The sequence below is a fragment of the Maribacter chungangensis genome (assembly GCF_042676845.1).
GTDB lineage: Bacteria > Bacteroidota > Bacteroidia > Flavobacteriales > Flavobacteriaceae > Maribacter > Maribacter chungangensis.
In genome coordinates this window covers 230,686-288,356 of the sequence record NZ_JBHTHY010000004.1, presented here as the reverse complement: position 1 = coordinate 288,356, position 57,671 = coordinate 230,686, and the positions used below count along the sequence as shown (strand labels likewise).

The following is a 57,671-nucleotide window of genomic DNA, read 5'->3' as shown; positions in this document are numbered from 1 at the left end:
ATCTCCCCTACCCACTGGGCAAAACTACCGTCCAGACCAATATTAACGCTGTTGGGAATAAAACCCTTGGCAAAATCGGCTGCGTTTCTCGTATCTAAAAGTAAGGCTCCCGTTTCGTTGGCCGCGGCCTCAAAAGCCTCTGGTGAAAGTGGAATCTTACCGCGATCCAATACCGTATCCAAACTATCATATCCTTTAATGTTCATTAAAACATTTTGCGGAAAGTAGCTTGGTGGTGCCGTAAGACCTGTCAATAGTTCTTTGATGAACTCGGCTTTGGTCATATCGGCTCGCAGGGCGTAGTTTGTTTTTTTCTGATTGCCCAAGGTATCGGTGGTTTCCTTGCTCATCATCTTACCACAGGCAGAACCAGCACCATGGTTTGGATATACGATCAGATCATCGCTTAGGGGCATGATTTTGTTTCGAAGGGAATCGAACAAATGCCCGGCCAATTTCTCCTCGGTTAGATCGGCAACAACGTGTTGTGCCAGATCCGGTCTTCCCACATCACCAATAAATAGGGTATCTCCTGTAATGATACCATGTTCTTTTCCATGCTCGTCGATAACCAAATAGGTGGTGCTTTCCATGGTATGGCCCGGTGTATGTATCACTTTTACCTTATAATCACCTACTTCAAAAACTTGTCCGTCCTCGGCGATCAACGCATCATAACCCGGTTTTGCCGTTGGACCAAAAACAATTTGAGCGCCGGTTTTTTTCCGGAGGTCCAGATGTCCGCTCACAAAATCGGCATGAAAATGGGTCTCAAAAACATACTTAACCTTTGCATTGTCCTTTTTCGCCCTTTCTATGTAGGGGCCAACTTCTCTTAAGGGATCAAAAATGGCCGCTTCGCCCTTGCTTTCCAAGTAGTAGGCGGCGTGTGCCAAGCATCCCGTATAAATCTGTTCTAGTTTCATTTTTTAATGTGTTTACGACGTATGATGTAAAATTACAACTGCAAGGACACCCCCACAGTAACTTTGGTTACAAAGGTTCTTATTTGAATTGAAAAGAGAAATGATATTTGTCAGGCCAGGATTAAGTTGGCTCAAAGTTTCAGGTTCAAGGTTTCAGGTTCAAGGTTTCAGGTTCAAGGTTTCAGGTTGAAAGTTCAAGGTTCAAGGTTCAAGGTTCAAAGCTCTAGGAAGGTTTATAGGTTTAGCGGAAATTAACGCTTGCTTACAGTATTCGAATTTGGGCGGAACGGAACCAAGGTGAAAGCAATGTAGTAGAGTATTGCTACGTATAAAGCCGTAAATAATATCATAGCTGATCTTGGTGATGACGTAACTGATCGCGGCTTTGTTCCTCCTCGAGAAGACGTCAAAAAACAACTATTACCGATTTAAATTCTAGATGTCGCATAAAACAAGTTTCTTTTTTACTGATTTGTCGTCATAAAATAGAACCATAGCCAATGCATGTTTAGATTTCATTCCTAAACTGAGAAAAAAATAATTCAAATTTTCAATACGACATTCAAAACTTAAATTGGTATAACAAACGCCAAACGGGCAGTGCAAAACTAGGATAGCATTGTAGCACCCTATTGCGGAAAGGCTTGCGCTTACATTTGAGTTTATTTTTGAAGCCTATTCCTTCGGCTTATAGTTTTACTATTTGCTTTTGAATTTGAACTTGACACCTGAACTTGAAAATACCGTTCATTCCGAGGAGCGGCCATCATGTTAAAAGAATGGATGCGGATTGTCGCAACGCGACAATCCGTTGAGACTATGAATAAGTTTAAGTTCGAACTTGAACTCGAGTTTGTATTTGAACTAGAATTTGATTCCGTACTTCAAATCCAAAATTTGGATATGGTTGCGGTTCAGTTTGATTTTGTGCATGTTCTCCAGCTTTTTGAGCAAGCGGGAAACGACCACACGACTTGTATGTAACTCGTATGCTATTTCTTGATGGGTGTTGTTGATGGTGGTACTGTTCGTAACCCTGGCCTTATCCTTTAAGTACTTTAACAAGCGCTGGTCCATATTCAGGAACGCAATACTGTCCAAGGTTTCCAAAAGCTCGTTTAGCCTGTTGTTGTAACTTTCGAGCACAAAATTCCTCCAACGCTGGTATTTGGCCATCCATTCCTCCATTTTTTGAATGGGAATCATAACGAGTTTTGTATCCGTTTCCGCAATGGCCCTAATTTCACTTTGGGTCTGGGTCATACAGCAATTCAGGGTCATGGCACAGGTATCGCCATTTTCCAGGAAATACAACAAAAGTTCATCGCCATTATCATCTTCCCTCAGTATTTTAACCACTCCGGAAATCAATAAGGGCATGGATTTAATGTAGTCGCCGATTTCCATGAGCTTTCCCCCTTCCGGCACTTCCTTAAGCACCGCACAGGCATCGATTTCGTTTAAAAGTTCGGCATCAAAAATATGGCCGTAGTGCTGACTTAATTCCTGCATCATTTTAAAAACATGGTTACAAGGTTACGATTTAGTTACTATCCTAAAAGAAAAAAAAAAATTATTCATTCTACATGCAAGATAAGCTATTGCCCGATATGGACATGAGCATCAACTTGAAAAGCACTGCGTTTTTATACGCACCATATTTATGAAGATAAAATATCATCAAAAAATATAGTTATTTTACAGACCTGTAACTACGAAATTTTCAACACATACCGTCTCAATGTACTATCCTCTAAAACAAATCCTCTTCATGGTCAGCATTGCTTTTAGCATTGCTTCTTGCCAAGAAAGCAAAACGGCGCAGCAAGCAAAAGACATCCATAAACCGAACATCGTCTTCCTGTATACGGACGATCAGACTTTTGCATCGATACATGCACTAGGAAACGAAGAGATATATACGCCAAATCTGGACCGTATGGCAAAGGCCGGCACCAGCTTTACTCATGCGTACAACATGGGCGGTTGGCATGGTGCCATCTGTGTAGCGTCCCGTTCCATGATCATATCCGGTTCCTTTCTGTGGAATGCAAAGGAAAAAGAACGGTTATGGAGTGCCAAGGATAGTATGGCACTACAGGAAACGTGGCCCAAACTAATGGAAAAAGAGGGCTACGATACCTACATGACAGGAAAATGGCATGTACAGGCCCCAGCAGATGTTATCTTTTCGGAGACCAAACATATTAGACCCGGTATGCCCCCGGATAGACGGGGAGAACTTTCCGCCGTCTTCAAAAAATGGGAGACGGAATCTGGTGATATGACATATTGGAACGACTATCTGCCCATGGAATACGCCCGCCCAAGGGATGAAAACGATACCGAATGGCTGCCTACGGATAGCCTACAAGGCGGATTTTGGGAAGGTGGCACGCATTGGAGCGAGGTTGTTCGTAACGATGCCCTTGATTTTATAGACCGTTCCAAAACCAAGGAAAATCCATTCTTTATGTATTTGGCCTTCAATGCGCCGCACGACCCACGGCAGGCACCGCAGCGATTTTTGGATATGTACCCTGTAGATTCCATAAAAGTACCGGACAGTTTTTTGCCGGAATACCCTTTTAAGGACGCCATTGGGAACCAAGCCACCTTAAGGGACGAAGCGCTGGCTCCCTACCCCCGAACGGAATACGCCATAAAAAAGCACCGTCAGGAATATTATGCCCTAATTTCTCATTTAGATGAACAGATTGGATCGATACTAGATGCCTTGGAAGATGCTGGCAAAATGGACAATACCTATATCTTCTTTGCATCCGACCACGGACTTTCCGTAGGACACCATGGCCTACTGGGCAAACAAAGCCTATTTGACCATAGTGTTCGCGTTCCCTTGATCGTCATGGGACCGGATGTTCCTGCCAACCAACAACTACCCCAAGATGTGTATTTACAGGATATTATGGCCACAAGCTTGGAATTGGCAGGGGCCGAAAAGCCGGTTTATTTGCAATTCAACAGTTTCATGGATGTGGTGTCCGGGGATAATACAAAAGGACATTATAAGAATGTCTATGGTGCGTATATGAACCTTCAGCGGATGATCAGACAGGAGGATTATAAATTGATAGTGTACCCAAAAATTGACAAGGTATTACTGTTCGATATGAAAACCGACCCAAATGAACTAACCGATTTGGCCACCCTGCCGAAGCACAAAGAAAAAGTGAACAACCTATTCAAAGAACTCATGGAGCTACAAAAGACCATGAACGATTCGCTGGACTTATCCCCTACCTATACCAAAGTAGTAGGGGATTTTAAGGAGTGCTACCTTGAGAATGTTGGCTCTTCTGTTTGTTATCATCGTTCCCGCATAGTTCATAACAAGGCACAAGGAATCCCTTACCCAATCAGTACGTGGGTTTCCTCCTATCGTCGGAAGGACAAAGCGTTGGAGCTGTCATTCCCCACCCTGTCCTGTCATTCCGAGGCACGAGGAATCCCTACCCAGCAGTACACAAGTTTCCTCCTATCGTCGGAAGGACAAAACGTTGAAGTTGTCATTCCCCACCCTGTCCTGTCATTCCGAGGCACGAGGAATCCCTACCCAGCAGTACGCAAGTTTCCTCCTATCGTCGGAAGGACAAAACGTTGGAGCTGTCATTCCCCACCCTGTCCTGTCATTCCGAGGCACGAGGAATCCCCTTCCCAATCAGTACGTGGGTTTCCTCCTATCGTCGGAAGGACAAAGCGTTGGAGCTGTCATTCCGAGGCACGAGGAATCCCCTTCCCAATCAGTACGTGGGTTTCCTCCTATCGTCGGAAGGACAAAACATTGGCGCTGTCATTCCGAGGCACGAGGAATCCCTACCCAATCAGTACGTGGGTTTCCTCCTATCGTCGGAAGGACAAAACATTGGCGCTGTCATTCCGAGGCACGAGGAATCCCTACCCAGCAGTACGCGAGTTCCCTCCTATCGTCGTAAGGACAAAACGTTGGAGCTGTCATTCCGAGGCACGAGGAATCCCTAATACTGCGCCAGTAAATACTTGATCAAATCCGTAGTGGTAACAATGCCCACCAACTCATCATTATCCACCACCGGAAGGGCATGGAACTCTTTTTTGGCCAAAAACTCGGCCACTTCCTGTATGGTGGTGCTCGGCGCAACGGAAACCACTTCCTTGGCCATTACCTGCTCAATGGTGAATAAATTATAGACCGTAGTATCCACATCATACTCATCATCGCCAATGGCATCGGCAAAACTAATGCGCATTAGATCGGTATAGCTTAGCATACCCAATATTTTTTTTCCTGCGGTAACGGGAACGTGTCTAATTTTATGTTTTTTAAACAGCTCTTCCGCGGCTTCTAAATTATCCTGAGTACTTAAGGTCAGTACATTTTTCGTCATTATTTCGGTAACGGGGACTCGCTTTTTCATCTTATCGATTTTAAAATTAATAAGGTAAAATTACAGTACTATTGAATGGCTAAATATGATAAATATCACTCTTGGCCTTAAAACTATGTCAAGTGAAATGAATCGGTATCAGAACCCGCAAGACTTGTAAAGAAGACATCAACGGAAAACCTATCTATGGCCGATTACAACTCCCAATGGAACACATCCAAAGTACCTTGTGCTAAAGAACCATGGGTTTAAAGGCGCCTCATGCAAAGGTGCAACGGGCATACCGCGGTGAGTAATTAAATGGGGTTCTCTTGCCTATGTACCTAAACCCTTGAATTTTACTCCATAGCTTTTCCTTTTTCATCTGATTTGGCAGTAAGGATAGATGCGAAAAAAATTACACCTAGCGCCAAAACTATGAACATACTGGCAGTGGCCAAAACCTTGGGATATCCGTTGATAATAGCTCGCCCCTGCCAACCTGCCATCGCCCTATAAAAAAGTAAGACCTCGGTAGCAAAAAATCCCAGAAGATAGCCTAAAACAACCCATTTTTTAAGAACGATAAACCTGAAGAAATGAAGAAAGAAAAAAATACCGAACGTAAGCACCCCTAAAAAAGTCCAATGTAAATACCCGATAACAAAATCGAGATAGGTCGAAGCGATACGGGCGACATACGGTAGGGCGGATACCAACTGCATCAACATCTTAATCATAATACAGAAGATCGTGATCCGGAACAGAAGAAGCTCCATAGGCTTAAAATTATGCCGACCCCCGTTTTTTAGGGCACCCAACTCTATCCAAAGCAAAATAAACGCAAGCAGCTGCAGTAGGGCACCAAAACCACCTATACCATAGAAAAGAAGGTGTGGCTCCGCAAATAAGGTGGAAAGGAAAAAAGAGGCCACGATACCCCAATTCAACAACCAAAAAAAGCGTTTGAAGAATTTGGGAGCTACTGGGATGTCTTTCTGTTCCAGAACATAGAAAAACAAGGCTACTAAGGCCAGAATCATCCATCCATTATATTGAAAATGCAGGTAAAAATATATGGCCAGGCGGTACCAGACGGACTCCGGCCCCAAAATACTCATGATACCGCCCAAGGCCCATGGTCCTATGCTGGACAACACCATGTACCAAAGCGCCGCTCTCATGACTTGATAGGATTGTTTTTGTCGTACTCCAAGTTCCGTCTTTCTTAAGAACATCCAAAAAAAGGCATAGGAAGCAAACAAAAAAGCCGTAGAAAAAATAATGGAAAAAAGGGCATAGCCCTGGAAAGGGAAACTGAGCAGCATTCCCACCAATGTTACTTGGGTACACCAAAAAATAACCCTGTAGTTCTTGTCGTGCCGTTTTTGCTGTATAAACAACTTATATATTAAGGTGGTAAGCGCCAAGTATACCCATCCCAAAAGGGCAATATGGGAGTGGGCATGTACAAAAAACTTGTAGGTTATGGGAAGTTCCAACACCATAAAAAAGCGCAACACCAGCCCCAAAAACGCGGCTACAAAAAAATAGGCCAAAGCTGTTATGATATGTGGTTTTAAGGACATCATTTATGCTCCGCAATATAGGCAAATAAAAGTGGTTGACTTCTTGGCGGCGGTCTTGAAAAAAAGGATTCCGATTCGTCCAAAACCTGATAAAAATCATGTTTTAACTACTCTGAAATCCTCAATTTTGTTCGCTACATGTATGATTTACAAAGGTTTCATTTTTATCCTTAGGTACATCCACAAAATCAGAAAAATAGTTTTATGACATACGCACATTCGTTCCACATACCCGTTATGGGCATTGGCTTTACCATAGATTCCCCGTTGAAAGTCGCCCATTTGGGAATAGATTCCGTTATTTCCTTGGTCGATGATATTTTATTGGAAAAACTCCGTAAAATGTACTGCGGTAAATTTGATCTGCCCTATCAGGAAATCAGTGATAAAATGGAGGATTTTAGGGCCAAGCGCATTACTTCATATTTGGACATGGTCAACGGACTCGCCCAGACAAAATTTGAGGAATTCAAACATAGCACAACCGAAACGGCTAACGACATCAAAAGCTATTTTACTATGTTACCGGACAGTTCTACGTTCAAACAGGAATTTTACCAACGAACGCAAGAGGCCTTTCACTTGAAAGAGATCGCAACTTGGGTAAAAGACCACATGCCCATGGGGAGCATAGACGTAAATATTATGACCAAAGTGGACAAGGAGAACTACGTAAAAAAGGTAAAATTATCCTCCGAGTACAACGATGCCCACGCAGCCCTTAGAGGTTTTGCCAATAGTAAGCTGGAATCCTCGGTGGTACTTTCGGCAGGTATGAATCCCAGACTTTACGCCTACATGGAACAGTTTAACGACTTTTATCCGGATGCAAATGGGAAGCTAAAAAAGAAAATTGTCCTAAAAGTAAGCGATTACCGGTCTGCACTGATTCAAGGTAAATTTTTAGCAAAAAAAGGGCTTTGGGTATCGGAGTATAGGATAGAATCGGGCTTAAACTGTGGTGGTCACGCCTTTGCCACAGATGGGTATCTAATGGGACCTATTCTACAGCAGTTCAAGGAAAACAGGGAAGAACTGGTGCAATCTGTCTTTGAAGTTTTGGCAGGTGCCCTAAAAAACAAGGACCGCCATGTACCTAAGCGTCCCCTACCCTTACTGTTAAGTGCCCAAGGAGGCGTAGGAACCTCGGAGGAGCACGATTTTTTAATGGAAAAATACAGTGTAGATTCCGTTGGCTGGGGCTCTGCCTTTTTATTGGTGCCAGAAGCCACCACTGTAGACAAGGCTACCCTAGACCAACTTGTTAAAGCAGAAGAGGACGATTTGTACTTAAGCAATACCTCCCCATTGGGAATTCCCTTTCATAGCTTAAAAGGAAATACCAAGGATAAGGAAAAAGCCAAACGCATTGCCGATGGGAAACCCGGAAGTCCCTGCCCAAAGAAGTTTGTAGCCTTGAACAAGGATATTAAGGAAAAGGGATTGTGTACCGCATCAAGACAATACCAAGCAGCAAAACTAAAACAATTGGAAGCCCAAGGGCTATCCAAATCGGAATTTGAATACCAATACAACAAAATCACCGAAAAATCCTGTACCTGTGTGGGATTGGGAACCGCCGCGCTTCTGGCGTATAATTTGGACACCAAGGTAGAAGGTGATGGTGTTTCTATTTGCCCAGGCCCAAACATGGCGTACTTTTCCAAGATTACCTCCCTGAAGGATATGATCGACCATGTGTACGGCAGAGCCAATGTGATTAGTCGTATTAATCGTCCTAATATGTTCATAAAAGAGCTACAGATTTATTTGGAGTACTATAAGGAACAAATTGATGAGTTCAACAGGGACCGCACGGAGAAGCGAAGAAAACAACTGATAACCTTTGCCTCCAACCTTTTAGAGGGAATCTCGTATTATGAGGAACTGTTTGTAACGGATGAGGAACAATTACAACCATCACCGACCTGTATGGCGGTACAATTGCACGGGTCTAGAATCATTGTCAACACATTGTTACGATCATTGGAAATAGTAGAAAAACTACGGCCTAATTGCATATCACAGCCTCAGTAACATTACATTAGTTAAGATTGTGTAGCGCTTATTTCAAATACAAGGTGTTAACCACGGGTTAGGATTGGAATAAGCGTTATTTTTTACCTTCCGTACATCTGAATTTTCCTGAAATATCCTTAATGTGCAAACGATAAACTACAGGCAGTTCCCTACCCTTTAGTTTACTGGAAAAATCCTCAATGAACTTTGGTTTTTCGCCTGTCTTTCTTTCAATGATATCCCTAACTCCTGTGGTAAATTTGTGTAAATACTTTTTGGCAGTGCTACCCGCTTCCTCCGCGAACGTGCAGTGAATCAATACAGACTTCCATTCTTGAATGGATGTTACCTCTTCTACCTGTAGGGACACGAACTCATAGCTACGCATGGCATCTATTTTATGTCCGTTTGCCGAGTAGCTGATGATACAGCGTTCCTCCGCATCAAAAAAATAGGTTATGGGCGTAACGTGCGGACTGCGCCCGGCAATAAATCCTAAATGTCCCAAATAATTATTGGCCAACAGTTCTAGGCATTCTGCCTGTTTTAAGTCTTTAATCATATCCGTTTAACTTGTTCTTTTCTAAAGAATTCACATTGCATAATCAAATCAATTAAAATAAAATATCACAATACCAAACTGGAACACTCTTGTATCAGTTTAAAAAATGATACCACAATTCAAAATCTTGCTTGTTAAATTCATATACTTTTTTATTTAAAGCTAGCTTTAAATAAAAAAAGCAACAATGATATATATCAGTTTTATACAAAAGGTTTAATACGTAATCATAAAACCTATAAGGTGGCAACCAAAGGTAAAATACCATTAACTTTGACTCCGGTTCAGGATTGTCGTACTACTGACATTCAGGTAATAAATTTCGATAATCACATAAGAGCGGTATTATTAGTTTTTTAATGAAACGGAAAGAATAATCATAGGTGAATCAGGATCACCATTCTACATCCCATGAAAAAAGAAGTTTGGTTCTTATACGGATAAGATGTGACAATGTTAGTGTGGTCGGAAAATAATCCTTATCACATAATAAGGATATAAACAAAACCTAAAGCGTAGAAAAAACAACCTTAGCTAACTCTTGTAAAACACCTGCAAAAAGAAACGTTTAGAAATCTGTCACAAAGCAAATTAATACTTTGTAATAGCATATAATAAATTTAGCCTTGTATAATGAAACACATAGTACTTACACTCCTTTTGATACTCAGTTCCTGCAAAAGCGAACCTAAAACAGAAACAGTTGGCGACAAAGAAATTGACCCTACCGTCCATGCTATGTGGCACAGTTTTACGGAGTCCTATTTGGAATTCAAAAAGGAGGAGCTGCCGGATTCTTGGTATTTTCACAACACTAAAGAAGATGCGGATCGCCTGGCAACATTGACCCTCAACGGAAAAAAAACGGCCATGACCTCCGGACTCCATACTTGGTATAAAGAGGCCAATGCCGATCTGCCCACCGTAGGTACCAAGCACATTGTTACCGATTTTGAAGGAAAGGCAAGGGCAATTATTAAAATTACAGCGGTTGACACCATTCCCTTTAATAAGCTATCCAAGGAGGGTGCCGCTATGGATATGGGCAGCAACGTGGAACCGCTTAAAAAATGGAAAAAGGCACATTGGGACTTTTTTTCCAGTGTAATGGCCGAAAAAGGAGAAAGGCCCACGGAAGATATGGTCATTGTATTTGAAAAATTTGAGCGTATTTGGCCATAAAATCATCAAAAATGAACTTTTAATACCAATTTAAATTCTAGATGTCGCATAAAACAAGTTTCTTTTTTACTCATTTGTCGTCAAAAAATAGAACCATAGCTAATGCTATGCTTAGATTTCATTCCTAAACTGAGAAAAAAATAATTCAAATTTTAAATACGACATTCAAAACTTAAATTGGTATGATAGACTAAACTACCATCGGCTAAAGACCAATGGGTTTTATTTCGCCTATAGGCGACTAAAGAACCGAAAACCCAAATTTTACGACCTAATAACAAATAACTAGTAACCAATAACTATTCTGGGGGCTACTAAAGTCGTCGCCTGAAGGCGAAGGATTTTCCCCCAGAATGATACATTAAATGAGAATCACGGAATGTCATTTTACGCTTGTGCACTTCTGAAAAGCATCCCACACATGTCTACCCACTTTTTCGCCCACTATTAATCCTACCTCGTTATCCGTTCTAAAATGTACACCGCCTTCAAAACGGGATTCCGAACATTCCCAGGCCAAGGCCTCAAATTGGGCGGCATCATGCGGAAACAGTTTGGACAACACCATGGCCAAAGCTCCGGCAATTGTGGTATGCCCGGCAGGATACCCCGGGAAATTAGGGGTTTCTATCAAGATAGGCTTAAACGTAGGATCATACTGAAATGGGCGAATACCCCAGTAATGGTATTTGCCGTCCCATGCGGCAATGGTAGCGTCAAAACGTGCCATGTGAAATAAGGCGTTGGCCCGTGCCGCTTGGAACGGGTCTAAGTCGTACTCCAAAATTTTAAGTGCCAACAAGTTATCCCATACAGGTTCACTTTTCCATTTAAATGCAATATCGCTGCTTTTGTGTTTGGTATTGAACTGTCTTAGCTCTTCCATCTCGGCCGTCCAATCGCTCGGCGGCGGTCCGGGCCTGAACTGATCGGCCACAGCCAAGGTAAAGGGTTTCCATTGGGCTTTCATAGGATCCCATTTGCTTGGCGTTGCGGTCCAAAGGCTTTTGTCCGTAGGAACAGTGCCGGTCCAAACCGCATTGGTGCGGTCGGTTTTGGAGTAGTCGATATACTGCCGGGCAATACCCCTGCCAATAGCCATACCCATTTCTATATCACCTTCATATTGCAGGCCGGTGCGTAATCGGGATTCCTTAAAATTCACGAGCAGACTGTCCAAATACGCTTTCTGGTCCGGAAAATAATGGCCAATGACCGCATGGCTGGCAGCCGCGGCAGTACTCCATTCACAAATAAAGGCAGGGGCACCACTAGGTTCCGTAACCGCTTTTATCTTCTTATTCTGTTGAAAAGGTGCCTTTGTGTCCGCATCCTGTTTTAGTTTCCATACCTGTGCCAAGGCATCATATACCGCCAAATGAAGAATAGCCATACGCCCACCGTTTTTACGATATTCCGATCGGTTTCCAGCGGTAACCATAATTTGATGCCAACGGTAGGAAGGATAAGCGGCATTCCAGTAGCGGACCCCTTGAAATAGACTATCGTTAAGCTGTTGTTGCAATTGTAGTATGGTTTTCGTTTCCATATCCGGACTATCCACTATCCCAGAAATCTCAACGGTATCCAAAGAAAACATAAATGGCGTATAGTTTGGTTCTTTGTTTTGGGCCAAAGCGGAGGAAGCTACAATGAACCATAAAATTAAAACGAACAAAACCTGATTTTTAGAAGAGAAATATCGGTAGGTAATCGTCATAAGTCATGAATAAAAAATAAGTCTAAAAATAAAGGTTTGCCTACAAAAATGCCAAACCACTTTCTTAGAATTAGGTTAAAATTCCTGTTACACTTTAGCTACTGCACCACCCTTATCCGAGAATGTCCCAAACTACTTTTTTCTAACTGTATCTGAGAGGTGATCCTTTCTTTTAAAGCACCAACGTGTGAAATGACCCCAACGGAGCGGTCGCCCTCGTTCTGCATTTTTTCTAGAATGGTTATGGCTTGGTCCAGCGTTTCCGGATCTAGGGTACCAAAACCCTCGTCTATGAAAAGGGATTCTATTTTAACGTTTCTAGAAGCAATATCCGATAGTGCAAAAGCCATGGCCAAACTTACCAAAAAGGTTTCCCCACCGGACAGGGTGCGTACGGAGCGGCGGGCATTGCCCATATAGGCGTCCAGAATCTTCAGGGTATCGCTTTTCTCCGCCTCGTCTGCTGTTGGGATGTCCAACACATAGCGATCGGTAAATTCCGCTAAACGCCGGTTGGCGTAGCCAATAAGCTGTTCCAAGGTCAAATCTTGCACAAAATTGGAAAATTTGTTGCCGTTGGCGTCGCCGATAAGATCGTTCATGGTCTTCCAGAGCAGTTGGTCTTTTTTTAGCCGTTCAAGTGCCATTTGCTCGTTTTTAAATATTTTCCGAGTCTTTTCATCGTTCTCCAATACCTGCGAAAGTTTACCCAGATTCACCGAAAGGCGCTCCCATTGTTCCTTGGATTCATGGAACACTGACATGAGTTGCTCAAAGGATTGTTCCGCTTCATCTTTTTCCTGCAGTGTGTTCACTATAGCGGTATTCGCGGTCTGTTTTTCGGATAGTTTCGCCTTCCAAAGGGCCAGTTCACTTTTTCGTTTGCGATGTTTTGCGGCAATTTCCTCGGGCAGGATGGCCAAACGCAATAGTTCCAAGGTTTCAATACCCTCCTTTTTAAGAATAGTGTCCAATTGCGCTCGATGCTCGTTTACCACTTGTTCGGTCTCTTTTAATTGCGCCTTTAGTTTCCCGGCCTGCTGTTCCAAGCTTTTCTGCGAGGCCAATATTTGCGCTAATCTGGTGCTTAAACTATTGGATTCCGCATCAATATTGGACCCTCCGTATAGTTTTGTGCGCTCCGACTTAATCCGCTCGTAATCGCTTAACGTTTTTTGCCATGCTTGTTGCGGTTCTTGCAATTCGGCAAGTATATCCTTTGCCGAAAAAGCCTGTCTGGAGCTCGCTAATTCTTGAACACGCCGACTTAAAGCCGCTTGTTGCGTTACTAAAGCTTCCATCCCATCTTTCGGATTCCATTTTAAGCGTTCCAATAACCCGATTACTTCTGAACGTAAGCTTGATTTCTCCTTTGTTTTTTGGTCGATTTCCGTTAGTAGCCGTTGTATCGTTACACCCCTGAACTTATTGTTCTCTTCCAGACTGATGATTAATTTTCCATTGCTGTTCAAGAGCGATTCCTTATTTCGTAACAATTCCTCGTTGGCATCAAAATGAGGTTTCGTTGTGGCATAAGGATGCTCCATGGCACCACAAAGTGGACAAGGTTCATTGTCGCTCAACTGCAATCGGTGTGCCTCCAAACTTTGGTGTTTGCGCTGGTGCTCCAAGGTCTTTTGTAGGGCTTTTACTTCCCTATCCAGCACAGCTACTTCCTTGTTGAGTCTCACTAAGCTTTCTGAATTCTCCTTCTCTTTTTCCTGTTCCGATTTTAATTGAACCGATGCATGGGAAAGCTGTTCTTCTAATTTTAAGAGGTCAGTTTTCTTCTCCAAAAGTACTCGTGCCTGTTCCTTCTGGCTACGCAGGGTTTCCAATAGTTGGTCCAATTCTTTTACTGAATCAACTCCAGAAGCCATCATTGTTTCTTTCAGGCCAGCAGCTAAATTGGCTACCTCTTTTTCAAATTGATTTGGGGTTTTTGGCGATTCCAAATCATATCCAAGCTGTTGTAATTTTTGTACCAATCCCTTTAATTGATTCAAGTACACTAAGGCTGCATCTTTTTTTGAATTTTCTTCTGCTTGTAGTCGGGAGATAGTCCCTCTAAAGGTTTCCAATTTGGTGTTGGCATTTTCCTGGGTAAGGGATTCCCCAATTAAATCGGATATCGCTTTTAAGTGGGTAGTCAGCCGCAACTCCTCCTCCTCCTTTGTTTTTTTTACGCTTTTTTGTTCCCCTACTATTTTTTGAATCTCCTTTTGTATCGTATCATAGCTGCGTAAGGAGTCGCCATATTTGGTCAACTGCTCGTGTTTTGTTAAGCGTGCAGCATCAGGCTCAAAAGCCTTAAAAAATCCATCAAGCTCAAGACCCTTTTCAGCCAAATGTTTTTGGGTCTTTTGAGCCTCCAAAAGCTGCTTTCGCACTTCTATTTGCTCACGCTGCTGTTCATACGCTTTTTGCACTTTGGGCTGAGCGGTCTTCAAACGAACCAACTCCTGCTGCTTTTCTTTTTTTTCATCCTCTGTTAACACGGTAATGATTTCCAAGCCTGCCTCCTTTAACTCAACCTGCTTTTTAACCGCAGCATAGCGTTGAAAAACCGCCTTACCAATATTTCGGTAAGATTTTGCTCCCGTTATATCCTCCAACAGCTTATTGCGTTCGCTGCGTGGTGCTTGTAACAGTTTGCTGAACTCGCCCTGCGATAACACCATGGCCTTGACGAACTGCTGGTAGCTCAAACGGATAATCTCTTGGTTTTTTTCCGGTGTTTTGGTACCGCTTTCCAGAATGGTGCCTGTGACGACATCTACCAATTCCTGTTTCCTGCTGTTCAAGTTATGGTTGCGATTGCGTTCAATGGACCAATGGCTGCGATAAGTCTTTCCATTTACGGCATAATCCACCTCGGCATAGCAACTGGACATATTACGGGTCATGATACCGCCATCATCTTCCAAAACGGAATTGGTGACCGATTTATCTACCCGGGCAATGCGGTTGTACAAGGCCAAGGTAATCACATCCAATAAGGTCGATTTTCCAGAACCCGTGGGCCCGGTAATGGCAAATAATCCCGCCTCGGCCAAGATGCCGTTGGCAAAATCTATTTCGTGTTCCCCTTTAAGGGAGTGGATATTTTGGAACCTTATTTTTAAGATTTTCATTTCTTGTTCTGCTATTTCAATTCCCGTTTCGCTCCTCGCAGAGAGCATTCAAGAGACTCTTCACTTTTTACTTTTTACTTCTTCACTTCTTACTTTTCACCTGCCTACTGCAACTGAAAACTGCACACTTTTTCCTCGTCATCGCGAGGCACAAGGCAATCTTTTAACCCTTGCTACTGATTTTAACAGATTGCCACGTCGCCTTCACCCTTGCGCTACAAAATAATTTTTAGTTCGCTCCTCGCAAAGACAAAGAAAGAAGTAGGTAAACAACGTTATGAATTTCAACTTTTTCCAACTACCCGCTACCCTCTAAAAACTAACAACTACCCTTTACCAACTAACAACTTTTTCCCCTACAAATCAAGTTCCTGTAAAATATCCCTAAAAGCTGCTTTTAGTTCCTCTGTATTGTGAAGCCCGGATTGCAGTTCCAATTTCTTTTCGAACATTTGCATTGGTGTCACATCGGCTACATCGGTACCTACCGCAAAAGCTTCACTGGCACCACGTATCTTGTTAGCAAAGGTAAGTCGGGATTTTACGATCTGTAAACGCGGATTAGGTTGTTCGTTGACAAAGGTTTCAAATGCTTGACGCCGTTCCAAGCTTTCGGTTTCCTCGTTTACAATGACTTCCACTAGAGATATTAATGCAGTTTCTTTGGCATAACTAAGTATCTGTTGTTGCACCTCCTCCAAAGTACCGGCAAAGGCCAATAAGTTCCGTTGCTTTGGAATGGGGACAATCGTTATGTTATCTACATGTTGATTTTTAACGGTTAGCACATTCACCTGCTTTTGATCTTCCTTTTCCGAAAAACTTAAGGATACCGGTGAACCGCAATAGTGAATATAATCTTCTTCGGAAACGGCCTGTGGTTTATGAATATGCCCCAAGGCCACATAATTAGGAACACCCTGAAACATGTGGGCCGAAACACCTGCCTGATTCCCGATCTGGATATCGCGCTCACTTTCCGATACCGCACTCCCCTGCACGAACAAATGCCCCATGACGATAAAGAAAGTATCCGAATGATTCTCTTGATAATACAAATTGATGTTTGAAAAGTAGGTTTGGAGTCCGGCCTTGATCTGCTCAATTTTGGTAGCGTATGTTTCACCCGCTACGGACTTTCTAATATCGCGGTCCTTAAGAAAGGGTACAGCGGCTACCACGAGCTTTTCCCCGTTCTTTTCCACCGCAACAAACAGTTCCGAAATGTGCTCCGGAGCACCACCGATTACCGTGATATCAAAGGCTTTCAACAATTCCTTTGGCGCGTTGAGCACAGCGGGGGAATCATGGTTACCGCCCGTGATAATGATTTTACAGTCCAGTTGTACCAATCGTCTTAACACATCATAATACTGCTTAAAAGCAGCCTGTGAGGGGTTCGCCTGGTCAAAGACATCGCCCGAGACCAAAAGTACATCAACCGCTTCGGTCTTCATATAAGATATCAACCAATCAAAAAACAGGTTAAGGTCCTCGGCAAGGTCATATTTATGTAGTTGCTTGCCAATATGCCAATCTGAAGTGTGGAGAATTTTCATGTAAGGGATCACATTTTTCTATCAAGCTATAATATTATACATTTTTATAGAAATAGAACGATATGCCTGCTGAAAATGGGTCAGGTTTTATAAATTAAACGAAATCGGGATAATTCAAAATATTTGCAAAGGGTATACTACCAAATACCAAGATCAAAACCCATCTCAACACCATTAGCTTGCATAACGGTTTGATCATCAACGAGCAACATACCTGCTATTCTTTTAATTAAGTGCAGATGAATACGTCAAAGTGCTGAAACAAATTTTATTATATTTACATGGTGCGGAACAAAATTGTTTCCTTTTATTAAACCTTAAAAAACAAAGTACCATGAACCGAATGAAAGAATTGAAGCGAGTATTCCTGCTCCTAACAGTATTCAGCTTTATTGCTGCAACCTCATTGACATCGTGCAGGGAACAAAAAAAGGCAGAGAACACAGAGCAACAAGAAGAACACCCAACTAGCGAGGAGCATCCTTCTGACGATGGCGCTGCCAAAGAGGAGCATCCAACAGGAGGTGACGAGCATCCCACAGGAGGTGACGAACACCCAACCGGGGGCGATGAGCATCCAACCAATGGGGACAAGGAGTCCGAAGGCGGAGATGAACATCCAAATTAATTAAAAGGTTTGTTTTATCTTATGTCAATCTTAATACCGATGGCCATCCCAAGCCTGCTAACTGAAACCTTTGAAAGGAATTAGATAACATTCGAAAGCAACACCCCTTATTTCAAGTGTTCAAAGGCACGCGAAAAGTAAAAACGAAGATTTACAAGCATTTAGGTTAGCGCAAACTGACTTGATTCTTTACATCTTCGTTTTCTTTTATTCTCTCAAATGAAAAAAATGTTTTGGGAAACAAGGGTTTTCCTCCTGCTTCCATTACCGGATAGGCCAAGAAGTTAATGGGTCCGGAACTAGGTCCCGGTTCCAAGACCAAATCCCGTCCTCGGGTAAACTCGATCCTGTTCGCCGGATGCCGACCAAAATAATAGGTAGCCAAAGCAGTATATTTATTGGCCTCACTGATATCCACAGGCCACCATTTTCCTTCTGCATAAAACTCCGCCCAGCAATGGTAACCAGAAATACCACCCTCATTCCGGTCCGATGGTATGGAAGCCCCAACTGCGAATCGGGAAGGAATACCCGCAGAGCGCGCCAAGGAAATAAACAGGGAATGAAATTCCGTGCAATTGCCCGTAAGTGCATCGCAGGCATATACGGCATCTCCAGTACCATAAGTGCCAGATTTCATATAGCGCATGTTATCAATAATATAATCGTACAAAGCCCTGGCTTTCATGATATTGCCCTCTTTTCGTTTGTTACCGATAATAGAATCGGACAATATTTGGAACCTGTCGCCAATAGGCATGAGCAGGCTGGCACCTAGGTAATTGTTTGGTGACGTATCATCTTCATAGGCCTGTTTTTCCCGTCGTTGTACATCATAGACCAACTTGACTTTTTTACCGCTATGCTCGGGAGAAAAGTTCATGTGCAGCACGGTATTTTTATTGTACTTGTCTTCCAAGGTTTCATGGGCAACAGGTGCATCCATGGAAAGTAGTTCAACCGTTTGAAAACGATCGGATTGCGGCATAGGAATCCACATTTGGGTCGCTTTATCCATCTCTGGTAAGGTAACCTCATAACTGAACTCAAAGCGATCCTCCCCTTCCACTACTCCCAACAAATCCTTGGTGGCCTCCTTAACAGGAAACTTGTACCATGTTTTATCCTCACGTTGTTTCCATGTATAAAACGGTTTCCCATTGAGCTTGTGCAATGTGGTTTCGGTCACGGTCATGGCACCTGGATCACCCTCTAAAAAGAAATCCACATCATACACATCACCGCTCACATCGGCCAGGTCTACGCAGGCAAAATGTCGCCGAGGGCCTAAATTGGAAAGATATTCCGTATGTACGCGAACCAATTGCAGGCGTAGCTCCTTTCCGTCGGCATTCATGGTAAAATAACCACCGTCATCCTTTACCTTTTTGGCAATATTAGCCTTGATACCTTCCTCTATATCGGCTGTGACCACCTTAGGTATTGCTGCGCTAGCCATTGCTTTCTGCGTTTGTATTTTCTTTTCGTTGGAATTACAGGCCATTATAAATGCTACCATCAACACGAAAACTATCCTAGAATACTTCATCCTTTTATCCACTTATTTAGACTTTGAATTTACGACAATTTGGATAGTATGCCAATTGCTAGATATTCTTTAAAGCACATTTTATACAAGGATATACAGTGCTAGAGTTGAAGCAACCGAATGCGCATAGAGCAATGGTTTTTAGTGGAGTATTTAAGTATGGCATAGTTGTCCACGAAAAAGCAATAATTCACGTTTTCATTCCAACAATTGTATCAAATAGATAAAACCTCCACCAATTCATCTCTTAACTAATGCAATCCAATAGTCTACTTACGTGGTATTTTTTCAGATTACTCTAGTATCTCTAGCATCTGTTCAGGTGACAAATACTCGAAATACCGCTCCCTTACCCGAAAGGAATCGTCCAGAATCACCACGGCGGGCAAGGAAAACGGGGTGTTCTCACGTGAGGCCAGCATTAGGGGAATTTCATGCACGGGATTCCTTTTTTTACCCAGCTGCCTGTTGTTAAAAACTGTACCATGAAAGGCAATGACCTCGGTAGACTCGGCATCCATTTTTACAGGGTAGTATTCGGTATTGAGGATTTGGATAATTTTTGGATCCCTGTAGGCCGCTTGGTCCATTTTTTTGCAATAGGCGCACCATTCTGCATAGAAGTCGATATATACCTTTTTGGGTTGTACGGCCAAGGAATCCTCCAGTTGTTCAAAGTTTAACCAATTGATGGCCCTTTCCTGGGCCTGAGATACAACGACAAAGCCTAAAAAGGCCATCAACGAAAGACCTTGTTTGCAATGGTACATACCTACAGTTATTTTAGAACGCATAAAGCCCAAAATTAGACTATAAAGAGCCGCCGACCATTATCGCTTTTGAATTACCAGTTCTTTTACATAACGGGGCGGCTCTTTTCACTTAAACAAAATTGTATTCATTCTTTCTTAATTTATAGTGACCTTTAATTCGTTTGGCCAACTATTAAAACGTGCTTAGGCCGTCAGGATATTTTTTAAGCGTGGTAATAGCGCTCGTTAATGATCTTGTCATCTTTCCAGACCGTGCGCACCACCTGCTCGAATTTATGCTCGGTGCCATCGTTTGTTCTAAACTCCATTACAGCTTCATAAAACGTGGTATCGCCCTTTACCGCTGGACCACTTAGTACCTTATAGCCGTGAAATGCCGTTACGGTATCCAATAATTTCTGTTCTTCTGCCAAGCAAAAGGCCTTCCCCTCCTTGGCGGGATTGTTACCCTCGTAGAGTTTTACGTCATCGGCAAGGTATTCATTCATCGCCTCCATAAATTTACCTTCTCCAAGTAGTGCCAAGACGGCGTTTGCGTTTTCCAATAATCTCGCTTCCTGCGCTGTTTGTGCTGTTTCCATGTGTTATTTTTAAAAGTTTATAATTTGCTTGGCACAAAAGTAAGGTGAGGCCGCGGTAGGCTAAATATCTCTTTTTCCTTAAAACTTGTATAAACTTCCTTTAATATCTTACTTTACTCATTTATTCGCCTGTAAAACTGCCGCATAATTAATGCAACTTACCAATTTTTACACCTAAGAAAAAAGTCCTTGGCGCTCCCGGGCCGTAGACATAATCTGAATCCCGCGTTGGACCCACATCAAAATCATCTTGAAAACTATTAAAGATATTCTTTACACCCAAGGTGAAGGTCATCATAAAATTTTCATTAAAATCTACATGGGATTCCAGCTTTAAGTTCAAATCGAAAAAAGGATTGGTATCGTTCAATTGTAAAAAACCAGAATCGCTTATAACTCTTGGAACGGTCATCCTGCCCGTATATGTTCCCGTAATATCCAAATTAAAAAGTTCGCTAGGAATCCAAGCAGTATTCAAGTAGCCATAAAAATTGGGATTTCTAACAAATTCATCTACAAGAATATCCGTTTCACCAAGGGTTCCATCGGTCTCGTACAAAAGCTGTGGTGCATCATATTGCGCCTTTTGCAAGGTACCGCCTAGTTGAAACTGCCATTTTGGGTCAGGAGATACCCCAAACTCAAAATTAGTGCCGTATACTTTTGCACCCTCGCCATTGCGAACCTCTTCAAGAATAGAACCGTTTTCCAATACTGCACCGGTGCTTACCAAGGTAAAAGGGTCTTCTAAAGTGGTGAAAAAACCTTCTAGTAGAAAATCCAATTGCAGCAGGTTTATATTTTTCGAATAGTTAAATGATCCCGTGTAGGCGTTAGAATATTCCGTATCCAAATCATCGGACAGAATCACGAACTGAGGTTCTCCCCCTACGCTGGAAATATGCAAATCCTCATTAAAAGCCTGTGGCGCCCGAAACCCTCTTGCATAACCACCTCTAAATTTTAGGTCTTCTAAAACTTGGTAGGACACTGTTAACCTTGGCGAAAATGCGGTCTGATTAATGTCTACACCACGGTCAATTCCTCCAATGGAATAATCGCCATCTACCTGCACGTTATCCACACGGGTTCCTGCCATTAGGGTGAATTTCTCCGTAGGTTTCCATTCGTATTGGGCATAACCGCCCAAAGAATTTACGCTTTGATCGATCAACCGATTGTATCCGGGAATCTGGTCCTCGGTTTCGGTATGGTTAAATTCCGCACCCACGGTGAGCACATCGTTGTTTTTAAATCCTTTTGTAATCTGTATTCCGTTTACCCAAGCGAGGTCTCTGGTGCTGCCGAAAGCATTGTTCGCCAACACACTATCCTGTCTGGTGCGTCCGCCTCCAAGTCCACCATAATAACTATCCCTATTGGTGTTGGAGGCAGAAGAATAGACCTGAAACCGACTCGTATTATCCTTACTATTAACTTCGTAATCTATACCGCCAATAAAGGTGTCATGATCTAGTTCCTCGGTGATATCGGTAAATTGTGGTGCTAGGTTTAAGCGATTTCCACCTCTACGATACTCACGTATGGCGTTTAAGTTTAGGGATAAGCGACTTCGGTCATTTGGTCTCACAAATGCCTTTGCTCCTACCGTATTATTACGTAATTCTACCAATTCCGTAAAGCCATCATCATTGGCATCCCAAGCCTCACGATTCCTGTAGGTTCCAAAGAGGGTTACTCCGCTATTCAAATCATCGGCTACCACTGATGTATTAAACGTAAGCACGCGGTCAGCAGCCTCACCGTTGACCAAAGCCAAGTTGGACCCAATTTCCCAGGTATTTAGAATGGGGTCTTTAGTGATTACATTTAGTGTTCCTGCTATAGCGTTGGAACCGTAAAGGGCAGAACCGCCGCTACGTACCACTTCTATCCGTTCTATGATATTCGTAGGGATCTGCTCCAAACCGTACACCCCTAGCAAGGAGGAAAATACAGGCCTACTATTTAATAAAACTTGGGTGTACCCGCCTGCTAATCCATTTAGCCGTACTTGGGTAAAACCACAGTTCTGACAGTTATTTTCTACCCGAACGCCCGGTGCATAATTGAGTCCGTCTGCCATAGAAAGGGATTGTGTGGCCGTAAGCAACCTAGGTTTTATAGTAGAAACCACCACAGGCGCATTTTTACGTTCCACTCGGTTTCTAGTGGCACTTATCACCACCTCGTCTAATCCCAAGGCATCTTTTACGAGCTCAAAATCCAATGTGACCTGTTCATTATCAGCTATGGTAAGCTCTTTTACTTCACTTCTATATCCTTGTGAACTTACCTGTAAAATATGCCTTCCTGATGGCAGTTTCAATTCATAAAAACCGTAGCCATTGGCACTTGTACCTTTTCCAATGTGCTGAACATAGACAGTACTGAACGGAACTGCTTCCCCATTTGCAGTTATGTTTCCACTAATTGTTGCGGTTGGGCCCTGTGCATGAAGCATCAAAAATGAACCTAAAAACAGTGTGCAAAACAACCTCATCACCATACACTTTTCTATTTTCAAACTTTCAAATATAATATTTAGGCAAACCTAATAATTTATTATTAAAAGATAAAATGTATCTTTATGGTTTATATAAAAATTATGTTTACGCAGTCCGAAGAAAATTATTTAAAAGCGATATTTCAACTTCAAGAAGAAACAGAAGGTGGTATCTCTACCAGTAGGCTTTCAGATAAGCTAGAAACCAAAGCAGCCTCGGTTACAGAGATGTTAAAAAGGCTTTCCGACAAGGAATTGGTGGATTATCAAAAGTACTACGGCGTCCAATTAACTAAAACCGGAAGAAAACAGGCCTTGCTTATTGTTAGAAAACATAGGCTATGGGAGTATTTTTTGGTAGAACGATTAAACTTTAACTGGGATGAGGTGCATGAAGTAGCAGAACAATTAGAGCACATAAAATCCCCTAAATTGGTGGAAGAATTGGATTCCTTTTTAGGTAGACCACAATACGATCCACATGGCGATCCTATCCCGGATAAAAATGGAAACCTACCCAAGTCACCAACAAAGAAATTATCACAATTAAAGCTAGGCGAAAAAGGAATCTGTAAAGGATTTAACGATAATTCCTCAGCATTCTTACAATTCTTGGACAAACAAAATATTGGCTTGTATACACCAATCGAAGTGCTACATATTGAGCAATTCGATGAAAGTATGACCATAAGAGTAGCTAAAAGAGACGTGCAATTATCGAAAACTGCAACAGATAACATTTATATAGATAACATAGCTACTTAAGCTTAACACATGTACTAAAAACCAAAATGAAACAACTCTTTACCATATTATTCATAATTGCGCTTTGTAGTAGTTGTAAGGATAAAAATAAAATACGTAACGGAAAACTAAAGGTGGTAACGACTACCACTATGATTACCGATTTGGTACGGAATATTGGCGGGGATTCCATACACGTACAAGGATTAATGGGCAGTGGTGTAGACCCACACTTATATAAAGCTAGCGAGGGTGATGTATCTAAACTTTCAAATGCCGATGTGGTGTTTTACAGCGGACTTCACTTGGAAGGCAAATTGGTGGATGTTTTTAAAAAAATGGGCAGAAACACCAATACCATTGCCCTAGCGGAAATCTTGGACAAAGAAAAATTGATAGGTTCGGAATATTTTGCTTCCAATTTTGACCCGCATATTTGGTTTAATATAGAGTATTGGAAACAACTCACCAATTACTTGACCGAACAGTTGAGTGCCTTAAATCCAGAAAACACCAGTTATTTTGAGGCAAATAAAACTGCATACCTGAAACAGTTGGATGCCTTGGAAACGGACATCAAAAAAACAATCGCTACGCTTCCAAAGGAGAAGCGAATTTTGGTCACGGCCCACGATGCCTTCAATTATTTTGGAGAAGCCTATGATTTTGAAGTCGTTGGCCTACAAGGCCTTAGTACCGCCACCGAGGCGGGCGTGCAAGACGTTCAAAACTTGGCAAAATTGATTATCGACAAAAAAGTAAAAGCCATTTTCATAGAGACCAGTGTACCAAAACGTACTATTGAAGCTTTGCAACAAGCAGTGTTGTCCAAAGGTTTTAAAGTAGAAATTGGTGGCACCTTGTATTCCGATGCCTTGGGCAATGCCGGTACGAAAGAAAGAACCTATTTGGGGATGTTTAGGTATAATGTGGATACGATTGTGGAGGCGCTACGCTAGTGGGTAGTTGTTAGTGGGTAGAGGGTAGATTTTAGAGGGTAGTGCTTTTACTAGAGAGTTGCACTTCGCAGTTACAGTAGTCAGTAATGAGTAATGAGTAATGAGTAATGAGTAATGAGTAATGAGTAATGAGTAATGCGAATTTAAAATTTAATAGTTGAACACCAAGACCGTCTAGCCCGAAAACCTGAAACATTAAACATTGAACCTTGAACCTGAAACATTAAACCTGAAACATTGAACCTGAAACCAAATACCATGAACTCCATTCCAGCCATACAAATAGACGACCTCACGGTAGCTTATGATTATAAGCCCGTCTTGTGGGACATTGACCTTGTTATCCCTGAAGGGGTACTCATGGCCATCGTAGGGCCAAATGGCGCAGGAAAATCTACCTTGATCAAATCTATTTTGGGCATTATAAAACCCATTGCGGGCACTGTACAGGTATTTGGTGAGCCTTATAAGAAGCAAGTGGACAAGGTGGCCTACGTACCCCAAAAAGGTAGTGTGGACTGGGATTTTCCCACCACCGCCCTCGATGTGGTAATGATGGGAACCTACGGCAGCTTGGGCTGGATCAAGCGTCCCGGACAAAAGGAAAAAAAAGCATCCTTAGAAGCTTTGGAAAAAGTAGGTATGTTGGAGTTTAAGAGCCGGCAAATTAGTCAGCTCAGTGGAGGACAGCAGCAGCGTATTTTTTTGGCTCGTGCCCTAGTGCAAAATGCCAAAATCTATTTAATGGACGAGCCTTTTCAAGGTGTAGATGCAACAACGGAGAAAGCCATTATCAACATACTAAAAGAACTTCGCCATGCAGGGAAAACGTTGGTTGTTGTTCATCACGATCTACAAACAGTTCCCGAGTATTTCGATTGGGTTACCTTCCTGAACGTCAAAGGCATAGCCTCCGGACCGGTAATGGATATTTTTAATGATGATAACTTGACGAAGACCTATGGGATTAATTATAAGGTGGCTGTGAATCAGTGAGGTAGTTGGTAGTTGGTAGTTGGTAGTTGGTAGTTGGTAGTTGGTAGTTGGTGAAAATTTGTGAAAAATAAAACATTTAGAATGAAAAAATTATTGCAGTTTCATATTCATATAACAAGATTTACACTCGTTGTTTTGAATCTACCAATCTACTCGCTAAAAACTACCATCTAAACATGGAAACGCCGAAGTTTAATTTTGAAGATTTAAAAATATATCAGAAATCGCTTGATTTTATTGACGACGTATACGACATAACGGAAACCTTTCCCAAAGTTGAAACATACCGACTCACCTCGCAATATGTTCGCGCGGCGAATTCTATAGCTCTAAATATCAGTGAAGGTTCTGGTGGGAGCGATGCATCCTTTAATAGATATTTACAAATTGCCATAGATTCGGTCAGGGAATGTGTTACTTGCTCTACCATCGCTTTTAGAAGAAACTATATTGATAATGACATCAATTTACAATTCAGAATAAAACTGGCAGAACTATCGAAGATGATTACGGCCCTTCAGAAATATTTAAAAAACAAATAAGTTGGTACGAATCAAAAAAATAGCTTTAAAAAACCAAATACAGTAGCACATGAATCATCAGATAAACCTAAAAAACACAGATAACGACCACTCTCTACCCCCTATAAACTACCCTCTACCCTCTAAAAACTACTAACTACGAATGACCCTATCAGATTTCTTCACGGACTATACCTTGCGCACCATTACGCTTGGCACCGCAATTTTAGGTGCTATTTGCGGTATGCTGGGTAGTTTTGCCGTACTGCGCAAGCAGAGTCTTTTAGGAGATGCCATTTCGCATGCCGCCTTACCGGGTATTGCAATTGCATTTCTCATTACCGGTGTTAAGGATGCCAATTATATTTTAATTGGTGCACTTGTTAGCGGTCTGGTAGGAACCTTTTGGATCAAGGGTATTGTAAAACGTACCCGATTAAAAAGCGATACGGCGTTAGGACTAATCCTCTCACTGTTTTTCGGTTTTGGAATGCTCCTGCTCACCTTCATACAAAAAATGCCAAACTCCAATCAGGCTGGGCTGGATAAATATTTGTTTGGACAGGCCGCCACTTTGGTAGAAAAAGATGTATGGATCATGGCAGTTGTTACAGGCATTAGCCTTTTGGTACTACTCTTGTTCTGGAAAGAACTCAAGCTATTATTATTTGATGCCGATTATACCAAGACCTTGGGCTTCAATACCCGATTCTTGGATGTGCTCATTACCACGTTCATTGTACTGGCCATTGTGTTAGGCCTGCAGACCGTGGGCGTGGTATTGATGAGCGCCATGCTGCTGGCGCCGGCAGCGGCCGCTAGGCAATGGACCAACAGCCTGGGCGTTATGATCACTTTGGCCTCGGTTTTTGGGGCCTTGTCCGGGGTTTTCGGCACGGCGATCAGCGCCAGTGAGAACAACCTCTCCACCGGACCGGTGATCGTACTGGTGGCGGCATTTTTTGTCATTGTCTCCTTTATTTTTTCCCCGGGTCGGGGGCTACTGTTCCGGGAAATCCGTTTTAGAAGAAACCGAAGGGAACTACACCTAAAGAAAACCCTGACGTTCATGTACCATATTGCCAAAAACCACGAAAATGTGTCGCATCCGCATGCCATCCGCATCCTGAACAACTTTCAAGGCTTTACCAGAAAAACCCTAACCAAATTAGAGGAACAACAACTGATAGAAATTCAAGGAACCGACTGGGCCATGACCGAAAAAGGTTATGTAGAAGCGGAATCCATATTTAATCAAATAGGTAAGGAAAATGACTAGCGCGCAGATAGAAATACAGCTCATAGCAGCCTTGGTCGCAGTAGCGTGTGCCTTGCCCGGTACTTTTTTGGTACTCCGTAAAATGGCCATGATCAGCGATGCCATTAGTCATGCCATTCTACCGGGCATCGTTTTGGGCTTTTTTATTACCCAGGACCTCAACTCGCCCCTGCTCATTTTGTTGGCTGCACTGACAGGAGTCATTACCGTAATGCTGGTAGAATTCATTCAAAAAACAGGCCTAGTTAAAGAAGATACTGCCATCGGTTTGGTGTTTCCGGCTTTGTTCAGTATTGGCGTTATCATGATCGCTAAAAATGCCAATGATGTGCATTTGGATGTCGATGCCGTTCTGTTGGGCGAACTGGCCTTTGCCCCTTTTGACAGGCTCCTCATTTCCGGCACCGATATAGGGCCAAAATCGCTCTGGGTGATCAGTGTTATTTTATTGGTTTCCGTGGTGCTGCTCTTACTGTTTTTCAAGGAATTGAAGCTAAGCACGTTCGACAAGGGCCTTGCCACGACCTTGGGCTTTTCGCCGGTTATCCTGCATTACGGTCTTATGACGGTCTCCTCGGTCACCATTGTGGGTGCCTTTGATGCCGTGGGCGCCGTTTTGGTCGTGGCCCTCATCATCGCGCCCGCGGCCACAGCCTATTTACTCACAAATGATCTTAAACGTATGTTGTTGTTGAGCAGTGTGTTCGGTATCATCGCCGCAATTGGCGGCTATTGGATGGCGAATATTTTAGATGCTTCCATCGCCGGTTCCATGACCACCGTATTGGGCCTGCTTTTTTTAACGGCCTATCTTTTTGCGCCCAAACAAGGGGTATTGTCCGGTCTGTTCAGGGAGCGTCAACAGCGCGTGGAAGTTTCCCTTTTGATATTTTTGTTGCACCTCCAAAATCATACCGAGGAAGAGGAGCGGCACGTTAACCACCTCAGCGAGCACATCAACTGGCAAAAGGTACGTGCCAAGACCGTGCTGGAACTAGCCGCCAAGAACAACCTCATCCATACGGAAAACAACATTGTTTCCCTAACGGACAAGGGTCAAGAATTTACGGACGAGGCCCTGAAGTACATTACCACCAACAAGGTCACTGCCATAGAGGAGCTCAAAGAACGGTTTTTCCTGTTCAGGGGGTAACGCAAAAGAACAAGACCAAAAACCTAGAATCAAAAAAGAACGAAAATTCATAGTTATTTTAGTTTCTAGGAATAATTAAAATTGGCAAGAGTATTGTCCTAGTTTTTAACCGCATATCTACAGATCAATAGCGCTAAAAGCCCGATTTGGATTAAAAAAACCATTAACCATAAGGTTTCTAAAAACATTCGACGATACCGATCCCTACTTTGGTCTAAAACTGTATGGATTTACATTAAAATAATCTATATTTAAAACATGATTTGCAGATACATCACCTTAGTACCCCTATTATTTTTAGGACTTCTTTCTAGTTTTTCTCAAGAAAAAGAGATTAAAAACTACAGTCAAGTTCTTACAGGCTCCGATGCGTTGCTGGATATGGTTTTTATACCATCAGGATCGTTCACCATGGGTAGTCCCGAATCAGAAATAAAAAGGAACGCAGATGAAGGACCTAGTCACGAAGTTCAAATAAATGCTTTTTGGATGTCCAAATACGAGATTACCTGGGATGTATACAATCTGTTCGTCAACCGAACTATAGATGCCGTACCCAATACATCAAAAGGTTCGGATGTCGACATTGAAGTAGATGCCGTAGCGGGAGCCACTGTTCCTTACGTGGATATGAGCTTAGGAATGGGTACCGAAACTGGATTACCCGTTGGCAACGTAACCCATCATTCCGCATCTGCATTTTGTAAATGGCTGTCCGCCAAAACAGGCTACTTCTATAGATTGCCTACGGAGGCGGAATGGGAATATGCAGCAAGGGCAGGAAGCACCACCGCCTATCATTTTGGGGATGACACGACAGAGTTGGACGACTACGCTTGGCATTACAAAAACAGTAATGGTACCTACCAAAAAGTAGGGCAGAAAAAACCGAATCCTTGGGGACTCTACGATATGCACGGTAATGTTGCGGAATGGACCTTGGATCAGTACATTCCCGAGGCCTATGCAAACCGAAAAATCGTACTTGAAAATCCTTGGGAGCCTGCAACAAAAGAATATCCCAGAACGGCACGTGGGGGTTCCTATGACGATGATCCGGAAGATTTAAGGAGTGCCGCCAGAACAGGTTCTATGGAACGTTGGAAAATGAGAGACCCCCAATTTCCAAAAAGTAAATGGTGGAATACGGATGCGCCTTTTGTTGGATTCAGAATTGTAAGGCAGGTAACCAAGCCAACACCCGAGGAAATGAAACTTTACTGGAACCAAGAATTATAACATTATAAAAACCGAAAAAATGGAAAAATCGAAACCCAATTTCTTAACACCATCCAGACGGGATTTTGTTAAAAACAGTGCATTGGTAACGGCGGGAATGCTTTTACCAGGAATGGAACTAAGTGCAATGGCAAACGTGTTTAATGACAAAAAACTGAAAATAGCCGTTGTAGGCTGCGGCGGACGTGGTACAGGTGCTGCAAACCAGGCATTAAAGGCAGATGAAAATGTAGAACTGGTTGCCATGGCCGATGCTTTTAAGGACAGACTGGACGATAGCCTTACCAACCTACAAAAAGCGTATGAAGGTACAGGAAAGGTAAATGTAAAGGACAAGCACAAATATGTAGGTTTCGATGGATATAAAAAAGCCATAGACCAAGCAGATGTAGTTATTTTAGCAACACCCCCCGGGTTTAGGCCCTATCATTTTGAATATGCCGTAAACGCAGGAAAACATATTTTCATGGAAAAGCCCATGGCAACCGACGTACCTGGAATACGTAAAGTTTTGGAGATGGCAAAAATCGCCAAGGAGAAAAAACTGAACGTGGTCGTTGGCTTGCAGCGTCATTATCAAAATAATTATTTGGCCATTGCCGAAAAAATAAAAGAAGGCAGCGTAGGAAAAATAACCTCGGGCCAAGTATATTGGAACAGTGCCGGAGTCTGGGTGCGACCTAGACAAGCTGGCCAAACCGAAATGGAGTACCAAATGCGCAACTGGTATTATTTTAATTGGTTGTGCGGAGATCATATCCTAGAGCAACATATTCATAATATAGACGTGGCCAATTGGTTTTTAGGGGAATATCCTATATCTGCGCAAGGTATGGGCGGCCGCCAGATACGTAATGGAATTGACCATGGGGAAATATTCGACCATCATTTTGTAGAGTTTACCTACCCAAGTGGTGCCGTAATCTCCAGTCAATGTAGACATCAACCAGGGACGTGGTCCAAAGTGGGCGAGAATTTTCAGGGAACCAAAGGACACATAGATATGAAGGACGCAGGTACGGCCAGTATCGTAGATCTAGAGGGCAATACCCTTTTTGAACATAGAGGCAAGAACGACCCCAACCCTTATCAGGTAGAACACGATAGGCTCTTTGCCTCCATCAGAAATAATGAAGTCATAAGCGATGCCGAGAACGGTGCAAAAAGCACCATGACCGCCATCTTGGGCAGAATGGCCACATATTCCGGAAAAGTAGTCAGCTGGGACGAGGCAATGAAATCCAATAAGCTTCTGGTGCCCAGAGACTTAAATTGGGATTCCACCCCACCTACCCTACCCGATGAAAACGGTCACTATCCCATTCCTACACCGGGAGTAACGGACGCTATTAGTTAAAGTTCTAGATGAGGCAAAACCAGTAAAGGGATAGGGTTAGCTCTAACCCTTTTTTGGTTCTAACATATAACCTAATCTATTGATTAGCTAGATTTTGATTGAAGTTGTTGCCTTGACCATTTGCATAATTCAACTACACGAAAGCTCTAATTTTGGCACATAAATTCAGATAAACCAAAAGTAAAGATATTTTTCAGAAACCAATACTTTAATTAACTTACTGATTCATTGTGCTATTCTATTCAGAAACATGATACAATTTGTTAAGTACTGTTTTTAAAAGTGTTCGCTACCTTATGTATCTAGCTTAAATGATGTGCAAAAAACAACTTGGATGAAGCAATACTTGATGATTAAATTATTACGGCTGATATTATGATGCGACCCTAGCACCAATGATTTAGTGATATAAGGTTTGATTGTATTTACATGCAAAGAAAATTACTCTTTATTTTATTTCTGATAGTTGGTAATTGCTTGTATGCGCATGCGCAAGACTGTACCGAAATCAGTTATCCTTTAACAGGAGCAAACGAAATACCTGTGGATGCTACTATTACCTGGCCGGCTTTGCAGGGCATTAACGGTTACTTACTTTCAATAGGAACCACCCCTGGCGGAACGGAAATTGAAAATGGTTTGTCTCTAGGCCTAGTTAATTCCTACAAACCTCCTTTGGGATTTCCAGAAAATACTAGAGTCTATGTTAGCTTGAGCGTTATTCAATTTACTACCATACCGCAACTCTGCTCCCAGATTTCATTTGTTACTACAAATGTTACCACCCCGCCTCCCTGCACGGTGCTAACCGCTCCTGATAATGAAGCGTCATACGTGACCGTAGTAACTGATATCATCTGGGAATACGCTCCTACTGCCACGGGCTATTTATTGTCCATAGGCACAACTAGTGGAGGAACCGATATTTTAAATGATTTTAACGTAGGCAACGTTTTGTCTTACGACCCGCCCGAAGACCTGCCGCAAGGGACTCAAATCTTTATCAAGGTTACCCCCGTTAACGAAAATGGTAGCTTGGGCAACTGTACCGAAGAGAGCTTTTTTACCGGACCCGGGTTTGATATTTGCGAACCTATTATTGATGAGGAAACAGGTGAGACCATACTTACAAAACCAAATATCACATTCCCCTCGCTAGTAGGTATTTGTAGCGATGAACTCCCTTACATAATTACTAGCAATGATGTTGGCGACGGTTATCGCTGGTATAAAACAAATGTAGGTGAGCCTGAAACTCTAATTTCCGAGGAGCGTAGTGCTGCCATTGTTGAACCCGGAAAATATATTCTAGAAGTTTATAATATTATAAATTACCTAGGAATAGATTGGGAATGTGCCAGCACCCAATTAGTTACTTTGGTTGCGTCCGAGGCAGCCACCATAGATACTATCGAAAAGGAATTGCTTTTAACCGGCGAAAGACAGATTACCATTTACGCCAGTGGCGATGGAGATTATGAGTATGCGTTAGATAATGAAAACGGACCTTACCAAGACAGTCCTGTTTTTGAAAATATACAAGCCGGGGAACATGTTGCCTATGTTCGAGACAAAAACGGTTGTGGAACAACACAAAGAACGGTGGACAGAGATATAAGTTCAGAGGATTTTCCAAACTTCTTTACGCCCAATGGCGATGGTTATAATGATTTCTGGAATTTTGTACCACCACCCGAAAATTTTGGCATTACGCTCGAAAGAATTTACATTTTCGACCGCTATGGAACCTTAATAAAACAAATGGATGCAGACTCGCAGGGATGGGACGGAACCTTTAACGGTAGACAGATACCTTCTTCCGATTACTGGTTCAGAGCTACCTTTGATAATCAACAAAAGGTGTCCGGCCATTTTACTTTGAAACGCTAATCGTTTAAAGCATATAAAACCTAAGAGACCTTAAATACCTATTTTTTGTATTTTAAGGTTTTGAACTACCAAAACAACCCCAATGACAATTTATGAAGACCTAGACTATTTTTTTAAATCCTAGGATTTAAAAAAAGTAATACCAGTAATTCATGCATATTAGTGAAAGGCTTCATCTTAAAAGTTAAGAATTCGAATTCTGTTATGAGTAAAAAATTAATTATAAACCTAGGTATATTTCTTGCTATTCTTCTTGTAGGAACTATCATCTATACGATTAAATATGGGCCAATAAAAGCAAACCACTATGAGGCACCCCACCCGGCAACGCAAAACGATATAAATTCTTTTGCAGAGGCGGTATCCTGCTCCGAATGCCATGCAGACATTTATCGAACCCATCTTCAAACGGCGCACTTCAACACTTCTAAGTTGGCCGATAGCACATCTATCAAAGGAAGTTTTAAAGAAGGGTCCAACATTTTGGACCTTAAAGATGTTATCTTTACAATGCAAGATGAAAATGGAATTTTTTACCAACATACCAACATTAAAAACAGGAACATAACCATACCCGACAATAAGTTTGATATTGTGGTCGGTTCCGGTGTACGTGGACAAACCTATCTTACGTGGAAAGATGACGAACTCTTTCAATTACATGCGTCCTATCACACGCAAAGCGATTCCTGGATAAACAGTATTGGGTACCCCGAATATTTTACCGAAAGGCCTGTTAGGGACGCTTGTATAAAATGTCATGTAACCTTTGCTGAAAATAAAGGGTCAATTAAAGGAAACCAGTATGAAAAGGAGCGAATACTATTTGGCGTAGATTGTCAGAAATGCCATGGCCCTGCTCAAAAGCATGTAGATTATCAGCGCGTAACCAGAGCGGAGACTGCACAATTTATCGTAAAATTCGACACGCTCTCCAGACAACAACGGCTTGATGTTTGTGCGCAATGTCATTCAGGACTGCGTACAACGGTAAAGGGCAACCCCTTCCTGTTTCTTCCCGGACAAAATTTAGAGGAATATTCCAAAGGCACCGCTCCGGAAAACGATATTGAACTAGATGTTCATGGGAATCAATATGGCCTATTGATCCAAAGCGAATGCTTTAAGCAAACACCTAAGATGGATTGCACAACATGCCATAACCCCCATGAAAAACAGCGTGGAAATACCAACTATTTTAACATGCAATGCATAGGTTGCCATTCTGAAAAAACAATGGGATGCTCGTCAAACACTTCCAAACCAGATATGATGTCACAAAACTGTATTTCTTGTCACATGCCCGTGAGCCCGTCAAAGACCATGACAGCGCAACTAGGAAAAGATGGCATAGAGACTCCGTTTAATATCAGAACCCATTTAATAGCAATTTATTCTCATACAAAACAGTAATAGTGAGCATAAGGAAAAAACTAGTTCACTTTAACAAGCTGTAACCAATCATCATTTTTGGCAACAACAATATGTTTAACCTTGTTTTTAGTTGTTATAACCTCCATACCTCTAACATCGCCTACTATCTTTAATCCGGATTCTAACACTGTCTTGGCTTTAAAATTCCCCTTTCCATCGCCTTCTAGAAATAGTCCAAGACTAGCATCATTTCTCGGTGTCTCTACCTCCGAATTGTACAAGTTACCTGCTAATACCACATCAAGGTTACCGTCCTCGTTAAAATCATCAACAACAAACTTGTTAATACTAGAAATCTGTGCAAGCTGCGGCAATTTCTTCACTTTAAACCTTCCATTATCATTTTCTAGGTATACACTAGAAAACGAATGGATTTCATAGCTTAGTGATTCCTCTAACATTTTAGGCGTATAAATCTGCTTCAAGGAGGAGCTTGCAAAAGAATTATAATCTTTAAACTTTGCCTTTATCGCCGGCATTTGCTGCGACGAGCACTGCCTACCACGTACAGGAAACTCTGTATCGCCCTTCTTATAGCTAAGTACGATATCGGATGTTTGGTTTTCATCAAAGTCGTTCAGGTACACTTTAAAAGGGTTTGATTCGCTGGCCTTGTATTTGTAGTTTTCACCAAGGTTGCCTACCAGCAAATCTTCATCACCGTCGTTATCAAAATCCCCTTTCCGAATATCAAACCACCAGCCTGTGGTATTTCCTGAAAGCATGTTAGCGGATACATCCTCAAAAACACCCTTATTATTCTTATAAAACCTAATGGACATCCACTCCCCTACTACGATAAGATCTTCCCAACCGTCCTTATCAAAATCGGTCCAAACCGAGGAAGTTACCAAGCCAATTGATTTTAGGTCCGGGAGTACTTTATCGGTTATGTTCACAAACTTAGGTGACTCCGATGTACTTACATTTTCAAGAATATATGAATCGGCCGGATAGGGATATTTTTTTGGCACTAATCTACCCCCTACAAAGAGGTCTAGATCACCATCTTGGTCAAAATCGGAAGCAGATACTTCTGCTCCACTTGTCCTCGTATCCGGTATGGCTTCAATACTCCTGCGCCATTGGTTGTTCCCCATGTTTTCGTAGAATCGATCTTCATACCCCAAAGAACCTTGTTTAAATTCATTACCTCCAGAGGCAATGTAAAAATCATTATCACCGTCTCCATCAGCATCAAAAATCAAAATACCTAAATCTTCGTAATATTTGTCTTCTTCTAGCGCAGGAATTTCAAACAGTTCAAACTGACTTTCGGAGTTTTGCAAATATACCGCAGAGGGTCTTCCTACTGCCCCCCCTACAATGTAGTCCTCCATACCATCACCATTTAAATCACCCGAAGCCAAGCTAGGGCCCAAGGTTGAATTTTTATGGGGCAACAATACTTCTACCTCAAAATCATTAAATGGATTCTCCTCGTGTTTAAAGTTCTTTAGGGTGTCCAAAGCAACGGTTTCAAAAGCTCTCTGTGTATATCTGGGCGCCCTATAACTTCTAGCAAGTGATTCGTTTTTATCGTAATCTACCGTTAGCATCTGATTAGCAGCAACATTTTCCAATTTGGTAGTTCGACCATTTGGCCATGACACCAACAAACTGTCTACATCTTGGACTGCTCCAAGACCAAAGTGAAGCTTGGATGATACCGAAGATAAATAGCCGCGTACCGTATTGTGCTCTTGCATTTGAACACCATCCTCCGTATACACCAAAACTTTACTCCCATTAGGCAACACTTCTTTACCACCGTTTAGGTTTACACTTAGATAATTCGTGTTCGCAGCATTATTTTCATAAATACTTGCCGTGTCTTCCAGATTATTTACGACCAAATCTAGGTCGCCATCATTGTCTAAATCTGAAAAAGCAACCCCATTGGAAAACGTTTTTTCTTCAAAGCCCCATTCTTTCGATTTTTTACTAAAAGTCAAATCCCCATTATTTGCGAACATATAGTTGGCGAGTTTCTCAGATGGTAACTCCTCTAAATATCTTAACAAGCCTACCTCTTCCTCCTTATTTTTATAATTGGGATCGTTCTCCATTTTATCGAAGAATTCCCTGTGCTTTGCATAAAAATCCTTGTTGTTTACATCACGGCGTATTCCATTGGTAACGAATAAGTCTTTATGACCGTCATTATCAAAATCGGCCAACAGGCCACCCCAGCTCCAATCGGTAGATGAAACACCAGCCAGTCTGGCAATATTACTAAATAGGGGTAATTCGCCCTGGACATTGCCATTGTTCAGTTGAAGTGAATTCTGCATATATTGATGGTGGAGACCAACATCTACAGACTTATAAAAAGCGTCCGGATCCATTGCGGACATATTGGCCTTGGACCTAAAATTATCTTCGGCAGACATGTCCAATTGAAAAATATCCATAAATCCATCATTATTAAAATCGGCAATATCCGCACCCATACCGAAGAAGGATGTTTGCTGTAAACTAACATCGATTTTATTGCTAAATGTACCGTCTTGATTATTTATGAACAAAAAATCCGGTGCGTTAAAATCATTGGAAACAAAAATATCGGTATAGCCATCATTATTTACATCTGAGGCTACGACACCTAAACTTAGACCAAAGGAACGAAGACCAGCTGCGTCCGTGACGTCTGTAAATTGTCCGTTATCGTTTCTAAAAAGACGATCGGAATCCTTGGGAATATGCTTGTTCAGCATATAGGCATAATATTCTACAGGAGCAGCAAAACTGGTAGGTGGGTACGTAATAGTATAAAGGTCTAGATCCCCGTCCAAATCGTAGTCGAAGAAAACAGATTGCATATTGATACCGTCATAATCTAACCTATACTCTTTAGCCTTCTCGGTAAACGTGTTATTTTTATTATTTACATAAAGTACATTGTTATGTGGTCCATTTTTGCCGCTAACAGAACAGTAAATATCCAAATAACCATCTTGATTTATGTCTACAAGGGTAACTCCAGAGTACCAGCGATCGTCCCCTAAAACACCAGCGGTTTCAGAAATATCTTCAAATTTCAGGTTGCCTTTGTTTAAATAGAGTCTATTGGGTACCATATTACCGGTAAAAAAAATATCCTCTAGACCATCATTGTTAAAATCACCGGTTGCAACACCTCCACCTAAATACATGTAGGGATAGGTAAAGTAATTGTAAGTATGTGTTTCTGTAAGCGTATTGGCGAAGTTGACACCAGTAACCGAAGCATCCAGTTTACTAAACTGCACAGTGTTAACCTTATCATGCTCGCAAGATGCCAGTATAACTAAAAACAAGATAAAAACGACTCTTCTAATCATTTGCCTTCCTATTATCATTAACGTACTAAAATAAGAATAACCCCGCACTTTTGTGCTAAGGGTTATTCCTAATAATTGTTAAACCTTAAATGGTATACTAATATCCAGGATTCTGGATCAATGAGGGATCTTTATCAATTTCCTCTTGCTTTATGGGCATAAAGTAGACCTTATCTTGCCACCTACGATTCTCAAATACTATCTCACTAGGGGTGTATTCGTAATCCCAGACCGTAGTATCTTTTCTATAGTCTCCCGGTTCAACCGTTGTTCCGGGTTTTTGTGTGCCTTGAACGATTACTGTTTGCACTTGTTTGTCCAAAGAGTATGGTCCTTCCAGCCAGCGTTTCATATCAAAGAATCGAGCATCTTCGTTTACTAGCTCTTTATCACGCTCACGTTTGTATATTTCAACCAGTTCAGATCCACCTGCAGTTATCTCGGGCAAACCGTTTCTAAAACGTAATTTATTAAGCCATGCCCTTGCCTCACCTTCATCTCCGGTGTTAATGGAAGCTTCTGCATAGTTCAAAAGGATTTCGGTATACCTGATGTAGGGTGCATCGATTTTTTGTAGATTATTAGGCCACGACGGAGGCAGCCGAGGATCGGCAAATTTTCTGAAATAATAACCAGTTCTAGACCCGTTCCAATCTTCAACCGGACCTTGACGCGTGTCTACACCATTAACGATAGTTCCGTCCAAAAATGTGTAAAAACCGGATTGCAGTTCGTTCCATTTATCAAATTTAACAACATCGTCCGTTCTTTGTTTCCAAGGTGCCCCGTCATAAAGAAAGGTAGAATAAAAACGAGGTTCCCTGTTGTCATAAGGTGCAGCAGCATGTGCTGGATTGTCCCAGTTAAACTCAGTACCGTCCGCTAATGTATATTTGGAAACCAAGGCCTCCGTTGGCGTTGTTCCCGCCCATTCTCTATACCCATTTGGGCCATGGTACAGGGCAACCATTCCTGGACCTTGCGACCAGCCATCACCACCGGGATATGTCCTAGAGCCAAAACCAAACTCTTCAACTAATCTACCCCATATAAAATCTTGATTTTCGTCTCCTTGTAACCAGATATCCTCATAATTTTGCCTTGCTTCTTCAAAAGAGGCCGGTGCAGAGTAATCCAACTTATAACCTGTAGTAGCATCTAAAAGTGCTTTTGAAGCAGCCTTCGCAGCTTCCCATCTTTGGGCTTGAGAACCTCCAGTGTATCCAATTAGTTCAGGGTTACTGTATGCAGCTATCGTTGAGACACTTGACGCCTTACTGGGCTCATACAAGTCGCTAGCTGCATGTGTTAAAACACGGGATTTGAGTGCCATTGCCGTAATTTTATGTGCACGTGCTTTACTTAAAGGCGCATCTTCCAATAGGTCAATCGCTAAATCCAAATCCGCTACAATTTGATTTACAGTTTCCTCAAAAGTGGCACGTGGATTGTTTGCTTCGCTATCTAAAGTAAGCGGCTCCAACAATAAAGGCACACCCCCAAACTGACGCATCAACTGGGAATAATAGTAGGCACGCATAAAATACGCCTCCCCTAGCAGCCTGTCCAAAGTTGGCCCATCAAAACCTGCCATATTTTCAGGTAATTGCGCAATGGCAATATTGGCGTTTCTGATAAAAGGATATAATTGTGGCCAACTCATCCACTGCATATCCATAAACGTACCATAATCGGGGCTCATTTTTCCCTCGGTATAGCCATCTACGCCTCGTCCAGGGTGGGTAAATACCGCTTGATCCGTAAAGGCATCGGTCGTTTCCTCACGGGTTAAAGTACCTGCCCATGTTCCTTGGTACAGGTCAAGAACCGCGGCTTCCGAAAGCTTTAAATCTGTCCACACACTTACATCGGAGGCCTGGCTCAAAGGCTGGGTCTCCAGAAAGTCATCGTTACAACCTACCACCGAAAGCCCGAAAGCACAGAGGTAAATCATTTTTACTAGTTTTTTTCTCATCATAGTTAATTTTAAAAAGTTATTTGCACTCCAATATTAAACGTTCTTAAAAGCGGATATATACCTCCGTTTACCACTCTACCACCACTAACACCTACGGTACCGTCATCATCATTAGGGTCGTTATTCTCTAAATCGTCATTACTAATCTGCGCCACCTCCGGATCAAAAGGAAAATCCGTAATCGTAATCAAGTTCGTGCCCGTCAAAGATATGCGCAAGCTCTCAGCACCTAATTGCTCTACTAGTTGGCGATCAAAACTATATCCTAATTCCAAATTTTTCAATCGGAAAAAATCCCTTTTTATCATGTAGGCATCCGTATTGTTAGAATACCATTGATCTCCCCTATCGGCCAAGCGTGGTCCATAGGCGTTTGGATTGTCAAGCGACCAAGCCCGGTCGCGCACATCACGTTGTACGTTTGCCAAGGTACCGGACATGAAGCTCCACTCATAACGGCTCCAAGCACCAGCGGCTCCGGACCAGAACATGGTAAAATCAATATTTTTGTACTTCATAGATGTATTCCATCCAAATTGCGTATCCGCAAATGGGCTACCCCCTACACGGGTCCTATCCTCCGGACCAATTTTTCCGTCTCCACTAATATCCACAACACGTGCGTCTCCTGGACGTAAAATAGGCGCTACTTCACTGTAATCCAAGGTTTCCGCATCAATCTCTCCCTGGTTTCTAAAAACACCGTCAAATTTATACAATAAAGGCCTACCAATTTCACCTCCTGTTTGACGTTGCCAAGGACGGTCTTCCAATGTTGCCTCATCAAAGAATAGTAACTTGTTTCTGGTATCGCTAAAATTAAAGTTTAAATTATAACTAAAATCTCCTTTACCCCCGTTAAGTCCTAAGGTAAATTCGTAGCCTACATTCTCAAACTCGCCAATATTTATTCTTGGAGGGGTAATTCCACTATACTCCGGTAGTGTAAGCAACGGCTGGGTTAATATGTCTTCTCTTGAATTTCTAAACAGATCAACACTCAAAGATAGCTTGTTGTTCCACGCTCTTAAATCCACACCAATATTTTGGGAAATAGCCGTTTCCCAAGTAATATCAGGATTAGCTACATTTCTTTCAAACGCTGTAGTTACCACCTGGTCCAAACCGGTTTGGGATAGATTGTAAGCGTTTAAATATTGAAATGGCTGAACTTGATCATTTCCAAGTTCACCATAGGAAGCACGGATCTTTAAAAAGTCCAGAAAAGGAACCGCCTTCTCGAAAAATGGCTCCTCACTAATTACGTAACCTGCAGAAACACCTGGGAAAAATCCAAATCGATTTTCTTCTGGAAACAAATAAGACCCATCATATCTAAACAAAAACTCCAATAAATATTTGTTTTTGTAATCGTAGTTTAGCCGCCCAAAGTAATTTAACCGAGCGATCTCAAGTCCTCTACCACCACTATTTTGTCCTTCGTTACCACCAAGATCCAATTGTGAAAGTTCACTAGATAGAAAAAATCTTCGGAAGGCTTCAAACGATTGGCGGGTATTGTTTTCTCTAGTAACACCGCCTAATAGGTTAAAGTTGTGCTCTCCAAAACTCTTTTCATAAGATCCGGTGAACGTTGCTGTAAAATCCGTCCTCACAGTATGCTCCTGCCGTAAACTAGGATCGCCCGGGCCACGCTGTGCCTCGGTAAGACCAGAAGAGTTTCTATTTACACCGTCCCAAGTAAACAAGGTCCATGGACGCTCCCATCTTCTTCGGGACCTATTGGATTGGTCATAGGATACCAAACCTTTAAACTGCAGCCCTTCTACAAAAGGAAACTTGTAGGTTATTCCAATATTACTTTGTACGAAATTTGTTCTATTATCGTCAAAACCAGGACTATCGGTAACACGTACCGCCGGGTTATTTCCATTTTCAATATCCGGTCCTAATTCGCCTGTTGGCCAGTATGCTGGAAACCAAGGATATTGCCGTATGGCATCGGCAAATATGCCTTGCCCGGTTTGAGTGGACGAATAGCGATTTTCCTGTCTTGAATACAACCCTATATCTACACTCAACGACTCGCTAATCTTGGCATCTAGGTTCAATCTTAAGTCAAATTGCTCATAGGGCTTAGGTGCACCTCTAAAGTTAACGTCCTGCGTTAAATAACTAAAAGAACCCAAATAACGTACATCTTCCGTACCACCGGAAACCTGAAGGTTTTGTCTTTGAATTACCGATCCTTTTGTAGTAATTTCATCGAACCAATCCGTATCCGGATACAACCAGGGGTCGTTTCCTGCGGCAGTTTGTTGAATTCTGTTATTATCGAATGTTGGCAAGACTTCCTCTCCATTATCCAATCTTGTATACGGAGCACCACGGCCTGCGTGGGCTGTTTCCCATTCGCTTACAGGAAGTTTATAAACGTTTAAAACGTTCACTAAATCCATATACTCAGCACCGGTCAACATTTCTGGTGTACGGGTAAAATTTTGCAATCCTACTGTTGATTGAATTTTCACTGTTGGAGCGCCTACTTTACCTCTTTTAGTGGTAACAAGAATAACCCCGTTAGCAGCACGCGCACCATAAATGGCAGCAGAAGCATCTTTTAATACCGATATACTTTCGATATCCGCAGGATTGATACGAGCAATACCGCCTTCCCTGTCCGGAATACCATCTATAACGACCAAAGCACCTGAATTGTTAAATGTATTTGTACCACGAATACGAATTGCCGGAGTATCCGCTCCTGGAACCGCTTGGCCAGTATCTACAAAAAGCCCTGGCACCCTACCGCCCAATGCGGCACCTAAGTTAGGAGAATTGGCTTGTTCCAATTCTGCGCCGTCAACAGATGAAACGGAGCCCGAAAGGGTAGCTTTTTTCTGGGTACCATAACCCACTACAACTACCTCATCCAATTTCGCAACATCTTCGTTCATTACCAAATCTATAACAGTTTGATTACCCACGGCAATACGCTGGGTAAGATATCCTATATAAGAATACACCAATGTGGCATTTCCAGAATCTACATCGATTGCGTAAAGGCCATCAAAATCTGTTGAAACACCCCTTGTGGTGCCATCTACAACAACGCTAACGCCAGGCAAAGGTAAACCAGTTTCATCGGTAACGGTACCTGTTATTGTGCTCTGCGCCAGCACGCCAAAAAAGAACGTAGCACCAAAAAATATAAACAATGTCATTAAGGCGTTCTTTTGTAAAATACGCCCTTTCTCAGGTAAAGGTTGGTTTTTCATATAAAAGTTAGGTGTTAGTTGTTAATATAGGGTTAAATATAAATACATTTCCCAAATATTTTACTAAAATTTTGTGAATTTATCGATTTTCATACCTTTTGATACATTTATAACGATTTCACCATTTAGCATATCCGTTTAATTAAGTAACAGTTTTGCTGCGAGAACCGATAAGAATCAAAATATCATAGCACCTCACATTCTATAAAAACCGTAAACAATACTAAAAAGATAGTTTTTGCCTTCTATCCAAGCTTAAAGATTTAATCAATTACCAAACATGTTTACCAATGAACTAGAAATAAGACAATAATTTGTTAAGGATAGGGTAAGTTTATACATTTAAGTGCGAGGGAATTGCTGAAAAACGATGAATTTAGCCACAAGTAAAGCATAACAAATACTGAACTTATGACGTCATCAGAGCTTAAAGCCGTTCTTAACAAACCTAAAAACTAAGTACAAAATCGTATTTTCAAATTACAAACCAACAACTATGTCCAAAGTACAAGAAAACCCCAGTGATCGGCTTCTGTCGCTCGACTTTTATAGAGGCCTAACCATGTTTTTACTTATTGCCGAATTTTCTCATTTGTTCACTTTTTTTGTTTTACCAAGGTTTGAAGGAACCATTGTTTATACTATCGGTTCTCAATTTCATCATGTTGATTGGGAGGGACTGCATTTTTGGGATTTGATTCAGCCCTTTTTCATGTTTATTGTAGGTGTTGCCATGCCCCTGTCCTTTTCAAAACGAATGGCAAAAGGCGATTCCTATAAAGACTTGACCATACATGCTATCAAAAGAGCATTTTTGATGTTGCTCCTAGGCTGGGGCTTATATTGTATTGACCCCGGCGTTATCGTTTTCAGATTTCAAAATGTATTGGCCCAATTGGGAGTTGCTTATATTCTGGCGTTTTTGGTAATCCGAAAATCCGTGGTGGTTCAAATAGGTTTTTCTGTACTCTTACTTATCATTACCGAAGGCTTATATCGCTTCTTTCCAGTTGAAGGATTCACAAATGCCTTTGTCGATGGAGAAAATTTTCCAACCTGGTTTAATATGCTTGTTTCCGGAGAGCAACAGGGAGCTGGTTGGGCAATGTTCAATGCCATACCTACAGCGGCACATACAATATGGGGCGTTCTCGCGGGCCAATTGCTAATCGGAAATTATTCAGCAAAGAAAAAACTTCAATTCTTATGTATTGCAGGTGTTATTGGCTTGGTCATAGGATATGGTCTGAGTCCTATTACCCCCATCATAAAAAAGATAGCGACCAGCACATTTGTTGTCGCCAGTGGAGGGTGGTCATTAATCGCGCTAGCATTGTGCTACTGGTTAATAGACATTAAAAAATATCAAAAAGGCGTATTATATTTTGCGGTAGTAGGGATGAACCCACTATTCATTTATCTATTTGCACATGTTGGCGGAGCCGATCTTATTAAAAAGATTGTACTTCCGTTTTCCAACGCGCTGTTCGGTTGGACGGGCGAACTAAGTGCCCAAATTATTTTAAGCTGTATTGTACTATTTTTACTTTGGTACATTTGTTACTGGATGTATAAAAAGAAAATATTTATTAGAATCTAGTGAAATGAATAAAAGCCGATGTTAATTTATGACGCGTTAAACACTACGGGTTGGTTCTAAATCCAATACTATGGTTCAATTTTTTGGTTATTCGATGCTATTGTCTTCTTGCGTGATTTCTAAGCCCCTTACCTGCTTTACTGGAAGGGAAAATCCTTTCCTTAAAGAAAAATAGGAACAATAAAGCCACCAAGGCTGAAATTAGTGCCGGAACCAACCAAATTGATTCCCATTGATAACTTGCCAAACCATCTATATCAATAAGGTAATTCTCGGTAACGGCCCCTGAAACAAAGGAACCTATAAACATACCCACACCATAGGTAGCAAATGTAATTAGCCCTTGTGCTGCATTTCTAAATGCCGGCTTCGCTTTTTTGTCTATATAGATTTGTCCAGATACAAAAAAGAAGTCATAACAAATACCATGTAGAAGTATTCCAAGATACAACATCCAAATTCCGGAACCTATATTTCCATATCCAAACAAAAGGTAGCGCAGCGCCCAAGCAAACATACCAATTAGCATCATTTTTTTTATACCCAGTCTTCTAAACGCAAAGGGCATTAATACCATAAAGAGAAGTTCCGATACCTGACCCATTGTCATTTTACCCGCAGCATTGACCATTCCTAAATCATTTAGAAAAGGATTAGCGAAATTGTAATAAAAGGCTAAGGGAATACAAATGATGACGGAGCTTAAAAAGAATACGACAAAAGACCTTTCTTTGAAAAGCACCAAGGCATCCAAACCTAATATTGAAGAAAGACTGGCACTTTTTCCCGAAGGAGGTATACTTGGCAAAAAAAAACTTAAAACACCTAGAACAACAGAACAATATGCGGCAATACGGAAGGTCATATAAGAGGATTCCAATTCCATAAAACCTACAAAAAGTCCAGCAAGTATCCACCCGATGGTACCAAAAACCCTGATTCTTGGAAATTCTTTACCAGGCTCCTTCATTTGGGAAAAAGAAATGGAATTGGCCAAAGAAATCGTTGGCATATATAATAAGGTATAAAGCAGGATCAACCACCAGAAGTCTTGAAAATGGGAAACAGTACTTATATAATACAAGGTTACCGCTCCCAATAAATGTAAAAACCCCAATACTTTTTGGGCGGAGAAGAATCTATCGGCAATAAGTCCCACAAAAAAAGGAGAAATAATCGCGGCAATTGAAAGGTTTGCGTATGCCGCCCCTACCTGTGTTGGATCGACCTCCAATGAGGACAACAAGTAAGTACCCATGGTAACATACCAAGCACCCCAAATAAAATACTCCAACAGCATCAATACGGATAAATGAAGTCTGATGGAATTATTCATTTTGATTAGTTTGCTAGTGATTTTTATTATTCGCTATTTGCAAAAAACACCTCAATACACTGATGTTTTTCCCAAAATAAGTGACAATTCCTTCCATGCTACTACATATTAACATTTACCCTATTAGCATTACTATAAACTGCTATTCCTTTATAGTAAAACATTGCTATTGACCAATAAGCAAACCCAATTGCTTTTGTAAAACGGTAGTGCAATTGATTAATTAAGTTATGGCAAACTCTATCCTGATCGAACAGCGCTACATTTTGCTCTTTGGATAAATAGGTGCTTTTTAAAAATCGTCCATAGCTTGAATCCAATATTTATCAATTTCTTCCTTGGACGGAGTTTCCTTTGGCCTAACAAGCCTAAAACCAACAAAAGGAGCCTCCGTTAACCACCAGATACTTTTGGGCATTTGGGGGTCACGTATTTTCCACTTATTTGAAGAGGCGAGACGACTCGCGGACCGGAGATCCTTAGCCGTGTCCATCCACGAACCTCCTCTTACTGCACGGGGGTATAATGTTGTTGGTTTTAGATAAGGGTTGTCCGCCGGACTACCGCTTAATTTATTAAAGTAATTACCCGTATATTGATCAGCTGTCCATTCCGCTACATTTCCATGCATATCATATAGACCAAAAGCATTTGGAGCCTTCGTGCCTACCCTACCGTACCCTTTTTCAGCGTTCTCTTGAAACCAGGCATAAGTACTTAGTTCCTTTGGGTCATTTCCAAAATGATACGCAGTAACAGATCCCGCCCTACAGGCGTACTCCCACTCCGCTTCCGTAGGCAATCGATAAAAATGTCCTGTTTTGGTATACAGCCATCGCGCATACATCATTGCGGCATATTGTGTCATATTTACCGCAGGGAACCCTTTTCTCCCCATACCAAAGCTCATGTCTATGTACATAGGAGTTGCAGTAGATACTCCGTCTACCAGATGTTTTGACCCATCTTTCAATATGACCTCCCTAGCCTTGATTTTCTCTGGACTTTCATCAAGGAACAGGCTGTACTGCTCCCAAGATATTTCATAGGCACCCATCCAAAACGAATTAATCTTAACCTGCTTTTGAGGTCCTTCATCACTATCCCTGCCCGCTTCGTTAGCGGGACTTCCCATTAAATAGGTTCCGCCGTTTATGGGAACCATTTCTATTTGAATATCCGAGCCCGGAATGCTCTCTGAATAGGGCTCAAATTTAAAGGTTCTCCCTTTTTGGAAATCCGCAGTATCCATCCAGAAATAATTAATCCCCATTACTAAGAAAACAGATAAAAAGTAACGCATAGCTTCTATAAAAAGTCATAATTGAATAATCTCTATAAAAGGAACCCTAGTTCCATTAAAGAAAGATGATTTTTACTATTATTTTTCCCTATTGATCAAGTAAAGGGGCAATTTGTTCGGCAGAGGTGACGCCTGGCGGAAGTTCTATTATTTCCAAATTCCTGAAATGTATTTCCGCTCCCTCGGATTCAAGACATAAGTATCCCTTTTTTTGAGTAGATTTGGAAATTCCGTTTACAAACTTACCGTTAACCGAAAGTTTAATGACGCCATCTACACAAACCACGTGATAGGTATTCCATTCTCCCTTGCCCTTACATCTGTTCTCTACGGATTTACTTCGTTCACCCCTTGGGTTATCCGGGACAGTCACTACTCCCCCTACACCCCAAACTTCTCCATGAACGTAAGCTATAGGAGGTTTAACACCGTCTTTGGCGTTTATGTTTACCCAATCCAATTCTAGCATTTGTATCTCTACACCATCTGGCAACGGTGAGTCCCCTTTTGGGTCTGCATTGCTCCAGGCAAAAACACCTGAATTACCGCCAGATTCCATGTGGCGCCACTCTACCTTTAAAATAAAGTTCTCATATTGTTTCTCCGAACGTACCACACCAATAGGAAGACCTAAATTTACCAGTACGCCATCAGGACGAACGGTCCATCCTTCTTTTACGGTATTCACATTTACCCATTTAATGGTAGATGCCTCGTTAGATTTTCCATAAACTAAATTATCCAAGGTATTCTCGCTTCCAAATTCAAATTCAAATGCTTCATGCTGGGCATTGATATCGTAAGAATTCAACACTGCTGCTATTAAAGCCAAAAAGATGATTTTTCTCCAAATGATATTTCTATTCATATTCGTACATTTAAAAAACTTATCACAACACTCTGTCTGTCAGATAATTATATTTATTTATTCTAAGTCTAAGTTTAAGTTAGGGATATTTCAATGATTACAAGAAATCATGTATTGTTCAACACCTGTACTTAAATCATTTTAGTAATACCTGGAATAGGAATACCTGTACCATCAAATTGTAAGTCCCAACTGTATTCATCATCTTTGGGGCCTAGAAAAACGTTCGAATTCATTGCCTCATCCCAAGTTATGGTCTGCCCCGAATAGGCCACATCCCTACTTAGTATTGCCATCAATGTACTATTTGCAGCCCTTTCAGCGTCATTCAAGGGGTTTTCTTCACGAATGGATTTAAAAAAGGCATCCTGTTCGGACTGGTACATATCGTTCTTTTCGCCCTCGTACTTCCAGGTTTTGGCACCCCAAATTTCATGTCTGTCACCTTCATACAAAGCATTTCCTTTTGATCCGGCAATCTCAACAGAATTTCTGGACGAACCGCCCTTTAGTTGTCTTGTGGTTACATTGCCCTTTAAACCGCCTCCATAATCGAATTCTACGGCAAAATGATCGTAAATATTACCATACTTTTCCTCGGTACGCCACTGCCTTCCCCCAACTCCTGTAGCACTTAGCGGCATTCTCTCTCCCATGGCCCATGAGATCATATCTGTACTGTGAACGAACATTTCTACAATAAAATCGCCACTGAGCCAATTATAATAATACCAATTGCGCATTTTATACTGCATATCGTTCCAATCCGGTTGGCGTTCTTTGTACCAAAGTTCCCCTCCGTTTCTAATAGAGCTAATGGACTTTATTTCTCCAATATCACCATTCAATACCTTTCCAAAAAGGGCTTGTTTCTGCAAGTCATATCTAAAACACAGACCCGAAACAATGGATAGATTTTTGTCCTTTGCCTTTTTTGCAGCTTCCAATACCTTTCTTATACCGGGTGCATCGACAGCCACCGGTTTTTCATAAAAAACGTGCTTACCTGCCTCTATAGCCGCGGCAAAGTGTTGTGGCCTAAAACCCGGTGGTGCCGCCAGAAGCACCACATCAACACCAGAATCAATTAATTTTTGATAAGCATCGAATCCAACGAACTGTCTATTCTTTTTAACCTCTGCGCGCTGCCCATGTGCTTTTTTCAATAGTTCCAATGAGCTGGTCAATCGATCTTCAAAAGCGTCTGCCATAGCATGCAAAACCGTATCCGGGTCTGCTCTTAACGCCTGTACAGCGGCACCGGTACCGCGACCCCCGCAGCCCACCAATCCAACCTTGAGTACTTTGTTCTTTGTTAGGAACGAATTTGCAAACCCTGCGTTTAAAGTTGTCGCACTAAAAAGTGTTGCGGCTCCAGCCTTTTTTATAAAGCCCCTTCTATCGGTACCTGATACCGATACACTATCTTTTTTTTTCATGATTTCATTGTCTACACCAAGTATTCTGGTTGATTAGATATTTTATTTATTTTTTGATAAATTACATGCAGGCAAAACAGTTTTCCGTTTTACAAAAAACCATTCCTTTGTAGCCTTAAATTCCATTTCACATAATCCATGTCCGCTGAGGACCTTAACCTTTAACACACAAAATTTTATCACTTCCTACTATTCAAACCATTAAAAACGAAAAAACAATGGTAAAACCTATATGTTCACCTCAACTTACGTTACAGTAATATTGAGCGAAATGCTTTTATAAAAGTGACAAATCAAAAATTGTCTTACCTATCTTTTGGTAACCTAACCTTTAATTATACCTCAATTCGAATATAATAATTTTTACATATACTATTTTGTTTAAGACTTGGAAAGTTTGCACTAAAAAATATTATATTTAGATAATGTTTAAAGATAATTGATGAAATTTCACAAATTATTTAGAATAAGGAATTTTACATAACAATGAAATTGACTAAACTGATGCGTTCAAAAGAACGCCAACGTGACAAAAAACATATAATTTCTTAAAATAAATTACATCACATGAATTCGAACCGAAGAAATTTTCTAAAAAGAACATCCTTGGCAGGTGCAGGACTTGCCATGACTCCAAGTATTGCCAATACAAATTTGTTTTCTCAAAATCGGATCTCTAGCGCCACTTACATGGGAGATTTTGCCGCTGAAAAACTAGATACCGTACGTTTCGCAATTATAGGTGTGGGGGCTCGAGGATCGGGTCATGCAAAGCAAATCGCGGCCATAGAAGGTACCGAGATTGTGGCCATATCCGATCTGTACGAAGATTTAGCCCAAAAAGCGGAAAAAGAGTGCAAGGAACAAGGCAAAGGGCAAAGGCACAAAAAAATAAAACTTTATACAGCTGGCGAGAACGACTGGAAAAAGATGCTGGAAGAAGAAAGACCGGATGCCGTAATCATTGCCACACCATGGAAACTACATGCACCCATGGCTATTGGAGCCATGAACGCCGGTGCCCATGCCTTTGTAGAAGTTCCCTTGGCGCTAACCTTGGCCGAAATGTGGGAAATCGTTGATGTTTCCGAAAAGACCAAAAAACACTGTATGATGATGGAGAACGTGAATTACGGCCGCGAGGAGCTCCTCTATCTAAATATGTGCAGGCAGGGTGTGATCGGGGAACTGCTTCATGGAGAAGCTTCCTATATACATGAGTTACGTTTCCAGATGAACGAGGTGGAGCGTGGAACAGGATCTTGGCGAACTCCCCATTATGCCCACAGAAACGGAAATCTTTATCCCACCCATGGCCTTGGCCCTGTTGCACAGTACATGAATATAGGTCGGGGAGATGATACGTTCAAATTTATGAACTCCTTTTCATCCCCCGCAAAGGGACGCCAGCTCTATGCTGAAAAAAACTATCCGGCCGATCATAAATGGAATGCCTTGGATTACAAAGGCGGGGATATAAATACATCGATCATAAAAACCCAAATGGGACGTACCATTATGGTACAATGGGACGAGACCAGCCCAAGGCCCTATTCTAGACATAATCTAATTCAGGGAACCAAAGGTACCCTGGCGGGCTTCCCTACAAGAGTAGCGTTGGAAGGCGGCATTGAAGGGGTTACGGAAAACCACCACCAATGGGCAGAGGGCGAAGGAATGGAAAAGATTTATGAAAAGTACGAACACCCTTTATACAAGCGCATGGGGGCACTGGCCAAACAAATGGGTGGTCATGGAGGTATGGATTTTATGATGCTCTACCGCATTGTAGAATGCCTACGCAAGGGAGAGCCTTTGGACCAAAATGTATACGAAGGTTGCCTTTGGAGCGCGGTTACACCGTTAAGCGAGGCATCAGTTACAACCCATGGAGCTCCGCAGGAATTCCCGGATTTTACAAGGGGATCTTGGAAGGATACGGCACCACTTGCCATTGTGAGTTGATTTTGGACCTAACATGTAAAATTGAAGCTAAAATGTCTGGGGCGAACCGTAAGGCTATTACTTCAGTTTCATTTGGCACCACCGGTCAAAACTTAAATTGATTATACGCTGCCTCACCCCGCCCCAAAGTGGGACGGGTAGGGTAGTTTCATCCCTATTAATGCCATACGCCATAGCATTAAGATACAAGAGGTCCTAGTCTTTTATTCAAGACCCCTGCACCCAAATTCCGGTAGACTATATACATCTAATTGTTTACCAGCCGCAATTATTCAATGCTCGCCCACTATCAAAACCTCACTCGAAAACATTTCTGTTGAGATTATTACATTAACAATTGACTTAGGCACTTAATCAATACTGTTTATTAAGAATAGGCTATGCCCAATGTCATTTAGTTGCCCGATTTCCAAGCTCAGGGCCGTTCCATGTTTTCATGGGAAAGAGCGTTAAAGACTCCTCTCTTGAGATCCCTGCCTCCGACGAACGAAGTTTGAGTGAGAGGAAGGCACAGGTGTCCGCCAAAGGTGGACGGAAAGTTTGACCCGCAAACTTGTTCACGCCAGCTTGGTTCTTGACATGCATGCCGTTACCGACGCCAAGCTTAAAGAAGACACCAAATTTCCCTGGATTATGCGGTGACGCCCCATACGTGGGCAATTTTGCGGTCATATCTCCCCGTCAGCAAAGCTGCCGCCCCTCTTTTCTAAAGAGGGGAGCAAAAATATGCATACATGATAAAACCGTAAGCCAAAATTTAACAGGTATGTTGGTAAGGCAAGCTTAATAAATTACCGAAATCCAATAATCGTAGGGCTTAACATGTATTAGCTAAGTGCCTAAGTCAAATTATCAAAGACAGCTACAGCCAAAAAATTCAAAGAACTCAATCTAAGTTCTCAGATTTAGTTGTAAAACGGTGTTCAACTTTTACCACCATTACGTTTTTCGAAATACACCAAGTTTATAGCGGCCATTACGTTACATACATAGGACAATCAAATTACGAGCTTTAACTGTTAAGAATACCTAAACAAGCCACCTTCTTGTTAATAGACTACCTAAAGAAACGAATACCGATATCTATCAGGAGCAATACACCCAAATTAAGGATTAGGGTTTTAACGTTCAACTTACCAATAAATCAAATTTTAAGGGTGTACCGTGAGGTAAAATACTATTAAACTTTAGCCATGGAAAATATGTTTGTCCAGGAAAAAGCCTTTTAGGTATTTGCAATTAATTTACATTATATTTATTTTAAATAAGCAATAGTAACGTGTTCCTAATAAAGCCATTTCCATCATTCAAATTATTCACGCTATGATAAAAAGAATGTTTTTTTATACGTGTCTAATTCTACTTGGGATTATTTTGTTCATTAACCCAAATTTCAAAACGATTACAGCGGGGGTAGCCATCTTGTTATTTGGCATGATTATGCTAGAAGAAGGATTTAAAGTATTCACTAAGGGACCGCTCCAAAACATATTAAAAAAAGCGACCGACAAACTGTACAAAAGCATCGCTGCCGGAGCAGTGGTTACCGCCCTTATCCAATCGAGCTCCTTGGTATCGGTCATCGCAATTTCATTTATGAGTGCTGGATTGATAAGTCTAAGTGGCGGAATGGGGTTGATTTTTGGTGCAAATATTGGGACCACAGCAACAGCTTGGCTCGTTGCTGCCTTTGGTTTAAAAATCGAAATTTCGGCTTTGGCAATGCCTATGCTTGTTTTCGGAATTGTTTTTTCCTTACAAAAAAAAATCTCTTTAAAAGGAATTGGCAATGTCCTTGCCGGGTTGGGATTCTTCTTTTTGGGAATACACTTTATGAAAGAAGGTTTTGATGTATTTAAGGAGTATATAGACCTTACCCAGTACGCTATTCCGGGCTTTTTCGGAATTGTTGTTTATACCGGGATCGGGGTTGTCATAACTACCGTTTTACAATCCAGTAGTGCTACCGTAGCTTTAATATTGACTGCCTTGGCCGCTGGTCAAATTGAATATGAGAACGCGCTAGCACTCGCCATTGGGGCCAATATTGGCACAACGATTACGGCGGTATTGGGATCTATTGGCTCCAATATTGCGGGCAAACGACTGGCCGGGGCACATTTAATATTTAATTTGATAACCGGAGTGGTCGCCTTGGCCATCATATTTCCCCTTGCAGACCTAGTAGACTACCTTTCTGCTCTCGCAGGTATTTCAGCAGATGATTTTACTTTGAAACTCGCAATGTTCCATTCTATTTTTAATGCCTTGGGTGTATTAATAATGATTCCGCTGATAAAAACGACCGAGAGCTTCTTACTACGCTTTTTTAAGGAGAAAGAGGATAAAGGAATAGAAATTCCCAAATATCTTAACGAAAGTGTTTTGGAGTTTCCGAGTACTGTGGTATTGGCTTTAGCCAACGAATCCAAGTATCTATACGAAAATGCAATTTTTGAAATAGTCACGCATGCATTAAATATTCATAGACAGGATATCAAATCTAACTTAAAAGCAAAGGAAGTTGTCAAAAAGTCAAAAAATAATTTTAATACCGATGTTAGGAATTTGTATTATAGTAAAGTAAAGACGATTTATGGAGAAATCATACGATATGCAACTACGGCCCAAAGTAAATTAAAGATGGGCGAAATTATGAACAATAGGATTTCGGAGCTCATAATTGCAAATCGTAAAATGGTGGAAATCATAAAAGCGGTTCGGGAATTGGGCAGAAACGTATCTCGATATCTACAGTCGGACAATACGTATATGGAAAAGGAATACGATAAGTTTCGAAAAAAAATCGTTAAGGTATTGCGGGTCATTTATCTGTTTAGAACCCAAGAGGACAAAGAATTGTATTTTTCAAAGCTTTTAATACTCAGAAACGAAGCTAAGGAAGGAAAGTATCGAACAGACAAATCTATAAATACGCTAATTAGAAAAGACCTCATAAACGCAGAAATGGCCTCTTCTTTGGTCAACGATAAAGATAACTTGAACGACATTATCAAAAATTTAATTTCAGTTGCAGAATTGCTCTATGGAGAAAAGGATTCGCTATTGGAAAATGAAAAACTACTGGAAAAAGAGATCGCCTAATCTTGAATTTTTTCCTCTCGATTATGTTCGTCATATTACAATGGCAAACTAATTATGTTAGCCTTGATCAGCTCTTTGGTCTCCGAGACAATACTAAAGTACTCATCGTGTTTTTAAGTCTTGACTCTTTTGTCCAGGTTCGCAGGACTTGTTTTTAAATGGATTATTGAAAACCAACTTGCAGCCCTTGCTTTTTCTCCATTATCGGGGCATTTTTTTGATTAGTTACATTTTATTTAATAAAATTTGGCTGTAGTTTAATTTTGCGTTGACAGCTTTATGTTGTGCTAAGCAAAATAGAACCTTTTGAAATTATCGCTATACACTTTCATTTTCGGTCTGTGTTCCTTCCACTTTGCAGGGGAAGGAACCATAATGGGAACAGTTTGTTCAAAAAAAAAGGAGTGCCTATCAAGAACAATGGGCAAGCGACCCATAGCCCACAGGGATTCGAACATTAGCGACCGCTTTTAAACGGTACGTTTATGGATTTGGTAAATCAACGCTGTTTTTAACTAGAGCTTAAAATTTATAAAAATCTTCATAACTCTGTCGAAGCAAGGCAATACCGCAAGTGAAACCACTTTTAAAACAATAAGGAAAGCCCATAACCGATCCTGTTCCCGGTTACTCCAGCTTAAAGTTGATAGGAATACTATAAGGCACCCGTACAGCCCTACCCCGTTGCATACCGGGAGTCATTTTTGGTATGGTTGCAACGATACGGCTAGCCTCCATTTCCAAATTTTTATCAGGGCCGCGAACCCTTATATCGGAAATATATCCTTTATTATTTATGGCAAATTGTACGTACACCCTGCCCTGTATACCCATTTCTACCGCAACATCCGGGTATTTAAACTCCTTGGCCACATGCTCTTGAATCTTCTTTTGAAAACAAGCCCTTTGTTCATCCCTGTTTTTTAGGTGTTCGCAACCTGGAAAAATAGGTACGTCCTCAATAACCGCAAAAGGCACGGATATTTCCTCTTCCAATTCATCGACTATAATATCATCTACGGCAACGGGTGCCTCAATAACGGATTCTTGATCCGACTCGGTGCTTTCTATAATTGTTTCCTCAACATCATCGTTATCCTCGGCTATTTGAATTATTTCGGGTGCCGCCGGCGGAGGGGGTGGCGGAAGTGTCTTTACCTGCTCTGTCATAGGAACTTCTTCCTTAATCTCATCTTTAAGGTCCATAGACGCTACAATTACATCATCTTTGGTATAGGTCTTATATTCCAGTGCTCTCCAGGTTAGGAAAAGCACAAGCGTTAGACCAAAAACAAAATAGAGACCACTATTAAGGTTCAAATCGACTTCTGGATTTTTCTTGACTTGCATAACAGTATGTTTTTAAGAGGATTAGCATTCCCAAATTAAATCGGATTTCTTAAAACACACATGATTTATATCAGTCTACAATGAATTTCGCCCCTTTTTAAAAGAGTTTTTTTAGGGGTATTTTATCAAAATCATTAGTAAACCAAGTACGAACAGCGGTACAGGATAAGGGAATCGACCCAAACATACGATGCATTCATACCTAAAACGAAGTACCGTTGCACTACATAAGTACTTTAACCCAGATTATGCGCTACAAATTCTATTACGGCTGCGAATCCCTGCAAAATCAATCGTTACACTGACTTCGCTCAATCACCTTAACGATGGCTATGCCTCAATCGCAAAAGTCTTGATTTTAATGGGCTTTGCACCCTCATGATGAAAGACTAATGCATAATCCGTGTTTAAGGTACTCGCTGTTCATACGGGCTATGTTCTTAAGTTTTATTTCTTTTGGACATTCTAACTCGCATGCGCCCGTATTGGTGCAGTTTCCAAAACCTTCCAAATCCATCTGTTTTACCATTCTCCTTACTCGGCCTTGAGCTTCTACCCTTCCTTGTGGCAAGAGGGAAAATTGGGATATCTTGGCAGCGGTGAACAGCATGGCCGATGCATTTTTACAGGCCGCCACACAGGCACCACAACCAATACAGGTAGCCGCATCGAATGCCGCTTCCGCAATCGACTTTTTGATAGGTATCGTATTGGCATCCTGGGTATTACCGGAAGTATTCACCGAGATAAAACCACCCGCCTGTTGAATACGATCAAAAGCGGAGCGATCTACGACCAAATCCTTAATAACCGGGAAAGCTTTGGCCCTGAACGGCTCTACATAAATGGTGTCGCCATCCTTAAATCTGCGAATATGTAATTGACAGGTTGCGATACCCCGATCCGGCCCATGCGGCTGTCCGTTTATAAAAAGGGAACACATACCGCAAATGCCTTCCCGACAATCATGATCAAAGGCAACGGGACTTTCCCCCTTTAGGATGAGCTTATAATTAAGGGTGTCCAGCATTTCCAAAAAGGAATCATCGGGATTTACATCTTCCAAAGTATATTGGACCAAGGCTCCTTTTTCTTCCGTATTTTTTTGACGCCATATTTTTAAGTTAAGCTTCATTCCAATTTCAGTTTTATCCCTATTTATAACTTCGTTGCTTGATTGCTATGTTTTCGTACACCAATTTTTCCTTGTGCAAGTTCCATTTGCCGGGCGCGCCCCCGTATACCCACGCTGCCACATGCGCAAAATTCTCATCATCGCGCATGGCTTCTCCATCCGCGGTACGGTGTTCTTCACGGTAATATGCGCCACAGGATTCTTCGCGGCTCAGCGCATCCTTTGCATACAGCTCGCCTAATTCCAAAAAATCGGCCAAACGTCCTGCTTTGGCCAGTTCTTCATTGAATTCGTTTGCCGTACCCGGTACAATAACGTTCTCCCAAAAATCATTTCGTAGCAGCGCAATTTTATCCATGGCAG

Annotated in this window: 39 protein-coding genes (2 of these 39 only partly in view); 17 read left to right on the top strand and 22 right to left on the bottom strand. The window is 41.6% G+C overall.

The window, feature by feature from the left end:
* Both ACFQZJ_RS07385 and ACFQZJ_RS07380 read right to left on the bottom strand, forming a co-directional pair.
* Positions 1–926, bottom strand: partial view of an MBL fold metallo-hydrolase gene (locus ACFQZJ_RS07385; RefSeq protein WP_379933489.1) — the 5' portion only. The gene continues 490 nt to the left of window position 1, outside the view; the window shows 926 of its 1,416 coding nt (coding positions 1–926); its start codon is at positions 924–926; its stop codon lies beyond the left edge, outside the window.
* Positions 927–1,790: 864 nt separating this feature from the next.
* The gene (locus ACFQZJ_RS07380; protein WP_379933487.1) at positions 1,791–2,441 is read right to left on the bottom strand and encodes a Crp/Fnr family transcriptional regulator; all 651 of its coding nucleotides are present in this window, start codon (positions 2,439–2,441) and stop codon (positions 1,791–1,793) included.
* Positions 2,442–2,667: 226 nt separating this feature from the next.
* Between ACFQZJ_RS07380 and ACFQZJ_RS07375 the strand changes: the two genes are divergently transcribed.
* On the top strand, positions 2,668–4,950 hold the full coding sequence (locus ACFQZJ_RS07375) for a sulfatase-like hydrolase/transferase (protein ID WP_379933485.1): 2,283 nt from the start codon (positions 2,668–2,670) through the stop codon (positions 4,948–4,950).
* Here the strand turns inward: ACFQZJ_RS07375 and ACFQZJ_RS07370 are convergent.
* Both ACFQZJ_RS07370 and ACFQZJ_RS07365 read right to left on the bottom strand, forming a co-directional pair.
* Positions 4,925–5,344, bottom strand: coding sequence for a CBS domain-containing protein (locus ACFQZJ_RS07370; RefSeq protein ID WP_379933483.1), 420 nt, complete (start codon positions 5,342–5,344; stop codon positions 4,925–4,927). The genes ACFQZJ_RS07375 and ACFQZJ_RS07370 overlap by 26 nt on opposite strands.
* A 308-nt stretch (positions 5,345–5,652) precedes the next feature.
* Positions 5,653–6,885: a hypothetical protein gene (locus ACFQZJ_RS07365; protein ID WP_379933482.1), complete on the bottom strand. Its 1,233-nt coding sequence runs from the start codon at positions 6,883–6,885 to the stop codon at positions 5,653–5,655.
* A gap of 201 nt (positions 6,886–7,086) precedes the next feature.
* On the opposite strand from ACFQZJ_RS07365, the gene ACFQZJ_RS07360 reads away from it, so the two are divergent.
* Positions 7,087–8,919 carry a hypothetical protein gene (locus ACFQZJ_RS07360; RefSeq protein ID WP_379933481.1) on the top strand — a complete coding sequence of 611 codons (1,833 nt, stop codon included), beginning with the start codon at positions 7,087–7,089 and terminating at the stop codon, positions 8,917–8,919.
* Between the two features lie 76 nt (positions 8,920–8,995).
* On the opposite strand, the gene ACFQZJ_RS07355 is transcribed toward ACFQZJ_RS07360, so the two are convergent.
* Positions 8,996–9,463, bottom strand: a complete 468-nt coding sequence (locus ACFQZJ_RS07355; RefSeq protein ID WP_379933479.1) for a pyridoxamine 5'-phosphate oxidase family protein — start codon at positions 9,461–9,463, stop codon at positions 8,996–8,998.
* 633 nt (positions 9,464–10,096) lie between these two features.
* Here ACFQZJ_RS07355 and ACFQZJ_RS07350 point away from each other — a divergent pair.
* Positions 10,097–10,645, top strand: a complete 549-nt coding sequence (locus ACFQZJ_RS07350; protein WP_379933478.1) for an ASCH domain-containing protein — start codon at positions 10,097–10,099, stop codon at positions 10,643–10,645.
* 382 nt (positions 10,646–11,027) lie between these two features.
* Here ACFQZJ_RS07350 and ACFQZJ_RS07345 read toward each other — a convergent pair whose 3' ends face one another.
* The 3 genes from ACFQZJ_RS07345 to ACFQZJ_RS07335 all read right to left on the bottom strand — a co-directional run bounded on the left by ACFQZJ_RS07345 (position 11,028) and on the right by ACFQZJ_RS07335 (position 17,058).
* Positions 11,028–12,323, bottom strand: coding sequence for a vanadium-dependent haloperoxidase (locus ACFQZJ_RS07345; protein ID WP_379933476.1), 1,296 nt, complete (start codon positions 12,321–12,323; stop codon positions 11,028–11,030).
* A gap of 140 nt (positions 12,324–12,463) precedes the next feature.
* Complete coding sequence (locus ACFQZJ_RS07340) at positions 12,464–15,547, bottom strand: SbcC/MukB-like Walker B domain-containing protein (RefSeq protein WP_379933475.1); 3,084 nt, start codon at positions 15,545–15,547, stop codon at positions 12,464–12,466.
* 308 nt (positions 15,548–15,855) lie between these two features.
* Entirely contained in the window at positions 15,856–17,058 is a 1,203-nt protein-coding gene (locus ACFQZJ_RS07335) for an exonuclease SbcCD subunit D (RefSeq protein ID WP_379933473.1), read from the bottom strand.
* A gap of 334 nt (positions 17,059–17,392) precedes the next feature.
* Between ACFQZJ_RS07335 and ACFQZJ_RS07330 the strand changes: the two genes are divergently transcribed.
* Positions 17,393–17,686 (top strand): hypothetical protein, encoded by a 294-nt coding sequence (locus ACFQZJ_RS07330; RefSeq protein WP_379933472.1) that lies wholly within the window; start codon positions 17,393–17,395, stop codon positions 17,684–17,686.
* Positions 17,687–17,852: 166 nt separating this feature from the next.
* Here the strand turns inward: ACFQZJ_RS07330 and ACFQZJ_RS07325 are convergent, their stop codons facing one another.
* The 4 genes from ACFQZJ_RS07325 to ACFQZJ_RS07310 all read right to left on the bottom strand — a co-directional run bounded on the left by ACFQZJ_RS07325 (position 17,853) and on the right by ACFQZJ_RS07310 (position 23,053).
* Positions 17,853–19,235, bottom strand: a complete 1,383-nt coding sequence (locus tag ACFQZJ_RS07325) for a transglutaminase-like domain-containing protein (protein WP_379933470.1) — start codon at positions 19,233–19,235, stop codon at positions 17,853–17,855.
* Between the two features lie 293 nt (positions 19,236–19,528).
* Positions 19,529–20,005, bottom strand: a complete 477-nt coding sequence (locus ACFQZJ_RS07320; protein WP_379933468.1) for a thioredoxin family protein — start codon at positions 20,003–20,005, stop codon at positions 19,529–19,531.
* A 206-nt stretch (positions 20,006–20,211) separates the two neighbouring features.
* Entirely contained in the window at positions 20,212–20,589 is a 378-nt protein-coding gene (locus ACFQZJ_RS07315) for a hypothetical protein (protein ID WP_379933466.1), read from the bottom strand.
* Between the two features lie 148 nt (positions 20,590–20,737).
* Positions 20,738–23,053, bottom strand: a complete 2,316-nt coding sequence (locus ACFQZJ_RS07310; protein ID WP_379933464.1) for a TonB-dependent receptor — start codon at positions 23,051–23,053, stop codon at positions 20,738–20,740.
* A gap of 126 nt (positions 23,054–23,179) precedes the next feature.
* Between ACFQZJ_RS07310 and ACFQZJ_RS07305 the strand changes: the two genes are divergently transcribed.
* The 10 genes from ACFQZJ_RS07305 to ACFQZJ_RS07260 all read left to right on the top strand — a co-directional run bounded on the left by ACFQZJ_RS07305 (position 23,180) and on the right by ACFQZJ_RS07260 (position 34,646).
* A complete protein-coding gene (locus tag ACFQZJ_RS07305; RefSeq protein WP_379933463.1) occupies positions 23,180–23,860 on the top strand; it encodes a metal-dependent transcriptional regulator in 681 nt (226 codons plus the stop codon).
* Between the two features lie 26 nt (positions 23,861–23,886).
* Positions 23,887–24,798, top strand: a complete 912-nt coding sequence (locus ACFQZJ_RS07300; protein WP_379933461.1) for a metal ABC transporter solute-binding protein, Zn/Mn family — start codon at positions 23,887–23,889, stop codon at positions 24,796–24,798.
* Between the two features lie 258 nt (positions 24,799–25,056).
* Entirely contained in the window at positions 25,057–25,794 is a 738-nt protein-coding gene (locus ACFQZJ_RS07295; RefSeq protein WP_379933459.1) for a metal ABC transporter ATP-binding protein, read from the top strand.
* 176 nt (positions 25,795–25,970) lie between these two features.
* Complete coding sequence (locus ACFQZJ_RS07290; RefSeq protein WP_379933457.1) at positions 25,971–26,336, top strand: four helix bundle protein; 366 nt, start codon at positions 25,971–25,973, stop codon at positions 26,334–26,336.
* 142 nt (positions 26,337–26,478) lie between these two features.
* On the top strand, positions 26,479–27,594 hold the full coding sequence (locus ACFQZJ_RS07285; RefSeq protein WP_379933455.1) for a metal ABC transporter permease: 1,116 nt from the start codon (positions 26,479–26,481) through the stop codon (positions 27,592–27,594).
* The gene (locus tag ACFQZJ_RS07280) at positions 27,587–28,747 is read left to right on the top strand and encodes a metal ABC transporter permease (protein WP_379933453.1); all 1,161 of its coding nucleotides are present in this window, start codon (positions 27,587–27,589) and stop codon (positions 28,745–28,747) included. Before ACFQZJ_RS07285 ends, ACFQZJ_RS07280 begins: the two co-directional genes overlap by 8 nt.
* A gap of 258 nt (positions 28,748–29,005) precedes the next feature.
* Positions 29,006–29,986 (top strand): formylglycine-generating enzyme family protein, encoded by a 981-nt coding sequence (locus ACFQZJ_RS07275; RefSeq protein WP_379933451.1) that lies wholly within the window; start codon positions 29,006–29,008, stop codon positions 29,984–29,986.
* Positions 29,987–30,005: 19 nt separating this feature from the next.
* Positions 30,006–31,343, top strand: a complete 1,338-nt coding sequence (locus ACFQZJ_RS07270; RefSeq protein ID WP_379933450.1) for a Gfo/Idh/MocA family protein — start codon at positions 30,006–30,008, stop codon at positions 31,341–31,343.
* A gap of 429 nt (positions 31,344–31,772) precedes the next feature.
* Positions 31,773–33,233: a T9SS type B sorting domain-containing protein gene (locus ACFQZJ_RS07265; protein ID WP_379933448.1), complete on the top strand. Its 1,461-nt coding sequence runs from the start codon at positions 31,773–31,775 to the stop codon at positions 33,231–33,233.
* 204 nt (positions 33,234–33,437) lie between these two features.
* The gene (locus ACFQZJ_RS07260) at positions 33,438–34,646 is read left to right on the top strand and encodes a multiheme c-type cytochrome (RefSeq protein WP_379933447.1); all 1,209 of its coding nucleotides are present in this window, start codon (positions 33,438–33,440) and stop codon (positions 34,644–34,646) included.
* Positions 34,647–34,666: 20 nt separating this feature from the next.
* Here the strand turns inward: ACFQZJ_RS07260 and ACFQZJ_RS07255 are convergent, their stop codons facing one another.
* The 3 genes from ACFQZJ_RS07255 to ACFQZJ_RS07245 all read right to left on the bottom strand — a co-directional run bounded on the left by ACFQZJ_RS07255 (position 34,667) and on the right by ACFQZJ_RS07245 (position 43,207).
* Complete coding sequence (locus ACFQZJ_RS07255) at positions 34,667–37,990, bottom strand: VCBS repeat-containing protein (RefSeq protein WP_379933446.1); 3,324 nt, start codon at positions 37,988–37,990, stop codon at positions 34,667–34,669.
* Between the two features lie 97 nt (positions 37,991–38,087).
* On the bottom strand, positions 38,088–39,968 hold the full coding sequence (locus tag ACFQZJ_RS07250; protein ID WP_379933444.1) for a RagB/SusD family nutrient uptake outer membrane protein: 1,881 nt from the start codon (positions 39,966–39,968) through the stop codon (positions 38,088–38,090).
* An 8-nt stretch (positions 39,969–39,976) separates the two neighbouring features.
* On the bottom strand, positions 39,977–43,207 hold the full coding sequence (locus tag ACFQZJ_RS07245) for a SusC/RagA family TonB-linked outer membrane protein (protein ID WP_379933443.1): 3,231 nt from the start codon (positions 43,205–43,207) through the stop codon (positions 39,977–39,979).
* A 496-nt stretch (positions 43,208–43,703) separates the two neighbouring features.
* Between ACFQZJ_RS07245 and ACFQZJ_RS07240 the strand changes: the two genes are divergently transcribed.
* Positions 43,704–44,807 (top strand): acyltransferase family protein, encoded by a 1,104-nt coding sequence (locus ACFQZJ_RS07240; RefSeq protein ID WP_379933442.1) that lies wholly within the window; start codon positions 43,704–43,706, stop codon positions 44,805–44,807.
* Positions 44,808–44,904: 97 nt separating this feature from the next.
* Here ACFQZJ_RS07240 and ACFQZJ_RS07235 read toward each other — a convergent pair whose 3' ends face one another.
* The 4 genes from ACFQZJ_RS07235 to ACFQZJ_RS07220 form a co-directional block, all read right to left on the bottom strand.
* The gene (locus ACFQZJ_RS07235) at positions 44,905–46,143 is read right to left on the bottom strand and encodes a nucleoside permease (protein ID WP_379933441.1); all 1,239 of its coding nucleotides are present in this window, start codon (positions 46,141–46,143) and stop codon (positions 44,905–44,907) included.
* A gap of 292 nt (positions 46,144–46,435) precedes the next feature.
* Entirely contained in the window at positions 46,436–47,395 is a 960-nt protein-coding gene (locus ACFQZJ_RS07230; RefSeq protein ID WP_379933439.1) for a formylglycine-generating enzyme family protein, read from the bottom strand.
* Positions 47,396–47,534: 139 nt separating this feature from the next.
* The gene (locus ACFQZJ_RS07225) at positions 47,535–48,314 is read right to left on the bottom strand and encodes a 3-keto-disaccharide hydrolase (protein WP_379933437.1); all 780 of its coding nucleotides are present in this window, start codon (positions 48,312–48,314) and stop codon (positions 47,535–47,537) included.
* Positions 48,315–48,445: 131 nt separating this feature from the next.
* Positions 48,446–49,753, bottom strand: coding sequence for a Gfo/Idh/MocA family protein (locus ACFQZJ_RS07220; RefSeq protein WP_379933435.1), 1,308 nt, complete (start codon positions 49,751–49,753; stop codon positions 48,446–48,448).
* A gap of 567 nt (positions 49,754–50,320) precedes the next feature.
* On the opposite strand from ACFQZJ_RS07220, the gene ACFQZJ_RS07215 reads away from it, so the two are divergent.
* Both ACFQZJ_RS07215 and ACFQZJ_RS07210 read left to right on the top strand, forming a co-directional pair.
* Entirely contained in the window at positions 50,321–51,718 is a 1,398-nt protein-coding gene (locus ACFQZJ_RS07215) for a Gfo/Idh/MocA family protein (protein ID WP_379933433.1), read from the top strand.
* A 1,323-nt stretch (positions 51,719–53,041) separates the two neighbouring features.
* On the top strand, positions 53,042–54,823 hold the full coding sequence (locus tag ACFQZJ_RS07210) for a Na/Pi cotransporter family protein (protein WP_379933432.1): 1,782 nt from the start codon (positions 53,042–53,044) through the stop codon (positions 54,821–54,823).
* Between the two features lie 627 nt (positions 54,824–55,450).
* Here the strand turns inward: ACFQZJ_RS07210 and ACFQZJ_RS07205 are convergent.
* The 3 genes from ACFQZJ_RS07205 to ACFQZJ_RS07195 form a co-directional block, all read right to left on the bottom strand.
* Positions 55,451–56,173 carry an energy transducer TonB gene (locus ACFQZJ_RS07205; protein ID WP_379933430.1) on the bottom strand — a complete coding sequence of 241 codons (723 nt, stop codon included), beginning with the start codon at positions 56,171–56,173 and terminating at the stop codon, positions 55,451–55,453.
* Positions 56,174–56,549: 376 nt separating this feature from the next.
* Positions 56,550–57,308 (bottom strand): succinate dehydrogenase/fumarate reductase iron-sulfur subunit, encoded by a 759-nt coding sequence (locus ACFQZJ_RS07200; protein WP_379933428.1) that lies wholly within the window; start codon positions 57,306–57,308, stop codon positions 56,550–56,552.
* Between the two features lie 19 nt (positions 57,309–57,327).
* Positions 57,328–57,671, bottom strand: partial view of a fumarate reductase/succinate dehydrogenase flavoprotein subunit gene (locus tag ACFQZJ_RS07195; protein ID WP_379933427.1) — the final stretch only. Its footprint extends 1,660 nt past the window's final position; the window shows 344 of its 2,004 coding nt (coding positions 1,661–2,004); its start codon lies beyond the right edge, outside the window; the stop codon is at positions 57,328–57,330.

Bases quoted from the DNA above. Each gene is read 5' to 3' on its own strand.
- ACFQZJ_RS07380 (WP_379933487.1), bottom strand. From the start codon at position 2,441: ATGATGCAGGAATTAAGTCAGCACTACGGCCATATTTTTGATGCCGAA.
- ACFQZJ_RS07375 (WP_379933485.1), top strand. From the start codon at position 2,668: ATGTACTATCCTCTAAAACAAATCCTCTTCATGGTCAGCATTGCTTTT.
- ACFQZJ_RS07370 (WP_379933483.1), bottom strand. From the start codon at position 5,344: ATGAAAAAGCGAGTCCCCGTTACCGAAATAATGACGAAAAATGTACTG.
- ACFQZJ_RS07365 (WP_379933482.1), bottom strand. From the start codon at position 6,885: ATGATGTCCTTAAAACCACATATCATAACAGCTTTGGCCTATTTTTTT.
- ACFQZJ_RS07360 (WP_379933481.1), top strand. From the start codon at position 7,087: ATGACATACGCACATTCGTTCCACATACCCGTTATGGGCATTGGCTTT.
- ACFQZJ_RS07355 (WP_379933479.1), bottom strand. From the start codon at position 9,463: ATGATTAAAGACTTAAAACAGGCAGAATGCCTAGAACTGTTGGCCAAT.
- ACFQZJ_RS07350 (WP_379933478.1), top strand. From the start codon at position 10,097: ATGAAACACATAGTACTTACACTCCTTTTGATACTCAGTTCCTGCAAA.
- ACFQZJ_RS07340 (WP_379933475.1), bottom strand. From the start codon at position 15,547: ATGCTCTCTGCGAGGAGCGAAACGGGAATTGAAATAGCAGAACAAGAA.
- ACFQZJ_RS07335 (WP_379933473.1), bottom strand. From the start codon at position 17,058: ATGAAAATTCTCCACACTTCAGATTGGCATATTGGCAAGCAACTACAT.
- ACFQZJ_RS07330 (WP_379933472.1), top strand. From the start codon at position 17,393: ATGAACCGAATGAAAGAATTGAAGCGAGTATTCCTGCTCCTAACAGTA.
- ACFQZJ_RS07325 (WP_379933470.1), bottom strand. From the start codon at position 19,235: ATGAAGTATTCTAGGATAGTTTTCGTGTTGATGGTAGCATTTATAATG.
- ACFQZJ_RS07320 (WP_379933468.1), bottom strand. From the start codon at position 20,005: ATGTACCATTGCAAACAAGGTCTTTCGTTGATGGCCTTTTTAGGCTTT.
- ACFQZJ_RS07315 (WP_379933466.1), bottom strand. From the start codon at position 20,589: ATGGAAACAGCACAAACAGCGCAGGAAGCGAGATTATTGGAAAACGCA.
- ACFQZJ_RS07310 (WP_379933464.1), bottom strand. From the start codon at position 23,053: ATGCTTCATGCACAGGGCCCAACCGCAACAATTAGTGGAAACATAACT.
- ACFQZJ_RS07305 (WP_379933463.1), top strand. From the start codon at position 23,180: ATGGTTTATATAAAAATTATGTTTACGCAGTCCGAAGAAAATTATTTA.
- ACFQZJ_RS07300 (WP_379933461.1), top strand. From the start codon at position 23,887: ATGAAACAACTCTTTACCATATTATTCATAATTGCGCTTTGTAGTAGT.
- ACFQZJ_RS07295 (WP_379933459.1), top strand. From the start codon at position 25,057: ATGAACTCCATTCCAGCCATACAAATAGACGACCTCACGGTAGCTTAT.
- ACFQZJ_RS07290 (WP_379933457.1), top strand. From the start codon at position 25,971: ATGGAAACGCCGAAGTTTAATTTTGAAGATTTAAAAATATATCAGAAA.
- ACFQZJ_RS07285 (WP_379933455.1), top strand. From the start codon at position 26,479: ATGACCCTATCAGATTTCTTCACGGACTATACCTTGCGCACCATTACG.
- ACFQZJ_RS07280 (WP_379933453.1), top strand. From the start codon at position 27,587: ATGACTAGCGCGCAGATAGAAATACAGCTCATAGCAGCCTTGGTCGCA.
- ACFQZJ_RS07275 (WP_379933451.1), top strand. From the start codon at position 29,006: ATGATTTGCAGATACATCACCTTAGTACCCCTATTATTTTTAGGACTT.
- ACFQZJ_RS07270 (WP_379933450.1), top strand. From the start codon at position 30,006: ATGGAAAAATCGAAACCCAATTTCTTAACACCATCCAGACGGGATTTT.
- ACFQZJ_RS07265 (WP_379933448.1), top strand. From the start codon at position 31,773: ATGCAAAGAAAATTACTCTTTATTTTATTTCTGATAGTTGGTAATTGC.
- ACFQZJ_RS07260 (WP_379933447.1), top strand. From the start codon at position 33,438: ATGAGTAAAAAATTAATTATAAACCTAGGTATATTTCTTGCTATTCTT.
- ACFQZJ_RS07255 (WP_379933446.1), bottom strand. From the start codon at position 37,990: ATGATTAGAAGAGTCGTTTTTATCTTGTTTTTAGTTATACTGGCATCT.
- ACFQZJ_RS07250 (WP_379933444.1), bottom strand. From the start codon at position 39,968: ATGATGAGAAAAAAACTAGTAAAAATGATTTACCTCTGTGCTTTCGGG.
- ACFQZJ_RS07245 (WP_379933443.1), bottom strand. From the start codon at position 43,207: ATGAAAAACCAACCTTTACCTGAGAAAGGGCGTATTTTACAAAAGAAC.
- ACFQZJ_RS07240 (WP_379933442.1), top strand. From the start codon at position 43,704: ATGTCCAAAGTACAAGAAAACCCCAGTGATCGGCTTCTGTCGCTCGAC.
- ACFQZJ_RS07235 (WP_379933441.1), bottom strand. From the start codon at position 46,143: ATGAATAATTCCATCAGACTTCATTTATCCGTATTGATGCTGTTGGAG.
- ACFQZJ_RS07230 (WP_379933439.1), bottom strand. From the start codon at position 47,395: ATGGATACTGCGGATTTCCAAAAAGGGAGAACCTTTAAATTTGAGCCC.
- ACFQZJ_RS07225 (WP_379933437.1), bottom strand. From the start codon at position 48,314: ATGAATAGAAATATCATTTGGAGAAAAATCATCTTTTTGGCTTTAATA.
- ACFQZJ_RS07220 (WP_379933435.1), bottom strand. From the start codon at position 49,753: ATGAAAAAAAAAGATAGTGTATCGGTATCAGGTACCGATAGAAGGGGC.
- ACFQZJ_RS07215 (WP_379933433.1), top strand. From the start codon at position 50,321: ATGAATTCGAACCGAAGAAATTTTCTAAAAAGAACATCCTTGGCAGGT.
- ACFQZJ_RS07210 (WP_379933432.1), top strand. From the start codon at position 53,042: ATGATAAAAAGAATGTTTTTTTATACGTGTCTAATTCTACTTGGGATT.
- ACFQZJ_RS07205 (WP_379933430.1), bottom strand. From the start codon at position 56,173: ATGCAAGTCAAGAAAAATCCAGAAGTCGATTTGAACCTTAATAGTGGT.
- ACFQZJ_RS07200 (WP_379933428.1), bottom strand. From the start codon at position 57,308: ATGAAGCTTAACTTAAAAATATGGCGTCAAAAAAATACGGAAGAAAAA.